At 47.5% G+C, this 43220-nt stretch carries 38 protein-coding genes and 1 rRNA gene (1 of these 39 running past the window's edge); 5 read left to right on the plus strand and 34 right to left on the minus strand.

Annotation, left to right across the window (positions count from 1 at the left end; all coding sequences use genetic code 11):
- The 21 genes from fusA to pth all read right to left on the minus strand — a co-directional run.
- Positions 1 to 633, minus strand: partial view of an elongation factor G gene (gene fusA / locus QP339_RS07650; RefSeq protein WP_070618524.1) — the start only. It extends 1458 nt beyond the left edge of the window; the window shows 633 of its 2091 coding nt (coding positions 1–633); it begins with the start codon at positions 631 to 633; the stop codon falls past the left edge of the window.
- 208 nt (positions 634 to 841) lie between these two features.
- On the minus strand, positions 842 to 1312 hold the full coding sequence (gene rpsG, locus QP339_RS07655) for a 30S ribosomal protein S7 (protein ID WP_070430141.1): 471 nt from the start codon (positions 1310 to 1312) through the stop codon (positions 842 to 844).
- 24 nt (positions 1313 to 1336) lie between these two features.
- Positions 1337 to 1750 (minus strand): 30S ribosomal protein S12, encoded by a 414-nt coding sequence (rpsL, locus tag QP339_RS07660; RefSeq protein ID WP_067973086.1) that lies wholly within the window; start codon positions 1748 to 1750, stop codon positions 1337 to 1339.
- 526 nt (positions 1751 to 2276) lie between these two features.
- A complete protein-coding gene (locus QP339_RS07665) occupies positions 2277 to 4961 on the minus strand; it encodes a GW dipeptide domain-containing protein (protein WP_284911023.1) in 2685 nt (894 codons plus the stop codon).
- Between the two features lie 473 nt (positions 4962 to 5434).
- Complete coding sequence (locus QP339_RS07670) at positions 5435 to 6130, minus strand: ABC transporter permease (RefSeq protein ID WP_284911024.1); 696 nt, start codon at positions 6128 to 6130, stop codon at positions 5435 to 5437.
- A complete protein-coding gene (locus QP339_RS07675) occupies positions 6123 to 6971 on the minus strand; it encodes an ABC transporter ATP-binding protein (protein ID WP_284911025.1) in 849 nt (282 codons plus the stop codon). Before QP339_RS07675 ends, QP339_RS07670 begins: the two co-directional genes overlap by 8 nt.
- Positions 6972 to 7218: 247 nt before the next feature.
- Positions 7219 to 7950 carry a LytR/AlgR family response regulator transcription factor gene (locus QP339_RS07680; RefSeq protein WP_284911026.1) on the minus strand — a complete coding sequence of 244 codons (732 nt, stop codon included), beginning with the start codon at positions 7948 to 7950 and terminating at the stop codon, positions 7219 to 7221.
- Positions 7943 to 8944 carry a sensor histidine kinase gene (locus QP339_RS07685; protein ID WP_284911027.1) on the minus strand — a complete coding sequence of 334 codons (1002 nt, stop codon included), beginning with the start codon at positions 8942 to 8944 and terminating at the stop codon, positions 7943 to 7945. Before QP339_RS07685 ends, QP339_RS07680 begins: the two co-directional genes overlap by 8 nt.
- Positions 8945 to 9394: 450 nt before the next feature.
- Positions 9395 to 10903 (minus strand): lysine--tRNA ligase, encoded by a 1509-nt coding sequence (gene lysS, locus QP339_RS07690; protein ID WP_284911028.1) that lies wholly within the window; start codon positions 10901 to 10903, stop codon positions 9395 to 9397.
- 88 nt (positions 10904 to 10991) lie between these two features.
- On the minus strand, positions 10992 to 11987 hold the full coding sequence (gene dusB, locus QP339_RS07695) for a tRNA dihydrouridine synthase DusB (protein WP_070618508.1): 996 nt from the start codon (positions 11985 to 11987) through the stop codon (positions 10992 to 10994).
- A 75-nt stretch (positions 11988 to 12062) separates the two neighbouring features.
- The gene (locus tag QP339_RS07700; protein ID WP_284911029.1) at positions 12063 to 12959 is read right to left on the minus strand and encodes a pyridoxal-phosphate dependent enzyme; all 897 of its coding nucleotides are present in this window, start codon (positions 12957 to 12959) and stop codon (positions 12063 to 12065) included.
- A gap of 14 nt (positions 12960 to 12973) precedes the next feature.
- Entirely contained in the window at positions 12974 to 13855 is an 882-nt protein-coding gene (gene hslO / locus QP339_RS07705) for an Hsp33 family molecular chaperone HslO (RefSeq protein ID WP_070618502.1), read from the minus strand.
- A gap of 182 nt (positions 13856 to 14037) precedes the next feature.
- Complete coding sequence (gene ftsH, locus QP339_RS07710; protein ID WP_284911030.1) at positions 14038 to 16179, minus strand: ATP-dependent zinc metalloprotease FtsH; 2142 nt, start codon at positions 16177 to 16179, stop codon at positions 14038 to 14040.
- A 45-nt stretch (positions 16180 to 16224) separates the two neighbouring features.
- Positions 16225 to 16770, minus strand: a complete 546-nt coding sequence (gene hpt / locus QP339_RS07715) for a hypoxanthine phosphoribosyltransferase (RefSeq protein ID WP_070618498.1) — start codon at positions 16768 to 16770, stop codon at positions 16225 to 16227.
- Between the two features lie 136 nt (positions 16771 to 16906).
- Positions 16907 to 18286 (minus strand): tRNA lysidine(34) synthetase TilS, encoded by a 1380-nt coding sequence (tilS, locus tag QP339_RS07720; protein WP_284911031.1) that lies wholly within the window; start codon positions 18284 to 18286, stop codon positions 16907 to 16909.
- Positions 18287 to 18356: 70 nt separating this feature from the next.
- On the minus strand, positions 18357 to 18800 hold the full coding sequence (locus QP339_RS07725; RefSeq protein WP_067973116.1) for a S1 domain-containing RNA-binding protein: 444 nt from the start codon (positions 18798 to 18800) through the stop codon (positions 18357 to 18359).
- 31 nt (positions 18801 to 18831) lie between these two features.
- Positions 18832 to 19287 (minus strand): FtsB family cell division protein, encoded by a 456-nt coding sequence (locus QP339_RS07730; protein WP_284911051.1) that lies wholly within the window; start codon positions 19285 to 19287, stop codon positions 18832 to 18834.
- A 136-nt stretch (positions 19288 to 19423) separates the two neighbouring features.
- Positions 19424 to 19702, minus strand: a complete 279-nt coding sequence (locus tag QP339_RS07735; RefSeq protein WP_070618492.1) for an RNA-binding S4 domain-containing protein — start codon at positions 19700 to 19702, stop codon at positions 19424 to 19426.
- Positions 19703 to 19714: 12 nt separating this feature from the next.
- A complete protein-coding gene (locus QP339_RS07740; protein ID WP_284911032.1) occupies positions 19715 to 21337 on the minus strand; it encodes a polysaccharide biosynthesis protein in 1623 nt (540 codons plus the stop codon).
- Between the two features lie 9 nt (positions 21338 to 21346).
- The gene (gene mfd, locus QP339_RS07745) at positions 21347 to 24868 is read right to left on the minus strand and encodes a transcription-repair coupling factor (protein WP_502869660.1); all 3522 of its coding nucleotides are present in this window, start codon (positions 24866 to 24868) and stop codon (positions 21347 to 21349) included.
- Between the two features lie 33 nt (positions 24869 to 24901).
- Positions 24902 to 25465, minus strand: a complete 564-nt coding sequence (gene pth / locus QP339_RS07750; RefSeq protein WP_502869659.1) for an aminoacyl-tRNA hydrolase — start codon at positions 25463 to 25465, stop codon at positions 24902 to 24904.
- A gap of 416 nt (positions 25466 to 25881) precedes the next feature.
- Between pth and QP339_RS07755 the strand changes: the two genes are divergently transcribed.
- The gene (locus QP339_RS07755; protein ID WP_284911035.1) at positions 25882 to 26844 is read left to right on the plus strand and encodes an L-lactate dehydrogenase; all 963 of its coding nucleotides are present in this window, start codon (positions 25882 to 25884) and stop codon (positions 26842 to 26844) included.
- 147 nt (positions 26845 to 26991) lie between these two features.
- Here QP339_RS07755 and QP339_RS07760 read toward each other — a convergent pair whose 3' ends face one another.
- From QP339_RS07760 to QP339_RS07780, 5 genes are all read right to left on the minus strand, one after another.
- Complete coding sequence (locus tag QP339_RS07760; protein WP_284911036.1) at positions 26992 to 27930, minus strand: AEC family transporter; 939 nt, start codon at positions 27928 to 27930, stop codon at positions 26992 to 26994.
- A gap of 200 nt (positions 27931 to 28130) precedes the next feature.
- Positions 28131 to 29129: a ribose-phosphate diphosphokinase gene (locus QP339_RS07765; protein WP_070618477.1), complete on the minus strand. Its 999-nt coding sequence runs from the start codon at positions 29127 to 29129 to the stop codon at positions 28131 to 28133.
- A 71-nt stretch (positions 29130 to 29200) separates the two neighbouring features.
- Complete coding sequence (gene glmU, locus QP339_RS07770) at positions 29201 to 30583, minus strand: bifunctional UDP-N-acetylglucosamine diphosphorylase/glucosamine-1-phosphate N-acetyltransferase GlmU (protein ID WP_284911037.1); 1383 nt, start codon at positions 30581 to 30583, stop codon at positions 29201 to 29203.
- 13 nt (positions 30584 to 30596) lie between these two features.
- The gene (locus QP339_RS07775; protein WP_070618472.1) at positions 30597 to 31838 is read right to left on the minus strand and encodes a DEAD/DEAH box helicase; all 1242 of its coding nucleotides are present in this window, start codon (positions 31836 to 31838) and stop codon (positions 30597 to 30599) included.
- 15 nt (positions 31839 to 31853) lie between these two features.
- The gene (locus tag QP339_RS07780; RefSeq protein ID WP_284911038.1) at positions 31854 to 33011 is read right to left on the minus strand and encodes a metallophosphoesterase; all 1158 of its coding nucleotides are present in this window, start codon (positions 33009 to 33011) and stop codon (positions 31854 to 31856) included.
- A 218-nt stretch (positions 33012 to 33229) separates the two neighbouring features.
- Here QP339_RS07780 and uvrC point away from each other — a divergent pair, with 218 nt between their 5' ends.
- On the plus strand, positions 33230 to 35059 hold the full coding sequence (uvrC, locus tag QP339_RS07785) for an excinuclease ABC subunit UvrC (RefSeq protein ID WP_284911039.1): 1830 nt from the start codon (positions 33230 to 33232) through the stop codon (positions 35057 to 35059).
- 457 nt (positions 35060 to 35516) lie between these two features.
- On the opposite strand, the gene QP339_RS07790 is transcribed toward uvrC, so the two are convergent.
- From QP339_RS07790 to QP339_RS07805, 4 genes are all read right to left on the minus strand, one after another.
- Positions 35517 to 36920 (minus strand): hypothetical protein, encoded by a 1404-nt coding sequence (locus tag QP339_RS07790; RefSeq protein WP_284911040.1) that lies wholly within the window; start codon positions 36918 to 36920, stop codon positions 35517 to 35519.
- 66 nt (positions 36921 to 36986) lie between these two features.
- Positions 36987 to 37790 (minus strand): hypothetical protein, encoded by an 804-nt coding sequence (locus tag QP339_RS07795; protein WP_284911041.1) that lies wholly within the window; start codon positions 37788 to 37790, stop codon positions 36987 to 36989.
- Complete coding sequence (locus QP339_RS07800; RefSeq protein ID WP_284911042.1) at positions 37777 to 38085, minus strand: barstar family protein; 309 nt, start codon at positions 38083 to 38085, stop codon at positions 37777 to 37779. The genes QP339_RS07795 and QP339_RS07800 overlap by 14 nt, the downstream gene beginning before the upstream one ends.
- 1 nt (position 38086) lies before the next feature.
- Positions 38087 to 38599, minus strand: coding sequence for a ribonuclease domain-containing protein (locus tag QP339_RS07805; protein ID WP_284911043.1), 513 nt, complete (start codon positions 38597 to 38599; stop codon positions 38087 to 38089).
- A 155-nt stretch (positions 38600 to 38754) separates the two neighbouring features.
- On the opposite strand from QP339_RS07805, the gene QP339_RS07810 reads away from it, so the two are divergent.
- The gene (locus QP339_RS07810; RefSeq protein WP_284911044.1) at positions 38755 to 39129 is read left to right on the plus strand and encodes a RidA family protein; all 375 of its coding nucleotides are present in this window, start codon (positions 38755 to 38757) and stop codon (positions 39127 to 39129) included.
- A 550-nt stretch (positions 39130 to 39679) separates the two neighbouring features.
- Here the strand turns inward: QP339_RS07810 and QP339_RS07815 are convergent.
- Both QP339_RS07815 and QP339_RS07820 read right to left on the minus strand, forming a co-directional pair.
- On the minus strand, positions 39680 to 40264 hold the full coding sequence (locus QP339_RS07815; protein ID WP_284911045.1) for a hypothetical protein: 585 nt from the start codon (positions 40262 to 40264) through the stop codon (positions 39680 to 39682).
- A 103-nt stretch (positions 40265 to 40367) separates the two neighbouring features.
- Positions 40368 to 40721: a DUF6568 family protein gene (locus QP339_RS07820; RefSeq protein WP_284911046.1), complete on the minus strand. Its 354-nt coding sequence runs from the start codon at positions 40719 to 40721 to the stop codon at positions 40368 to 40370.
- Between the two features lie 137 nt (positions 40722 to 40858).
- Here QP339_RS07820 and QP339_RS07825 point away from each other — a divergent pair, with 137 nt between their 5' ends.
- Together QP339_RS07825 and QP339_RS07830 are read left to right on the plus strand one after the other, a co-directional pair.
- On the plus strand, positions 40859 to 41818 hold the full coding sequence (locus QP339_RS07825) for a glycosyltransferase family 2 protein (RefSeq protein ID WP_284911047.1): 960 nt from the start codon (positions 40859 to 40861) through the stop codon (positions 41816 to 41818).
- A 1-nt stretch (position 41819) separates the two neighbouring features.
- A complete protein-coding gene (locus QP339_RS07830) occupies positions 41820 to 42650 on the plus strand; it encodes a metallophosphoesterase (protein ID WP_284911048.1) in 831 nt (276 codons plus the stop codon).
- Positions 42651 to 42725: 75 nt separating this feature from the next.
- On the opposite strand, the gene QP339_RS07835 is transcribed toward QP339_RS07830, so the two are convergent.
- Both QP339_RS07835 and rrf read right to left on the minus strand, forming a co-directional pair.
- Entirely contained in the window at positions 42726 to 43013 is a 288-nt protein-coding gene (locus QP339_RS07835; protein ID WP_284911049.1) for a YkvA family protein, read from the minus strand.
- A 127-nt stretch (positions 43014 to 43140) separates the two neighbouring features.
- Positions 43141 to 43220: ribosomal RNA gene (gene rrf / locus QP339_RS09695) — 5S ribosomal RNA — on the minus strand; the annotation flags it as partial.

Consider the following 43220-nt stretch of genomic DNA (forward strand, 5'->3'; position numbering starts at 1 on the left):
CCATTCTTCAGCTTGTTCTTGGTATTCTTCTGGAATTTCAGTTTCTTCAATTTCAGTACCAAGGTCATCTTTGTAGATTTCAGCCTTCATGGTTACCAAGTCAATGATGCCAGTGAAGTTATCTTCAGCACCGATTGGTAATTGGATAGGGTGTGCATTTGCACCTAGGCGGTCTCTAATTGTGCTTACAGCATATAGGAAATCTGCACCTAGCTTATCCATCTTGTTAGCGAAAACGATACGTGGAACATGGTAAGTATCTGCTTGACGCCATACAGTTTCAGTTTGAGGTTCTACCCCTGATTGCGCGTCAAGTACAGTTACCGCACCGTCCAATACGCGTAAAGAACGTTCAACTTCAACTGTGAAGTCCACGTGCCCTGGCGTATCAATGATGTTTACACGGTAACCTTGCCATTGAGCGGTTGTAGCCGCTGAGGTGATGGTAATCCCACGTTCTTGTTCTTGTTCCATCCAGTCCATTTGTGAAGCTCCTTCGTGAGTTTCACCGATTTTATGGATCTTACCAGTATAGTACAAGATACGTTCAGTCGTTGTGGTCTTACCAGCATCGATATGGGCCATGATTCCGATATTTCTTGTTTTCTCAAGAGGGAATTCTCTTTTAGCCATTTATTCTAACTCCTTTTCAATTTAGTCAACAGAGGCTGGCTCTGCTACTTATATTATAACGTTAATCATACTAAAGTGATAGCGTCAGACTTGAAAATCTACCACTTTTTGCATTTCCGTATAAAAATTACGGAGCATTGAGCGAATGCTGATGATATAGCCAATAAATAAAGCAGCCAAGTGGAGAAATGCTCCACTCGCTCCTCTCTTACCAGCGGAAGTGTGCGAAGGCCTTGTTGGCTTCTGCCATGTTGTGGGCAGTTTCGCGTTTACGGACAGCAGCCCCTGTGTTGTTAGCAGCGTCCATAATTTCACGTGCTAAACGAACTTCCATAGTACCTTCACCACGGTCGCGAGCTGCACCAACTAACCAACGTAAAGCTAAAGTTTGTCCACGTTCTGGGCGCACTTCAACTGGAACTTGGTAGTTAGCCCCACCAATACGGCGAGCCTTAACTTCAAGCAATGGTTTGATGTTTTCAAGTGCTTCTTCGAAGACTTCCATTGCTTCGCGACCTGTTTGTTCTTTAATGCTGTCGAATGATTTGTATAAGATAGAAGCTGCTTTACCCCGTTTACCATCGATCATCAAACGGTTGATCAAGCGAGTTACTACTTTTGAATTGTAAATTGGATCTGGTAATACATCACGTTTTGCGATATGTCCTTTACGTGCCATTTAAACTCCTCCTTTCGCCTTTTCTTATTCCTTAGGTTTCTTCGTACCGTATTTAGAACGGCTTTGGCGACGACCATCAACACCAGCAGTGTCGAGTGCGCCACGAACGATGTGGTAACGAACCCCTGGTAAGTCTTTTACCCGGCCCCCACGGATTAGCACAACACTGTGTTCTTGTAGGTTGTGGCCGATACCTGGGATGTAGGCAGTTACTTCGATAAGGTTAGAAAGACGAACACGCGCATACTTACGTAAAGCGGAGTTAGGTTTCTTAGGTGTCATTGTCCCAACACGGGTACAAACCCCACGTTTTTGTGGAGAGTTGTTATGAGTTGGTTTCTTCTTCATTGAGTTATAACCACGTCCTAAAGCAGGAGATTTTGATTTTTCTGTGCTTGATTTACGTGGTTTACGTACTAGCTGATTAATAGTAGGCATTTACTACTGCTCCTCCTTCCCCAATAATTGGGAGATTCTTTTTAAGTCCACACACCCTGGTGTGTCATTTTACTGTAAAAAAGAAATAACCGATCTATGATCGATTAACTTTCCTACTTCTGTGCATTAATGTATGGCAGTCAGCACGACTGTATCACTAATAACAGGAATCTGTATACAAAAAGCACCTTTGATAGAATACCACGTTGCCATTTCATTGTCAAACTTTTTCGCAAATTTTTCTTCTGAACTGAGGGGAGTTTCCATAATGATTGAAAAAAGAGACCGGAAACCATGTCCCAATCTCTCTATTCAAATCAAAAATTTCTTGCCATCTCTTCCAATAGCCCGACCTAATAGTTATTCCAGTGGTCCAGGCCTAACGACTTTTGTCGCACTCTATTAAAACCTGCTCCAAAAGCCAGTCCTGGCTTCCACTTCATAAACGATATCCGAGCCTTTCGCAAGGCTCTCCTATCGTTTATTCCAGAGGAGCCAGGCCTCCCGACTTTTGTCGCACTCTATCTTAATAAAGATTCTTAAAGTAGGTGTCTACAGCGCTACCGATGGCTTTGACCATCTTTTGTTGGTAGGAAGGTGTAGCGACTTTTTGGAGTTCGTTATAGTTATCGATGAAGCCTAGTTCGATTAAGATGGCTGGCACCATGGTTTCACGAACAACAGCAAAGGTGTTTCGTTTTACTCCACGGTTGATGGCCCCTGTGGCATTGATCAAGTTGTCTTGAACCAAACCAGCAATGTAGCGGCTGTTGGTTAGGCGTTGGGCATCATTGTGGTAGTTGCCATTAATGGTGGATGGGTAACCTGTTGTGTACTCATAATAGAAGGTTTCAATCCCACTTTGGGCCCCATTAGCTGACGCATTGTGGTGGATGGACAGGAAGAGATCGGCATTGGATTGGTTGGCATCGGCTGACCGACCAGTGAGTGACACGTACTGATCGCCCGTCCGGCTGAGGATCAATTCATAGCCGCGTTGGCGGAGGTCAGTTGCTAATTGGTTGGTGAAGTTGAGGTTCAGGTTCTTCTCTAGGTAACCATAAGCAGCTGCTCCTGTTTCGGCACCACCGTGTCCGGCATCCAGGTAGATAACCTTGCGCCCATCACGTGAGCGAGCTAGATCCATTGGCTTAGCCACAGCTTCTGGAATCCAAATGCGCTGGCCTGAGTAGAGGTTACTTGGCGAAACATGCTTGTTATAGTTTTGGAGGGTTGCCACACTAATGCCGAAGTCACGAGCAATCGAATTCAAGGTATCCCCGTGTTGGACCGCATAGGCCACATCACGCACTTTAACGCCCTTGGATGTGCTTGGCTTTTGCTTGGTTTGAGGGGCTTGACGGGTCAAGGCTGCAGCATCGATCCAGCCCTTGGTCCCATCGTTGAAGCGAACATGGGCCCAGTCGGCACGGTTGGTAGAAACTTCCTTGTCTACTTGAACAGATTGGCCTTGGTAAGCCTTAGTCTGTTGACGGCTCTTAATGGTTTGGTAACCTGGGATTCCCCATGGCTTCGAGTCCACGGTATGGTTGCCGTTTTTAATATAGGCGGTGTAGTTAACATCCTTCATCGGACTGGTGTAGGCATCTTCTTTACCGATAACGAGGCCTGCTCGGTCGAACCAGCCGCTGGTCCCATCCGCTAAAGTAATGTAGGCCCAGTTGGCACGGTTGGTGGAAACTTCCTTAGTGACCTTAACATACTCGCCTTGGTGGCCTTTCATTTGTTGGCGACTCCTTAAAGTCTTGAAGCCATCAATCCCCCATGGTTTCGAATCGAGGGTATGGTTACCTTGGACGATAGTTGCCGTAAAGTTGACCTGTCTTTCAGCTGTGGTATAGCGGTCGCCTTTTTGCTTAGGCTCTGGGTTAGCCCCTGACTGGATACCAGCCTTGTCGAACCAACCGGCTAAACCATCTGCGAAGTTCACATAGACCCAGTCAGCCCGTGTGGTTGAGACTTCCTTAGTGACCTTCACATCTTGACCTTGGTAAGCCTTCATCTGACCACGGCTGCGTAAGGTTTCATAACCAGGAGCGCCCCATGGTTTGGAGTCTAATGTGTGGTTGCCGTTCTTAATATGGGCAGTGTAATTGACTTCCTTGACTGGGCTAGTATAAGCATCGCCAGAGAAAGTGATCCCCTTACGGTCAATCCAACCGGAAACGGATCCGTCGACCGCTTCAATATGGAGCCAGTCCCCGCGTGTCGTTGAGACAGCTTGGTTAACTTTAACCGCTTTGTTGCGGTAGTTCGGGTATTGTTGGCGGCTTACCAGAGTCTGGTAACCATAAATCCCCCATGGCTTGGAGTCGATGGTGTGGCTCTTACCTGTGATCCGGCCGTAAGCCTTAAGCGATTCGGGTTCCGTCAGGTACTTGTCCCCAGGTAATTTCTTAGATAAGGCATTGCGGTCCACCCAACCGGCTAGGCTATCCTGGAAGGTCACATAGGCCCAGTTTGCCCGTTCAGTTGAAACGAGTTTGCTGACCGTTACGACCTCACCTTGGCGATCATTCAAGTTGGTCTTCAAGGTCTTAAAGCCCGCAGTTCCCCAAGGTAGGCTGTCCAGGGTATGCTTGCCGCTAGCCAGGGTCATAGTCTCGTTAACTTCCTTGACTGGGCTGGTGTAACGCTCACCCTTGCGGAGGGCACGGCGGTCAGTCCAACCTTCCTGGCCATCAGCAAAGGAAACCCGGATCCAATCTGCCCGTTTGGTCGCTGCTTCAGCATCTACCTTAGCGGCTTGGCCATCATAGGATTTGAGATTATTTAAGATGGTTTCGAAGCCTTGGACGCCCCAAGGTTTCGTATCTAAAGTATGCTGGGTGCGAACAATGGTCCCGTCATAAGATACCTTGTGGGGTTCAGTAATATAGGCCTCGCCCTTGTTTGCTTCTTTTTTAGGCTGGTCTTCTTCATTCTTAGTCGTTTCAGAAGTTTGGCCTGGCTTGTCATAAACGACTTCAGGACCTTGGTCCGTATCGCCTGCTTGGTAGGCCGCCTTGGTCTGGTCTTGGCCAGTCACTTCTTCATTGGTTTGGGTATTTGCTTCTACTGGCGCCTTAACTTCTAGGGCTTCGCTTTCCTCTCCAGCAGGCACTTCTTCTGCCTGGACATTTTGCGCGGTCACGATAAAGCTGGCCAGGGCCAGGTGTGAGGCTAAAAATAAATAGGATCTTTTCTTCATACCTTAACTCTCCTAATTCTAAATATTTATTAATTTCACGTATGCTTATTATATCGGATTCGTAAGAAGATGCGGGCGATAAAGCAATTTGTTATCAAATTGTAATCTTTTCTTGACAATGTCATTAAACTTGATCACGCAAAAAATCAGCGTGCCTCTTGTGCAGCTGATTGTTATGATTGAATTAATATTCTATGTTACAATAAGAAAAGAATCTTGTATAGAAAATTGGAATCGAACGCCATTTCTATACGAGATTCTTTTTATTTTAGTAATTATATCTAATTTAATAGAAGAGCAGCGCCTCCAAAGCCAACAACAAAACCTGCTGCAAATGCTACAGCCATGCTATTCCCTCCTTTCTAAATAAAAGATCAACCATTACGAAGCAACAACATAAGTGGCTACTCCAACTGCTACTCCAACAACAAAGGCTCCTACCATATTCCTCACCTCCCTTCGATGTATAGCCATTAAGCTTTCTTACGGTAAAAGAGAATATTGGCAATAAAGAGGCTGATAATCCAAATGACTAAGCCAATGAAACTACTATCAGCTATTTGGACTTGCTTTTGTTCGGACAAGAGCTGGGTTAAGGCAGCCATGAAGGAATATTCATTGATAGATTGTAAAGTTTCATTCATTTGGGAGAACATGGGAACGAGAGTAATCAGGACCATGGCCAAGATGCTATTGATCTGCCCTTGAGACTGGGTGGATGAAAGCCAGGCAATCAGGAAATAGAATAGGATACAGGCTAGGGCAGTGAGGGCACTGATAACGAAGTAGTTAAGCGACATCTCTCTTAAATCGCAACCGTCAATTAAGACGGGATATAAGATAATCGCTAAGAGACTAATTACACTAGGATAAAAGATAGTAGCTAATATATATTCACTACTCTTAACACCAATTAAGCGTAAGGAACGCAAACTGTTTTTCTCTTTTTCTTCACCGATTGTGCTAGTAATCAGAGTTCCGATAGAGAGGCCAAAAGTAAAGGTCAAGCTAATAAAGAGGATTTCACTGCCATTTTCTCCATTATTATTTAACATCCCGTTATAAAGCAGAGAGAATCCGAGGGGCATTAAGAGGAGGACAAGGGTGTTGGGGGTTTTTAGGATTAATTTTGTTCTGAGTTTAATCAGGGATGAAATCGTATTAGTCATATAAAGATTCTCCTGTCACTTGAATAAAGATGTCTTCGAGAGTAGGTTCACATGAATGGATAGCGACGACGTCCTGCTTGGTCAGATTCGGATCATAGTCATGGAAGGCTAATTGTTGACTGCTTTTATCGGCATAAGTTAAACGAACTTGGCGGTCTGTGGTGTGGGCCAGAATAATATCTTCAGGCGCCCCTTCTTCAACAATCTGTCCCTTGTTCAATAAGACTAGGTTGTCGCATAACTTTTCCGCTTCGTCCATATCATGGGTGGTAAAGAAAATACTCGTTCCTTGGTCTTTTAAGCGGGCAAGTAAGCGGTGGACTTTCCTTGAAGTGCTAGGGTCCAAGCCACTAGTGGGCTCATCAAGGAAGAGCAAGTCAGGCTGATTGAGAAGGGCGCGGATGAGCAACATTCTTTTTTTCATCCCTGTCGATAATTTCTCAGCTGGCTTATCGCGGTCTTCATAGAGGTCCAGTTCCTTCAATAGCGAATCAACATAGCTGTAGTCAGCCTTTAAGAGATCCGCATAAGTTCTCAGGTTATCCAATAGGGAAAGCTTCTCATAGTAACCACTGGTGTCACTCATAATGCCAATATTCTTGAAATCATTTGAATTTAACTGGCCGACAGTCTTGCCCAGGATATAGATATCCCCCTGGTCTGGCGCAAGTTGCTTGGTGAGGATATTGATGGTTGTCGTCTTGCCTGACCCGGAAGGCCCTAGGAAACCTAAGATTTCGCCTTTCTTGATAGAAAAACTAATCTGGTCAAGAGCCACCGTATCCTTAAAGCGCTTGGATAGGTTTTTAACACTTATAATGTTGTCTTGTTTTGATGTCATAACTGTCCCTTCTAGAATAATTTCCTTACTTTACCTCTATATCAATAGATTGAACCTTTTACATATATTATAAAGTGAAATATTTCATAATGATTTTATTGGCGTAAATGTTTAGATATACGTAAAAACTGTAAAAATCTATTAACGCAAGTAGTATTTATTAAAACAAAAAACTATTCGAATAACGACCAATACTTCGTTAATCGAATAGCTCATGAAAATATTTCATTTAAATAATCAGACTTTGCTAGTTTACAGCATCCAGCACCTGTTTCATACGCCTAAAAGACATCTCACATATTGATCCATTTGACAATTTTAGAAGTCGTTTTGATTTATCTATCGCTAATATATGACTTCTATTAACTATAAAGGACTCATGACACCTTATAAAATCAGGATCAGCCTTTTCAACTTCCTTCATAGACATTCTAAATTCAATTTGCCCTTTATTATGGGTCATAATGACACGGTGAGTATCAGACGTTTGAAAATAAATAATATCATTAACGTTAAATATGCGGACACTATCTTCACAGCGAACGGTAAAGACGCGATAATCTAGAGGATTAGTTAGATACCGCTTATTAACTAAATCAAGTATTTGCCTAATTTGACCAGCACAAGAATCTGGGCCATCCTTTATGATATAGCCAAGCGCTTCCACCGCATGTTTAAAGGTAGCTAAGACTAATTCATCATGACTTGTTACAAAAACAACAGGACTAAGCACATCAAATGAACGTATGCTTGCAGCAAGTTGGATACCCCCTATCGTATGATTACCCAAATCAATATCTAAGAAATAGAGATTATTACCTGTTGCTTTTCTTTTGACATGGTTTAGTAAGCTAATCGGATCATCCGAAGCGAGTTCAACCTTCATATCTAAAGCATTGATCATTACATAATTTTCAATACAAGTCTTAATATTTTTTAGTTCCTGTTTATTATCTTCACAGATAAAGATACTAATCATCGCTGCGCTCCTTTCTTATGATCAAATGTTGGACAAATTGATAATCAATTATTTCAGTCTGTAAATTGACATTAGAATAGCGCTCAACAAGTTTTTCTATATTAAACAAACCAAATCCTCGGTGTTTAGACTTTGTGGAGAAACCTTTTTCCTTTAATTGCGAAAGATGAGGAATTGTCTCTTTGCAAGGATTTTTAACAATCACATGGAGCGAAGAACCTAGCTCGAAGATAGCGATTGTTAATATGCCATCCTCTAGACTTTCTAATTCTTCAATAGCGTTATCTAATAAATTACCTAATAATCGAATAAAATCAATCGTTTCCATATGTAATTGCGAAATTTCTGCTTTTATCTCCAGATTGAAAGAGATCTTCCTCTCATGAAGGTGAACTAATTTATTCACCAAAAGTCCCTTTATTGCGGGAATTTTAAGATAGCTAAGCGGAGTCAAATCAGAGTCATATGGTAAATGAGGGATCGATACCGTTCTTAATTCATTAAAGAAGAATTCTTTGAGCTCTTGAGAGTTATCACCATGAATATACCCCTCTAAAGAAGCCAAAATATTTGCATAATCATGCTTAAAAGAATTCAAATTTGTATAGTCTTGCTCAAGCTGAAGAGTATATTTTTTTAAGTGATCAATCTCCTTTTCTTTTTGATTTAATTCATGGTTATTTTGTCCATAATTTGAATAAACAAATAAAAAGGAAATAGTTATTAATCCGTAAATCATTAACAAGAGTAAATGGGATTGACTCAAGAAAGAAGAATTGTCTAAGGATACTCCCATAAGCATAGAACTATAACCCGTAATTAAGATAAAAATTCCTAAATAGAGTGCTATTTTTTTTTGCTTTCTTTTCTTAATTCGAATAAGAAGGCAGTGAAAAAGGCCAATTAAGATTAGATAGACTATTGAAAAAACAATTAGATGATTTTGTATTGTTTGACTAAGGTAGGGGTCCTTAATGAAATACAAGTTAGTCATGTATTCACTTAGGCCAAGAAGTATAAAGGCATATGTGACCGAAAAAATACTTTTTGGCCAACTGTCTCCAGCTAAATAGCCAACAGTCGCCCAAATAAACATTAAAATAAACACGGTGTATATGGAGCCGATATGATATAAAAAAATTGCTGCAATAATAACTGCGAGACCATAAATTGATCGTTGGACACTTAGTTTATTTTGACTAATGACCAAAATAGCAAAGAAGGTAACTAGTTGTTGGCATAATATAAAGATATAATAACCTCCTTACTTTATTATAGTCATATTATATAGAACGGATTTTCATTTGTCTACAGTAAGATATTCATTCATTTTTCTTATGGAATAAGTGAAAAAACTTTGAAAGACCTGCTCTCCCACATCATCTCATCCAAGCAAAAAGACCAGCCGCGCAAGAGGCGTGCTGGTCTTTTTCTTTACTATCAATTATTTATTCCGCATGGTTGGGAAGAGCAAGACGTCGCGGATGGATGAGGCATTGGTCATGATCATTACCATCCGGTCGATCCCGATACCCAGTCCCCCTGTTGGTGGCATCCCGCTTTCAAGAGCTTCGATAAAGTCTTCATCATAAGGATGGGCTTCATCGTTGCCCGCTTCCTTCTCAGCCGCTTGGGCAGCGAAGCGTTCGCGCTGGTCGATTGGATCGGTTAACTCAGTAAAGGCATTCCCAGCTTCAGCTCCTGCGATGAAGGCTTCGAAGCGGTCGGTGAAGCGCGGATCCTCTTCATTGGTCCGAGCCAATGGGGAGATAGCCTTCGGATGGCCGTAGACAAAGGTTGGTTGGATCAAGCTATCTTCAACAAAGTGTTCGAAGAATTCATTGATGACGTGGCCCACCGTGTGATTATCTTCCACGGGAACCCCATGCTCTTTGGCCAGGTCGCGGGCTTCTTGGTCGGACATTTCTTGCCAGAAGTCCACCCCGCAAGCTTCCTTAATAGCATCTACCATGTGGATGCGGGCCCATTTACCCCCGAATTCTAATTCGTGGTCGCCATAAGTTACCTTGGTGGTCCCCAGAACTTCTTGAGCTACATGTTGGTAGAGACCTTCGACTAAGTCCATCACGCCAGCCATGTCACTGAAGGCGGTATAGACTTCCAAGAGGGTAAATTCTGGGTTGTGGGTATGGTCGATCCCTTCATTTCGGAAGACCCGGCCCACTTCATAGACCTTCTCAAAGCCCCCTACGACCAAGCGTTTGAGGTGAAGTTCTAGCGCAATACGGAGGTAGAGGTCAATATCTAAGGCATTGTGGTGAGTGATGAAGGGACGTGCACTCGCTCCCCCGGCTAAGTTATGGAGGGTTGGTGTTTCTACTTCCAGGTAGCCTTGGTCATCTAGGAAGCGGCGAACTTCACGCACAATCTTAGACCGTTTGACAAAGCGGTCCATGCTTTCAGGATTGGTAATTAAATCCAGGTGGCGTTGACGGTAGATCTGTTCCTTGTCTTGTAAGCCATGGTACTTGTCCGGCAGGGGACGGAGGGCCTTGGTCAGGTGGATCAATTCCTTGGCTTGGACGGATAATTCCCCAGTATTGGTCCGCATCAATTTTCCGCGGATGCCTAGGATATCCCCCAGGTCAGATTTCTTCCAAATCGTATTGTAGGCTTCTTCACCAATTTCGTCTTTACGGACATAGATTTGGATTTGGCCGCTCATGTCTTGGACATGGCCGAAGCCAACTTTCCCTTTACCGCGCTTGGTCATCAAACGCCCGGCAATGGCCACATCTAAATCTTTCTCAGCAAGTTCTTCCTTGTCGAAGCTCTCATAGCCGTCGTGCAATTCACCCGCTGTGTTTTCCCGTTGATAGCCTGAAGCAAAGGGGTTAATCCCATGCTCTCTTAATTCATCAACTTTATCACGGCGAACCTGCAATTGATCAGTGCTTGATTCTGCTGTTTGGTTGACATTTTCCTTGGTCAAACTTCTCACTCCCATACTTTTATCGCTAATTCTATTATCTCCTACTATCTTGCCAATTTCTAGTCGAAATTGCAAGGTCTATTTGGACCTAACGCCCTTCTTTTGCTTCGCGTTCTAAGACTTGTTCTTGGAACTGGCTGAGCAGACCCACAACTTCATCGTAAGTATCCGCTTGGGTACAGGCCAGTTTCACCTTGGAGGCCCGGGAAATCCCTTTGAGATAGTAGCTCACCAGACCACGGAATTCTTTGACACCGATGACTTCTCCCTTGAGGTCAACTAGGCGTCGCAAGTGGTCCAGGGCCTCGTCAATCCGTTCAGATCCCTTCTTCTCTGGCAGGAGTTCGCCGGTCTCTAGGTAGTGGACCATGCGTTGGATGATGAAAGGATCGCCCAGGCAGGCCCGACCGACCATGACGCCATCGACGCCATAATTATCTAGGGCCGCCTTGGCTTCTTCAGGGGTCCGGATATCGCCATTGCCGTAGAAGGGTACGGTCAATTCCTGGGCCACTTCAGCAATGATATCCCAGTCAGCATGGCCCCGGTACATCTGCTCGCGGGTTCGTCCATGCATGGCAATCATAGAGACGCCTGCTTCCTGGGCGGCTCGGGCATTCTCCTTGGCTAGGATATGGTCGGCGTCCCAGCCTGTCCGCATCTTGACTGAAACAGGCAGGTCGACCGCATCCACGACCGCTTTAACCCGGCCATGGACTTCTTCTGGATCCAAGAGGCAGCGGGCCCCTGCATCGGTCTTCACAACCTTATTGACGGGGCAACCCATGTTGATGTCGATGATCGCTGCCTTGGTATTATCTTGGACGAAGCGGGCGGCTTCAGCCAGAGACTCTTCAGACCCACCGAAGATCTGAACAGAGAGCGGCCATTCGCTCTCTTCAATATGGAGCATGGACAGGGTCTTCTTATTGCGGTAGTGGATCCCTTGGTCGGAGATCATCTCACAGACCACTAAGCCTGCCCCCATCTCCTTAACCATTACCCGGAAAGCCGCATTGGAGATGCCAGCCATGGGAGCAACGGCGATAGGATTGGCAATATCAATATTTCCTATTTTTATCATTCAGTCACCTTTTTCCTTGATTCGTTCTTTCGTACAAAGAAGCCGGGATGCCCCAGCTTCTACTTGTTTTTATTTTTATAGGGCGTCATAGCTAGCAGTCACGCTAACCACCACTTGCCGGTCCTGGCCTAAACGCTCAGCCAGGGCGATTGCTCCGGCAACGGCGGCCCCACTCCCAGAGTCTACGATCAGACCCTCGTTAATGGCTAAAGCACGCTGGCAGTGTAAAGCCTTCGTCTCATCCACTACAATAGCCTGGTCGAAGCAAGCCCGGTCCAGGCTGGTTGGGATGAAACCGTAGCCGATGCCTGATAAGTGGTGGTGTCCGGCACTTTCTCCTGAAAGGACAGCAGCTTGGGCTGGCTCCACGGCGTAGATGCCGACCTCTTCCTTCTGTTCACGGAGAGCCTGGGCGACTCCAGTCAGGGTGCCACCTGTTCCAACTCCCGCCACAAAGGCATCCGGCACCCGGCCCAGGGATTCAATAATCTCAGGGCCTGTCGTTACTGCATGGATGCTTGGATTTGCTAGGTCAGAGAAGGGATCTAGGAAGGGCAGGTCATGGGCCAGGGCATAGGTCCTAGCTGCCTCGATCTGTTCCGTAAAAGTCAGCTGGTCATCCAGCATTTCTAAGTGGGCACCTAAGTCTTGGATTTTTTCCGTCACTGCTGGCTGCCAAGCCTGGCTGCGAAAGATGACCGCATCGAAGCCCCGGATGGCAGCTAGGCTAGCCAGGCTGAGACCAAAATAACCGTCGTCGATACCAACGAAGGCGCGTTTCTCATCGAAGGCCCCTTCTGCTTCTTTGACCTCCAGCATGTTCAAGGCTGCCCGGTCGCGCCCACTACCTGTCAAATTACGGTTTTCGAGTTTGACATAGACATCTGCTGCACGGTAGGGGGTTGACCGTTGCAATTTCACCAGGGGAGTCCCTGTAATCAGTTGACTTAAATCGCTCTCTACAGCTGGCATGCTTTCCTCCACTTCTAGGCACTTGCCTGTGCCGCAATCTCTCTCAATTCCTCTGCTGTAAATTGATAGGTCTTATTGCAGAAATGGCAGACAGTTTCTGCCCCACCATCTTCTTCAATAATCGTTTCTAATTCTTGGCTTCCGATAGCAGCTAGGCCTTGTGCGAAACGTTCCTTGGAACAGTCACACTTAAAGCTGACTTCTTCCTGACTCAAGATCTTGACCTGGTCTTGACCCAGCAAGCGATAAATCATCTCTTCTGGCGTCAAGCCCTGGCTGAGCAAGTCTGTCACTTGGGGCATGTCAGCGATACTTGCCTCAAGCTGATCAATAACTTCTTCGGAGCAACCTGGCAAGACTTGGATCACCCAACCACCCGCACAAGCAATCGACTCATCTGGGTTCACAAGAACGCCCAGTCCAACAGCAGAAGGCACCTGTTCAGAAACGGTTAAATAATAGGTGAAGTCTTCTGCAATCTCACCTGATACCAGGGGCACTTGACCCTGGAAGGGCTCCTTCAAACCGAGGTCCTTGATAACTGAGAAAGTCCCTTCTGTTCCAACGGCCCCGCGGACATCAATCTTGCCTTGGGCATTGGAATCCAGGCTGACATGGGGCTGGTCAATATAACCCTTAACATGGCCTTGGCCATCTGCAGACACAACAATCTTACCCGCTGGTCCATTCCCAGCGATTTGTACCGTCATCTTGGCATCGTCTTTAATATCCGCAGCTAGGAGAAGGGTTCCTGCAAGGGTTCGTCCCAGAGCTGCACTAGAAGCGCTCCAAGAATCGTGTTTTTCTTGAGCGCTAGCAACCACCTGACTAGCATCTACTGCACGTACACGGATCTGCCCGTCGAAGGCTGTGGCTTTAACTAATTGATCTGTCACTTCTTCACGTCCTTTTTTATCTTTTCTTACAGATTACGTTGTTTTCTTGGCCTTGCCAAATAATTTGCTTCAAAAGTGGAACAAATGCTCCCCAATACGATTTAATTATATAAATAAATTAAAAAGCAGAAAAGCAGGGTGCCGAAGCGCTCCCTGCTTAATCTTCAAGCCAGTGATGAGCCTTAGTCCTCATCCTTTTCGTCCTGCCGGCGTTGAGCAATTTCTTCTTGTATATGTTCATTTCGCCGACCAGATTCTTGGTCCTCTGAATCAGATTCAGAAGCGTCTAGACCTTGGCGTTCTTCTAACTGTTCTTTAGATTCTTCCTGTTTCTTCTGACCCTCACGCTGCATCTTCTCTTTGACTTCATCATAAGTCTTAGGGCGGGCTTCTTCTTCGACTTCTGTTACAGTTTCAGCCGGCATTTCACCCGTTTCAAAGAGACTCTTGATGGTGCGGGCATCCAAGGTTTCAAGTTCCAAGAGTTTTTCAGCGATAATCGTCACTTGTTCACGGTGGTCGCTGAGAATTTGTTTAGCTTCAGCCAAGCAGTCTTCCATCAATTGGAGGAGCTCTTGGTCAATCTTGGCTGCCGTTTGAGCAGAATAGGTCTTCTCACCATAACTTTGGGCCCCACGCATGCTGTGGTTCCCTTCATAAGAGATAGGGCCCAAGCTTTGGCTCATCCCATATTCGGTGATCATACTGCGTCCTAGTGAGGTGGCTTGTTCAAAGTCGTTGGAAGCCCCAGAGGTTTGGGTATTGAAGAAGACTTCTTCAGCTGCCCGACCCCCGAGTAAACCAACAATCTGTTCGCGCAGATCCTTAGCATTGTACATGTTCTGGTCTTCGCGTGGCAGCATAATAGCATAACCCCCAGCCTTGCCCCGGGGAACGATGGTCACCTTATGGACAATTCGGGCTTCATTGAGGACCAGACCGCAGACGGTGTGGCCCGCTTCGTGGAAGGCCGTCACCCGTCTTTCTTTCTCGTTCACTTGACGGTCTGGCTTAGCTGGCCCAGCAATCACCCGGTCTTGGGCTTCATCCACATCCACCATATCAATGGCCGCCTTGTCCAAGCGGGCTGCTAAGAGTGCCGCTTCATTCAGGACATTCTCAAGTTCTGCCCCAGTAAAGCCTGGCGTCTGACGAGCCAAAACCTTAAGATCCACATCAGGCCCTAACTTCTTATTGCGGGCATGGACCTTGAGGATGGCTTCCCGGCCTTTGACGTCAGGGCGACCAACTAAGATTTGACGATCAAAACGACCTGGACGCAGCAAGGCTGGGTCGAGTACATCGGAACGGTTGGTTGCCGCAATGACGATCACATTATCTTGCTCAGTAAAACCATCTAATTCAACCAGCAATTGGTTGAGGGTTTGTTCCCGTTCATCGTGGCCGCCGCCCATACCGGAACCCCGCTTGCGCCCGACCGCATCAATTTCATCGATGAAGATAATAGCCGGTGAATTCTTCTTGGCGGTATCGAAGAGGTCGCGGACCCGGCTGGCACCGACCCCAACAAACATCTCAACGAATTCAGACCCTGAAATCGAGTAGAAAGGCACCTGGGCTTCTCCGGCGACTGCCTTAGCCAGCAAGGTCTTCCCAGTTCCTGGAGGGCCTTCGAGGAGGACGCCTTTTGGAATCCGTGCCCCTAATTGGTGGTACTTGCGAGGGTCCTTGAGGAATTCAACCACTTCAACAAGTTCTTGCTTTTCCTCATCGGCTCCAGCTACATCGGCAAAGCGTACCTTAGACTGTTGGGATTGGTCCTTGGCGTTGGACTTGCCCATAGACATAGGGTTACCCCGGCCACCGCCTTGGGCACGCTGGGTCATAAAGTACATAAAGCCAATAAAGATAACTAATGGCAGGGCGCTGAAGAGGAGGTTAACCCAGACCCCGGAGCTATCTTCCTTGAGGGCCTTGAGCGAGGTATCGGTCTCTTCAGCTGTCTGGCTAATCTTAGCTAAGGTGTCATTGTTGGGGAGGACACGCGTGAAGAACTTCTTAGCCTGGCCTGTTTTAGCATTATTAAAAATAGGCAAGTTGTTTTCACTCTGGCTCTCTTGCTTGTCCCGCGAGGCCCGATAGTCCCCAGTTATCTGATAGGCTCCAGCTTGCGGTTGAATGGCGATATTTTGCAGATTTTCATCCGATAATTCCTGCATAAATTCCGTTTGCGTGATTTCTTCGGTTGATCCATCATCTCCACCACCTGCAATATAATTGACCAAGCCAATTAGGGCGAAGAAGATAATAATCCAAAGAAGACCACTTGTCAGAAAACTCTTATTTGGTCCTTTTCTCTGCATGTAGTTTCTCCTATCTGCTTAATTTTGATCTGATAGTTATGCTGATTAACTGTAAACCTCAGCCTTAAGGATACCTATATAGGGTAAGGCGCGGTACGTCTCATTATAGTCGAGGCCATAGCCGACTACGAATTCATCTGGAACATCACGGCCAGTATAGTCGCAAGTCATGTCCACCACCCGGCGCTCAGGCTTGTTCAGCAAGGCGCAGACCTTAACGGAGGCTGCCTTGCGGTGGGCCATCAGTTCACAGACCTTCTTGAGGGTGCGTCCTGTATCGATAATATCTTCGACAATTAAGATGTGACGCCCTTCAACGCTTTGGTCTAGGTCTTTGAGTATCTTAACCTGACCGGAGGATTCCGTCCCTGAGCCGTAGCTGGAAACAGACATAAAGTCCATCTCTAAAGGACAGTCCATACGGCGTACCAGGTCCGTCATAAATACGACAGAACCCTTGAGGATACCAATTACAAGGGGATTCTTGCCCCGGTAGTCCTCAGTTAGTTCTTGCCCTAAGCGATCAACTGTCTCGGCAATTTCTTCCTGAGACAGCAGCACTTCTTGGATATCATCATTAGGATGTGTCATAGCTTTAATAATCCTCCACACGCTTTCTATTCTAACAAAATAATTACAGAATCAGCAAATATTCTGAACTCCTTCATTCTATCATAACTTTAATAATTTAAAACCAATTGCCGCTTAATTATATAAAATTTAATGCTTATTTTTCAAGAAACAAATGGAAGGGGCTGTTCTCGTGCCGTTCCAGGTAGAGAAAATCGCCATCTAAGAAGATGGCTAGGATATGTTGGTCGGCTAAAGCGACCAACCAGGCCCGATCGCGGTCCGCTTGAGGAAGTTTTTGATCAATAAACCAGCGCCGAATTTTCTTATGCTGGCCTTGACTCAAAAGCAGATAATCTCCAGCCTGACGGTGGCGCACTTGGAGCGAGTCAGGGCTAGCTGATCGAGGGAGGAAGCCGTAGCCGTAATTTTGTACTTTTAGACTGATTTGACTTCCATCTTCCAAAGTTAAAGACTGGCCGATCTTTAGCGGATAAGTCAGGCTGGGACTAGGACTGGGCTTTTCTTGGCCAGCAGGGTAGATGTAAGCTCGGCGGTAGACCTTAGCTAATTGGTAGCCAGCAGGTAAGCTCCACAGGCCCTGAGCCTTGCCTTCTAATAAAAAGTCCAGCAACTTCTCTAGGCCCTGGCGCGGGAAAGTAGCCAAGGCTTCCACCCGACTTCCTTGAAAAGCGTACTGCAAGGCCAAGAGACGATGGTTCCTAGGCAAGTGCTCAAGCTGGTCGATAGCTAACTGCCAGTGGTCCTCTGCCCCTGTCATGAGGCCCCTTGTCTTCGCTTCTAGGGCCTCTTCCATCAATTGCCAACCCGCTCCCAGGTCCTTAGCAAAAGTAGCTAGCTGGTCCTGGACATTAGGATTGAGCTCCTCTAAGGCGGGCAAATAGTCTAAGCGCAGGCGGTTTCTCAGAGCCGCTCGCTCTTGGTTAGACGCGTCTTCCGCATAAGGAATCCCCTCTTCCTGGGCGATGGCATAGAGATCTGCCTTAGGAACATCCAAGAAGGGGCGGAGGACTTGAGCCTTAGGATAGCTATATAGCACGCTGACTGGCCGCATTCCTGCTAGGGCTTGGAGCTGACTGCCTTGGATGAGCCGCATGAGTACCGTCTCCGCCTGGTCATTCATATGGTGGGCAGTCATCAAATAGGACCAGCCCTTTTGCTCCAAAATTTGGCCAAAATTGGCATAGCGAAAGTGCCGGGCCGCCTCTTCATAAGAAGCTTGACCAAAATCTGGATGGGCCCAGATGCGAACATAGATTGGAATATCCCGGTCCTGGCAGTAGGTCACTAGCGCTTCCTGCTCAGCATCTGACTCAGGACGCAAGCGGTGGTTAATATGAGCCACCGCAAATTTCAATCCCCTTGTTTTTCCTAAATACTCAACCACCCGCAGCAAAACCATGGAGTCCACCCCATAAGAAACAGCTAGCAACAAGGGCACGCCCTCTTCAAAGACTTCCGCCGCCTCCCGTCTAAAAAACGCTTCCACTCGCTCAACCAATTCTTTAAATAACATCACAACCTCCTGCTTTAACGACGAAAAAAGAGGCTTGAAATTACTTCCTAGGCCTCTTCTCCATCACTTGCTAGCTGCGACGACCCCCACGGCCACCGCGCTTGCCTTCTGTATTCTTCTTCAGTGATGCTAAGCGGTCATCACTGTCTTTCAAGAAATTACTCATCATGGTATCGAAATCCGAACTCCGCGAACTTTGTTGCCGCTTAAAATTAGGGGCGGGTTTGGACCGGCGTGGCTTGTTGTCACGCGCTGCCTTAGGGGCTTTTGCTGGGGCAGAATCTTCCGCCTTCCGCATTGACAAGGCAATCTTACCTGATTGATCAATATTGGTAACGAGGACTTTCACCTCATCCCCTACACTTAAAAAGTCATTAATATTTTTGACATATTCATTTGAAATTTCAGAAATATGTACTAATCCGCTCTTACCGTCTCCAAGGTCAACAAAGGCACCAAAATTTGTAATGCCTGTGACCTTGCCAGTCAGTTTGCTTCCGATTTCAATTGCCATGAACTAATTTCTTTCTCCCTTCAGCTCTTACTTATTGTTTTTGATTTTGTGCATTCTCTTGTTCCTTAAGATAGGCTTTATTGAAGGCTTTAGCTTGCTTGGAATCATTATCTTCAGGCAGGCTAAAGATAATCTCATCGTCCTTGCTTAAGTAGAAGCGGCTGCGGGCTAGCTTAGCCACATAGTCTTCATTCTCAAGCAGGGTCTCCTGGTCCTTCAAGTAAGCCAGATTATTTTCCTCACTGAGCAAGGCAGCCTCCGCTGCCTTCTTTTCTTCCTTAACCGAAGCAGTCGCTTGCTGGGTGCGCCGGATCTGGAAGAGACTCGTCAAGCAAATCACTCCCATAATCACTAAGAGCCCCCGCACTAACCACTGGCGGGCAGACTGTTTAGAATGATGGGGACGTTTCTTTGAGGAGCTTTTTGCATAGAGGGGGGTTACTTTTTTATTTCGTTTCTTAGGCCGCACACTGACACCTACCTTCATCACCTAGGATTAAAAGCCGCCTAAATTCCCAGCTCTTATCTATCAGCATATATTATAGCACAACTTCCATCTGATAGCTTATTAATACAGTATACCCATCTTAAGCCAGAAAGTATAGCGCCATTTTTATTATTTTTTAATAAAATTCGGGTAGGTCGCGCGACTTGAAGTCTTCTTCCAGAATCGTATACATGGAGGTCGCATCTGCTTTGCGGGTTGATTCTTTGAGGTCGTCGACACGGATTTTCAGCGTCTTATTACCAAACTCAATGGTAAGTTCATCCCCAATCTTGAGTTTGGTCCCCGACTTAGCTGGATTCCCATTCACTTGGATCCGCCCCTTGTCGGCAATGTCCTTAGCAACCGTCCGCCGTTTAATCACCCGGGAGACTTTGAGAAACTTATCTAAACGCATAAGAGCACTCCTTTACTGTGTTTTTCTTACTTTTATCCATTTTAACAGAGCCCGACCTAGAGGCAAGCTTAAAAGCTCCTCTTCACTGAGAACGGCCACTTGGTGCATGTAAACCGCTGTTAGAAGAAGGCCCAGTCCCATGCCTAGGAAGACAGCTAGGCTATCCAAGAAACGGCTAGCCCCGAAGACCGCTTCAAAGCTGGTCAGGGCGAAATAATTGATGCTAAGCATGAGCAAGCAGAGAGGCAGGGTCCTTAACAGCAAATCAGCAAGTCCTAGCTTGCACCGAATCTTGGCCTTTAAGAGGCTATAGAGCAAGGTCAGCATGGCAGCTAGGGCCAGTAAGCTCGCCCAGACGGCTCCTTGACTGCCCGCCCAACTTACTAGGAGGGAGTTGACCACCATCTTGAGCGTAATACCTAGGATAAAGCTAAAGGCAACATAGAGGCTCCTCCCCTGGGCCTGGTAGATATTGGCTAAACCCGTCACCAGGCTGGCAAAGATAATCATCAGGACATATTGGGCCAGAACCAGAGACCCTTCCCGGTCGCTAAAGAGCAGGTGGTTAAGCTGGGGCATGATGCTCACCAAGCCCGCCGTCACTAAAAGACTAACGAAAGTGGTCAGGCGGAGGTAGAGACGGCTATTCTGGATAAAGGCAGATTCTTGCCGACGGATATAGGATCGGGTCAGGGCCGGTAAATAGGAACTGGAGAAAGCAACAGCAAGGACCATGCCCAGTTGAACGAGGGGCTGGCCTCGATCATAGACCCCCTTAGCCAACTTGGCGCTTAAATCTGACCAACCGCTCCCTATTAAGGCCTCATAGAGGGTGAATGAATCCACCAATTGGAAGAAGACCAAGAGCGAAGCGAAGCAGCACAAGAGCAGGCCTTCGCTGAGAAATTCCTTAATGAGATATGACCAGCGCAGATGGTAGGGCGTCTTTTCCGCCTGTTGCTGGGGCTTGGGCCAAGTAATAAAACGCCGCAAGCTCCGGCTCTGAGCCAAGGCCCAAACTAGGACAAGGCTAGCAGCCAGGGCCGCAAGCCAAGCCCCCTGCATGGTCTGGGCTCCCATTTGGTAATAATTTCTTCCTCCAGCACTCAGGTTGACAAAATGGAAGGCGGCTAAGAGGATCACCCCTACCCGGACTACTTGTTCAATGATCTGGGAGAGGGCGACAGGCAGCATCACTTGGTAGGCTTGGAAACTCCCCCGCAAGATCATCAGCACCGGCATAAAGAGGAACATAAAACTAACCGAGCGGATGACCGGTGTCAAGAAGGAGTCCCCCATGGCCTGGGCCAAGATTCCAGCTCCAAAATAAGTCAGGATAAAACATAGGCCAGCAAAAACCAGCATCATCAAACTGTAACGTTGGACAAAGAGACGCCGCTGACTCAGCTTGGCTTGGAAGGCAATCTGCCGGCCAATAAAATTAGGCAAACCGGACAGGCTAAAGGTCATGCCTATCCCATAGATGGGATAGACTTGCTGGTAAACATAGAAGCCCTCGTCGCCCACAATATTTTGGAAGGGTACCCGGTAGACCGCACTCAAAATCTTGGCAATGATACCGGCTAGGGTCAAGAGGAAGGCTCCTTTAGCAATATTTTTCCTTGGGTCTTTCATTTTAGCCTCCTAGCTCTCCTCATCGGACGGGCTATCGACCTGGTCAGCGAGCTGACTCACAAATTGGAGCAAGTAGTCGAGCCATTCTACTGGCTCTAACTTTCCAATCTGTAGGAAGAGGGTAAGTTGGCCTTCCTTGTCTTCTTTCATTTGTAGGCGCATAGGAATCTTATCCAAGGCCTCAAATATCTTAGGTACAGCCGTCTGCTGGTCCAGACTGGCATGGAAGTGTAACTCTACCCCATTATTGCGAGTCTGAATATGGTTGATGCCAACTTTCTTGGCATTGGCCTTGAGCGCACCCACATTCAAGAGGAGTTGGACTTCGAGTGGGGGTTCGCCAAAGCGGTCCATCAATTCTTCGTCCAGGTCCCACATGGCTTCCGTATCTTCTAATAGGTTGATCCGCTTATAGATTTCCAACTTCTGCTTCTCGTCAGCAATATAAGTCGAAGGAATATAGGCATTGATATTCATCTCGAGTTCGACCGGCTCTTCAGCTTGGCTTGGCGCTTGACCCCGCTTCTTAGCCACCGCTTCGCTGAGCATTTGCGAATAGAGGTCGAAACCGACCGAATTCACGAAGCCGTGCTGCTGCTTGCCTAAGAGATTACCGGCGCCCCGGATAGCCAAGTCTCGCATGGCAATCTTGAACCCGCTACCTAAGTCAGTGAAGTCACGCAAGGCTGCCAAGCGTTTCTCAGAGACTTCACTGAGCATCTTGTCCGGCTGGTACATGAAGTAGGCATAGGCTACCCGGTTGCTCCGACCTACCCGGCCGCGCAATTGGTAGAGGGTTGAGAGCCCCATGCGGTCAGCCGATTCAACGAGGAGAGTATTGACATTAGGAATATCCACGCCTGTCTCAATAATCGTGGTCGTCACGAGGACATCGTAGTCCCCCTCGATAAAGGCCATCAAGACCTCTTCCAGCTGGTTCACCGACATCTGACCATGGGCAATCCCGACCCGGGCTTCTGGCACCAGACCCGAGATAGCCAAGGCCTTCTCTTCGATTTTTTGCACATTATTAAAGAGATAAAAAACTTGACCCGACCGGCCGAGCTCGCGCTCAATGGCTTCGCGGATGGCTTCTGGATTCTGCTCGAGAATATAAGTCTGAACTGGATAGCGGTTGGCTGGTGGCGTCTCAATCACACTCAGGTCGCGGGCGCCTAGAATCGATAAATGGAGGGTCCGTGGAATCGGTGTCGCCGTCAGGGTCAGCACATCTACATTGGCCTTGAGCTGCTTGAGTCGTTCCTTGGCCTTGACCCCGAAGCGCTGTTCCTCATCAACAACGAGGAGGCCCAGATCTAGGAAACTGACATCCTTGGACAAGAGCCGGTGGGTACCAACAACTAGGTTGACCCTGCCAGAAGCGAGGCCCTCAATGGTTTGATCCTGCTGGGCCTTAGTCCTAAAACGACTCAAGAGGGCAATTTCAAAGGGCCAGTCTTGGAAACGTTCCAGGAGCGTTTCATAATGCTGCTGAGCCAGCACGGTAGTAGGTACTAGGAAGGCAGCCTGTTTTCCTTCCATTAGCGCCTTGAAAATAGCCCGCATGGCAACTTCCGTCTTCCCAAAGCCGACATCTCCCACGAGTAAACGGTCCATAGCTTTGGACTTCTCCATATCCGTCTTAATCTCGTCAATGGATCGCAACTGGTCTTCCGTCTCACTGTATGGAAAGGCAGCTTCAAAGTCTGCTTGTTCCGGGGTATCTGGGCCGAAAGCATAGCCTTCCTGGGCTTCCCGGTTGGCATAGATTTCGATCAGATCATCTGCAATATCCTCGATCTGCCAGCTCACCTTACGCTTGGTCTTGGCCCATTCACTGCCACCCATCTTATTGAGCTTAGGTGTCTTGCCTTCACTAGAGACATATTTTTGTACCAAGTCGATCTGCTCCACAGGCACATGGATAGCGGCCTGGTCAGCATAGACAATGGTCAGATAGTCCCGGTGCGAACCCGCCACTTCAATGGTCTCAATCCCTGTGAATTGCCCAATCCCATGATTGATATGAACGACATAATCGCCCACCTCTAATTGCTGGTAGTTCTTAAGGCGCTCCGCATTCGAGAGCTGCTTGTTAGCTTTAGGGCGTTTCTTCTTCTTGACCTGCTGGTAGATATCTGCCTCCGACACTAGGACCAAATGCTCATTGACAAATTCAATCCCAGCAGTGAAATTAGCCAAAACTAAGTTCACGGCATCTTCTTGGAGCTGGCCTAAGTCCGAAGACACCACCGCCAGGCCTTCAGCTTGGAGGATTTCCTCTAATTTGCGCCGGCGGTCAGCGGTCGACAGGGCAATGACCACTTGACGCTTGGTCTTCTGCCAGGCCTGGATTTCCATCTTGAGGGCATCCATCTGCTCATAGAATTGAACGACCGGCCGGGTTTGGAATTCATGGAGATAGTCAAACTTCATCTGGCCATAGCCCCTCTGGAAGATCCCCAAGTACAAGCACCGCCCCTTGTAGGCCTCTAAACTCTCCTTAAAAGAAGTATAATAAGCGATCTGCGGAGGGAGCTGGCCTTGCTCCGTCTTAGCTTGGAGGAAGGCTGCTGCATTCTCGTCAATGCTAGCAGCAGATTCTTGGAGGCGGGGATAGTCATCAATTATTAGAAGACTCTTGTCCCCTAAGTAACTGAGCAAGTTATCCTCACTCTCATAGAGGTATTGGCTAAAGTAAGCGGTCAGTTCCGAACTCTCCCCAGTCCGCCATAAGTTGACTTCTTCTGCCATATTTTCCTTGATTTCTTGGACTAGGTCGGCATCCGCCATGCCCTCAACTTCTTGTTTGACTGCTTCTTGGAGCCGGTCCGCTTGGGCTTTCATTTGTTCAGGCTGAAAGAGGAAGTCATCAGCTGGGATGATCTGGACTTGGTCTAGGTCCTCCAGACTTTTCTGATTGTCTGGATCAAAGCTTGAAATCCGTTCCAGTTCATCAAAGGCCAGAGAGAAGCGGACGGGTTGGTCCCGGTCAAGAGGAAAGCAATCCACAATATCTCCCCGTAAACTCATCTCACCCGGACTCGCGACAATCGGCCGACGCTTATAGCCCCGCGCTAGGAGGTCCTTGGCCAGTTGGGGGGCAGGCAAGTCGTCCCCCAAGCTTAATTCTAAATGCAGACTGTCCCAGAGTGCAGCAGGCATCAGACGCTTCTTCAATGCAAAAAGCGGGGCAAGAATGATTCCCCCTTCTTCACTTTCTCTTAAGAATTTCATCACGGCCAAGCGGTCAGCCAAGGCTTCTGGACTGGCTACAGCTAGGTCGGCTGCCACACTCTCTGCGCTATTAAAGAGATAGAGCCGGTCTTCGGGAATGAAATTGGCTAAATCATCCAAATAGCGTTCAGCTTCAAGTAAATTATTAGTCACAATTAAATATTTTTGACCCATCGCCTGCTTGTAGGCAAGTTGGGCGATATAGGCCTTGGATAAACCCTGTAAGCCTAGAAAGAGAACGCTCTGCCCTTCAGCCAGAGCTTGACGGGCATCCGTATCGAGCGCTTCAGTCATATATTGATCTAATTGCAAGAAAACACCTGCTCTCTAATGGTTATACTTGGTCATGGTTTCTTCAAAAGAATGGCCGGCTAGCCAATAATCAATGGCTGCTACCGCCTGGCGAGTGCTCTCGAGCATGGCGGTATGGTCTTCTTTGGGGAAGCTCCCTAAGACATGGTTCACCACACTCACGCCTACTTGCGGCCGCCCCACGCCTAGTTTCAAACGTTGGACTTGGTCAGTCCCTAAGTGTTGGATAATACTCTTCATCCCATTATGGCCACCAGAACTGCCCTTGCGCCGCATACGCAAGCGACCCACATCCATATCCATATCATCATAGACCACTAGGAGGTCCTCTAATTCAATATCGAAATAATTCACAAAGCCAATCAAACTCTCGCCCGATAGGTTCATAAAAGTCTGTGGCTTGACAAAGAAAACCTTCTCCCCTTGGATACGGTATTCCACATATTTGCCCTTGAATTTCTCCTGGTCAAAGGTCAGATGGTGCTGGTAAGCCCATTCATCCAAAGTAATAAAACCAATATTGTGGCGGGATCGTTCATATTTAGGGCCTGGATTCCCCAAACCTGCTACTAATTTCATCGTCATACTCCTTTATTTAAGGGCGGAGCCCTTCTCTTCTAAGCATCCTATACTGCTGCTCTGATTGCGAAGCGCAAGTAGCTTCTACTCATACTTATTGTACCTTAGACCCCCAGCGCAAACAAGTTCTCAGCTTGCAGTTAAACTAGTACCAAGCCTATCTTTTAAGGTTTAAACTTTATCTATCATAATTGTAAAAACAATCACAATTATCTATCAAATACATTTTTTGTATTTACTTCATCCCCTTTTATTTCTTTCCTTTTTTGTTAAATCACATATGATAACGCTTGCTGTTTTTTTCTAACTTCGTTTATCATTTCACAATTTCTAGGAAAGCATTGAAATCCCCCTAGCTAATCACTATAATTGCTAGTATAAGCATATTGATAGAATAGAAATGAGAGGTCTTATTGATGGCAAAAGATAAAACACATAAAATTATTTTAATTGGTGATGGTGCAGTTGGCTCTAGCTTCGCTTTCTCCACTGTATTGCAAGGCATCGGCCACGAACTTGGAATCATTGATATTAATAAAAAACGTGTGATTGGTGACGTCGAAGACTTAAAAGACGCCCTAGTTTATTCTAGCCCTAAAAAGATTTTTGCTGCTGAATATAGCGACTGTAAAGATGCCGACATCGTGGTTCTCTGCGCAGGCATGGCTCAAAAAGAAGGTGAAACTCGTCTCGACCTTGTCAGCAAGAACTTGGTAATCTTCAAAGACATGGTTGATCAAGTTGTCGCTAGTGGTTTCGACGGGATCTTCCTGGTAGCCACCAACCCTGTGGACATCCTGACCTATGCCACATGGAAATTCTCTGGCTTCCCATCTTCCCGGGTTATCGGTTCAGGGACTGCCCTCGACAGCGCTCGTTTCCGCCAAGAAATTGGTGCTTTAACCAATGTGGACTCCCGTAGTGTCCACGCTCTCATCATGGGGGAACACGGCGACAGCGAATTTGCCGTATGGTCTCACGCTAATATTGGGGGACTCCCAATGGAAGACTGGGTTAAGGTTCACCCCGAAATCAATGAAGAACGCTTGACAGAAATCTATTACGATGTTCGTGATAAAGCTTACCACATTATCGAAAACAAGGGAGCAACATTCTACGGTATCGCTGCTTCCCTAGCCCGGATCGTGAAGGCTATCCTAAACAACGAAGGGGCAATTCTCCCTATCTCTGTTTACCTCGATGGTGAGTACAAGCAAGAGGATATCTATATCGGTGCCCCTGCTGTCCTAACCAGCGAAGGCGTTCGTAGTGTCATCGAATTACCACTCAGCGACCACGAACAAAACTTAATGGACAAGTCTGCTGGTCAAATGAAAGAAGTCATTGATTCAGCCTTTGCTGAATTAGAAAACAAATAAGCTCTCTAAGTCCATAAAAATTGCCGTCCCAGCTAACGCTCATGCGCTAGCTGGGACGGCTTTTTTGACTTCAAATATATTGCTTAGCGGTCACTCCGATTTTAAAATGACCGGTTTTTATATCGAACTTTTGTCACACTGACCTTCTTAGAAGAGAGCTAGGCTCTTCAAAAGCCAGATCCAAAAGACCAAGGTAAACATGGCAAAGCAAGTGGTGAAAACGACAATCTGATTGGCCAAATCTTCATCGCCCCCTGCCATCACGGCTTGGGCATAGGACGAAACGGCGGTCGGTCCAGCGGTCGCAATCAAGACACTGATAATATTATCATCACGAAGGCCAAAGAGGACAGCCAAGCTCAGAGCAATAGCTGGATTCACCAACAGTTTATTGATCACCGTGAAGTAGAGCGACCAATCGGCATCTTTAATCTTATCAAATTTAAAGAGACCACCCATCACGGTGAGGGCCAAGGGTGAGGTCATAGCACTCAGATTATCGAAAGCCACTTCCGCAGACTGGGGCAAGCGCAAACCGAGGGCAGCTACCACAATCCCCGAAGCCGTAGCGATCACCATGGGATTGCTGATGATTTTGTGCATCAAGTCCTTGAAGGAGAAATCTTCATCCGTATAAATGGACAGGGCAATTACCGACAGGATATTATTCACCGGCACGATAATCGCTAGGGCGATACTGACCATGCCCAAGTTTTCTTTGCCGAGCAGGGCTGTTCCCAGGGGTAAGCCGAAAAGAATGGCGTTCGAACGAATAGATCCTTGGAGCATCACTCCCCGGCGGTCATTACGTTTCTGAAAAATGGGAATAATCAGGGCATAGACAATAAAAATTGCAATCGCATAGATAATCACAAAGGCCAAGGTCCGCGGATTAAAGTTCTTATCCAGATCCATGTGGTAGACATTGTTAAATAAGTTCAAGGGCAGGAAAAAGGCAAAGAGTGCCTTATTCATCTCGCTAAGGGACTTGCGGGACATCCAACCAATGCGGTGGATCAGCTGTCCGATCAAGATATAGAGCAGGACAGGCATTACCGCATTGAAGCCAATCATAAAATTCGTCATTCATCCATTCCTCACTTTCTGATAAAAGTATTCAAGCATAAATCCCTCCTGCCGTCAACCGTTCGAGCAAGAGACTAGCTCAGCCTTTTGACTCTCCTGGTCCGAAGCTCCAGATAAAGCTGAATGAGATGATCGCCTATACTAAAAAATTAAACACTAAAAAAAGACTGGAAACTCGTTCCAGCCTTAATTCTTTTCTTCTAGTCGGCGTTATGGCCATTGTCCATGCCCTTGAATTCTTCAACAAATAAAGGACTTACCGAACGCTTGTCGTGGATACGGAGGATAGCTTCTGCAATCAGTTCAGAAACGGTTACTTGCTTGATCTTATCGATTCGTTTTTCTTCTGGCAGGTAAATGGAGTCTGTAACTACAACTTCTGAGATGTTGGACTTAGCCAGACGTTCAACTGCTGGACCTGAAAGAACAGGGTGAGTACAGCAAACCGCTACCGAAACAGCGCCTGCTTCGCCCAAGGCTTTAGCCGCTGCCGTAATTGTCCCTGCAGTATCGATCATATCGTCAATGATCAGAGCGTGCTTGCCTTCAACATTACCGACAATATTCATCACTTCTGCCACGTTGGCTTTAGGTCGACGTTTGTCAATAATAGCAATTGGCGCCTTCAAGAACTCTGCCAATTTACGTGCCCGGGTCACCCCACCATGGTCTGGTGAAACCACCACAACATCTTCTAAGCTATAGTCTGGGTTTTCAATGAAGTAGTTAGCCAGAAGAGGAGAACCAAGCAGGTGGTCCACTGGAATATCGAAGAAACCTTGGATTTGGGCAGCGTGCAAGTCAAGGGCTACCACTCGGTCAGCACCAGTCTTTTCAATCATATTAGAAACAAGCTTAGCTGTGATAGGTTCACGCGGTTTGGCTTTACGGTCTTGACGGGCATAGCCGAAGTAAGGAATGACAACTGTAATCGTCGCCGCACTCGCCCGGCGGCAGGCATCAATCATAATTAAGAGTTCCATGAGGTGGTCGTTAACAGGTTCTGATGTTGATTGAACAATATAAACATCATCCCCACGAATTGATTCATCGATACTGATATAGATTTCGCCGTCGCTAAAGTGGGTAACAGAACATTCTCCTAGTTCAGTATCCATAGCTTTAGCGATCTTTTCAGCTAATTCTGGGTTCGAATTGAGAGAAAACACCTTAAGATTATTCGGCTTATGTTGAGACATTTCCTGATATTCCTCCTACTATTGGTCATTTAAAATTTGCTACACACATATCTTAACATATTTTTTACAAACTAGTGATTCTTTTTGCCAATTGCCAGCTTATCCCAATAGTTTTCTTTATTAGACTGCCGAGCCCGGGCAATGGCTAAGCTCTTTTCCGGCACATCATCGGTAATGGTAGACCCTGCTGCTAGGAAGGTATTGGCAGCAACTTGGACGGGGGCTACGATATTCACATTGGAGCCAATAAAGCTATGGTCACCGACCACCGACCGGGCCTTGTTGACTCCATCATAGTTACAGAAAATAACGCCACAGCTAACATTAATATCAGCACCCAGGTCGGCATCACCAATATAGGTCAAGTGGCCAACCTTGGTCCCTTGGCCGATGGTCGCGTTCTTCACTTCAACATAGTTGCCAATGTGAACACGGCTAGCCAGCTTAGCCTTGGGGCGGAGGTGGGCATGAGGTCCGATATCTGAATTTGAGCCAACTTCAGCTTCTTCAATTTCTGAAGACCGGATCTTAACCCCATCACCGATCTGGCTATCGCGAATACAGGTCTGGCTACCGATCACACAATCGTGACCAATGCTCGTTTGCCCCTTCAATTGAACATTCGCTTCAATCAAGGTATCGCTAGCTATCGATACCCCTGCTTCAATATAGACCGTGCTCGGATCAACGAAGCTGACCCCTTGGCGCATAAAGTGCTCATTTTGTCGTTTAAAGAAGAGACGGTTAGCTTCCGCCAAGGCCAGGCGGTCATTAACACCTAGCGCCTCTGACATATCGGAAATCTGGTAGGCAGCAATATGCTGGCCCCGGTCTTTGAGCAATTCGAGAACATCTGGCAAGTAATACTCACCCTGGGCATTGTCATTGTTCACTTCATGGAGCATCTTGAAAAGCCATTGGTTGTCGAAAACATAGGTCCCTGTGTTAATTTCTTGGACTTGGCGTTCTTCCTCTGTGGCATCCTTCTCTTCGACACTGCGGTCTACCGACCCATCAGCTCGGCGGATAATTCGTCCATAGCCATAAGGATTATCGGCATGGGCTGTGAGGATAGTTGCCTTAGCGCCTTCCGCTTCATGGTAGTCAACTAGCGCTTCAAAAGTCTCAGCGCGGATTAAAGGGGTGTCCCCGGCTACGACCAAGGTAAGGCCTTCCTTATCAGCTAATAGGGATTCTGCCTGCATGACCGCATGAGCCGTTCCCAATTGTTCTTCTTGTAAGCAGTAGAGGGACCGGTCACCGAGGCGTTCCTTCACCTGGTCTGCCCCATGACCAACTACGGTAATCTTCTCATCAAAGCCTGCCTGGCTGATATTATCCACCACATGTTCTACCATGGACTTACCAGCGACCGGGTGCAAGACCTTGTAGAGCTTGGACTTCATCCGTGTTCCCTTACCTGCTGCTAGGATAATTGCAAATTTCTTTCCCATAGTTCCCTCCAGTTTACTTCTTCTGGCGACGTGCGCCCTTATTCTTCTGTTGGCGCTTGCGCTTTTTATTTTTGTTTTTTGACTTCTGTGTTTGCGATTGGCCCCGCTTAGATTTGCTTGTCCCTTGGTCGCGGTGGACAGGGGCTTCTTTGCTGACTTGCCCCTGGCTGAGAAAGACTTCTTCCAGCTTGGCTTGGTCGGGGACCTGCTTCTTAAGCTCGCGTAAGCTGCGATCAGTCACAAAGCTTAGAACGCTTCCCTCAGCTCCCATCCGGCCAGTCCGTCCGCTGCGATGGGTATAAGTGGCCTGGTCTTCTGCCTGGTCATACTGAATCACATAGGGCAAATCTGGAATATCCATTCCCCGTGCCGCCACATCCGTGGTTAAGAGATAGACATAGCGCCCCTGACGGAAGCCTTGCAGGGCATTTTGCCGGTCCTGGCTGGTCATCTCACTATGGAGAACAGCCACCGGCACCTGGCGATAGGTCAACTTCTCCTTGAGCCGGTCAAGTTCGGCAATACTTCGGACAAAAACCAAGGCCTGCATCCCCTCCACCTGGGCCAAGCGTCGCAGGGCATCATCCCGCTTACGGCTGGATACTTGCAAGTAGAGGTGTTGACGCTTAGCCGTCAACGCTTGGGAGGCCTGGCTGCAATCGAGGAAGAAAACCTCTTCGCGCAATCCTTCGAACTGGGCCCAAGCTTCCGCATTAGCCGTTGCTGAAAAGGCAGCCAGACTTACCGATTGTTGGAGCCGGTCGATGAAGGCTTGGGTCGTTGCTGCTTGCTCCTGGCTAAAGAGGCGGTCGCACTCATCCAAGACCAGGCGCTTCACTTGGTGGAGCTTGAGCTTGCGGCTCTGAGCCAGTTCATTTAAGCGGCCAGCGGTCCCAATCACCAGCTCTGGTTTTCCTTTTAATTTTTCAATTTGACGTTTAATATTTGCCCCGCCAACTAAGGACTGGACTTTGATTCCCTTCGCCTTGGCCCAATGCCTAGCCACGTCCGCAATCTGGGCGGCAAGGTCCTGGGAAGGGGCAAGAATCACAGCTTGCACTTGCCCATTGGTCTCAAGTTTTTCTAATAGTGGTAAGAGATAGGCCAGGGTTTTACCCGTCCCAGTAGGAGATACCATATAAAAATTTTCTCCCGCAAGCATGGGCTCCCAGGCTGCCTTTTGCACCTCGGTAGGCGCTTGGAAGCCGGCTGCTTCCACTAAGTCACGGACTTCTTCTGATAAATTATTCCACACAAGTCTTGCTCCTCGCTAATTGTCTTCTTCAAGGGCTGGCAGGGGCCGGATCGGACTAGCAGGATGGCTGGGATCGACTGCTAAGGGCAGGTCCTCAGCCCCTACTTTCTCTTCCGGTAAAGGCTCTAACAGATAGTCTCCACCCTGGTCCTGGATGAGGACATGGTCAGGCTGGCTGTAGTGTTGGCTAGGCCGGTCATCATAAACCGTAATCCCTTCGTTTAAGTTTTCCTGTCTATCTGGGCCAGGCTGGCTATGTTCTGACTGGTCCGCCTTCTCCCCTAGATCTCGGGCCCAATCCTTGAGCTGATCCTCGCGTGAGGCCGTCAATTGGACACGGACCAATTCAGGCCGATTGTTCACCCGGACGCCCAGACTGGCTCGACCGATCCCCCGCGAAATCAAGAGAGACTTGTAAGGGTTACCGGGCAGGCGGAAGATACCCTCCGTATACTTAGGCAGGTAGCCTTGGCTTGGTGCATAGAGACCGCCCAGCGGTCCTAAATGGATGCTGCCCCCAGTAGCCAAGCCTGAGAGGACCAGGTCTGGTGACTTACTGAGATCTTCATGGTAGCGCAGGAAAGCTTCCGGATGGCTGGCCAACAAAATCTTAACCTGCTGGGTCTGCTTAGGCGTCAAGTCCACATGGCGTAAGGCGTCTCCTTTGAGGAAAGAGCGGTTGCCCTTCTCCATAAGGCCCATGATGGTAATAGCCTGGCCTTTATAGGTCAAGTCGACGGCTTGGTCGTGCAAGAATTGGACGCCATATTCGCGGAAGAGCCGCTCCATTTGGGGTGCCTGGGGATGTTTTAATTCGTTAGGGCCATAAACCGCAAAGGTCGGTGCAAGGGCTGTCAGTTCACGGGCAAAGGCTGCGAGCTCAGTCAAGTTAAGCGTTCCTTCTTGGTTGAGGATATTCCCCGTCAGCGCAATCATATCCACCTGGCTAGCCTTGGTCTGCTTCAAGAGATCTTTTAGGTCTACCCGGTGCTTGGGAAAGTTCAAGTCAGATAGGACGGCAATGGTAAAACCATCCAAGGCCCCCGCATAACGCGGACTCTCTAAGAGATAGTCTTGGCGTTTTAAGCGGTAATTTTGGACATAGCCGTAGAGGGCGAGGGCCGCTAAACAGCCTCCCCGCCAAAGCAATTTTTTGAAATGGGATTGAGTCATATGAAGGCCTCCTCATTCTGTTGCCCCTTGACAGTTCACTCGGGGCTCTTCAAGTCATTTACTCCTATTTTATCATAATGTAGCAAGCTTTGAGAAATTTTGACTGAGTCCAAAGAAAATTTAAAGGATAAGGACTTAAGGATCAATTCCTTATCGCTTTCCAGACCAACGTGTTATAATAAAGAATTGAATTCAACAAGCTAGAAAGGAGCCTGATTATGGCGAGCGAATTAATTGAAAATAAATTAAAATTACTGCCTAACGATCCCGGCTGCTATATTATGCGGGACCGCAACAACCATATTATCTATATTGGCAAGGCAAAAAATCTTAAAAATCGGGTTCGCTCCTATTTCAAGAGCTCTCACACCGGAAAGACGGCTCAATTAGTCAGTGAAATCCATGATTTTGAAATTATCATCACGACCACCGATAAGGAAAGCCTGCTCTTAGAGATCAACCTGATCCAAAAATACCAGCCCCATTACAATATCAAGCTCAAGCAGGGCACCATGTACCCCTATCTCAAGATCACTAATGAAAAAGACCCCCAATTAATCATCAGTTCAGTAGTTGAAAATGACGGTGGGCACTACTTCGGCCCCTACCCTAACGTTAATGCCGCCAATGCCACCCGCGACCTCTTACAGAAGACCTATCCCCTCCGCCGCTGTGGCAAAAATGAAAAGCGGGCCTGCTTCTACTACCACCTGGGCCAGTGCATCGGCTGCTGCGACCACCCTGTCAGTAAAGAAACTTATGATAAGCAGATCAGAAACATTACCCGCTTCCTAAATGGCAATGTCAAAAAGATTAAAAATGATCTAAAAAAGAAAATGGCCCAGGCAGCGGAAAACATGCACTACGAGCGAGCTGCCGACTACCGGGACCAAATCCACTACATCGAGCAGACCGTTGAACCCCAGAATGTCATGAGCAAGCAATACAACAACCGAGACGTTTTCGCCTTCTACATGGATAAGGGCTGGATCAGCATCCAAACCTTCATGCTCCGCCAGTTCTCCATTATCAAGCGGGACTCGGCCCTCTTCCCCTGCTACACAGAACCCGAAGAGGAACTGACTTCTTATATCGTCCAGTTCTACCAAGATAAGAACCACACCCTGCCCAAAGAAATCCTGGTGCCCAAGGGTCTGGACAACCTCTTATTAGAAGAAACCCTAGACATTTCCGTGGCCACCCCCCAGCGCGGAGACAAGCGCAAGATGCTCGACTTGGCCAAGTCCAATGCCGAACTCGCCCACCAACAAAAATTCCGCCTCCTAGCCATGAACGAACAAAAAACAACAGGGGCCGTCGAAGAACTCAGCCAGGTCCTCAAGCTGCCCTACTTGCGGGTCATTGAAAGCTTCGACCATTCCAACCACCAAGGAGCAGATAATGTGTCGGGGATGGTCTGCTATGAAGATGGCAAGCCCAACAAGAAGAAGTACCGGAAGTACCGGATCAAAGGCTTCGAAGGTGCTGACGAATATGCTTCCAGCCAAGAGGTCATCCGCCGCCGCTATTCGCGCTTGCTCAAGGAAGGCCAACCCCTGCCCAATATTATTCTCATGGATGGGGGCATTATTGAAATCAATGCTGCCCGCGATGTCCTGGATAACGAACTCGGCTTAGAGGACCTCCCCGTGGCCGGTATGGTTAAGGACGACAAGCACCGGACGGCCCACCTGATCTATGGCCAGCCCCCTGAAATTGTGGACCTGGATCCTAAGTCCCAAGCCTTCCACCTGATCCAACGCATCCAAACCGAGGTCGACCGCTATGCCAAGAGCTTCCACCGCAATGTCCACAGTAAGAACTCCTTCACCTCCCGCCTGGATGCCATCAAAGGCGTCGGCCCCAAGACACGGACCAAGGTCATGCGCCACTTCAAGACCCTGAAGAATATCCGCGCCGCCAGCCCAGAAGACATCCAGGAACTCTCCATCCCCGCCCAAGTCGCCCTAGAAATCCACAAAGCCGCCTGGGAAGGCCTGCCGGATAATCCTTATCAAAGCGAAACACAAGTTAAAAAATCCGAATAAAAACAAAAAAAAACCTCCGCCCACTGCATCTCTTAAGATTGGCAGTTGGGCGGAGGCTTTTATTTTTGAATGAGCTACTGTCTTATTTATGAAATGCCTGAAATTCTTTCTTGGTTAAAGGCTTTATTTTCAATTTCATCGACCAGGTCAAGGGCATAGTCAGCAAGTATAGGTCACTTGTAATTAAAAAATGGTTGTTATAACAGTTTATTTGTGAGCAGGAGTGGAGCTTTGAAGTTGGTCCTTAGCCATGAATAAGCAAGCGATGTGAATTACGTATAGTAGGCGTCAGCCGTACTAGACGTTTGAAGCTCGCTAGGTGAGAGACCTTGGCTCGAACCGATGCCATGGCTCTTCAAGGACCAAATTCAAAAGCGGAACGGATGCTCACCAATACAATGTCATAAAGAAAACTATGCTTTTAACTTAAGACTGATTAATCCTTAAAGCCGCTTGCCTAGTCCTTGGACGATTTATCATCCGACTGGTCCACATAGAGGGTCGGATTATCACGCAATTGGGTCTTCTCGTCATAAGTCAAGTCATCTTCAGGATCAAAGATAGCCTGGGGCTCTTCATCCTTCCCGCGAATATCATCGGAGAAAGATTGGTCCATGTGGTCAAAGAGTTCAGGATCATGTTGGGGATCCACCACTTGGGTCGTCTCAGGCAAGTCATCTTCTACTGTGCCAGGATCTGCATCTAGGCTTGGCTCTGCTTCGGTAAAGACTGCTGCAGCCCCCGCACGTTCACTTGGACTCAGGTCTTCTTCGCTCGCTTCGTCCACCTTCAGCTCATCTGGGACAGCGAAGGCCATGGTTTCTTCAGGCACTTGGGGACGGTCCTCTTGTTGGTAAATCTCCGTCTCGCTGCCTTGCCCCCAAGTTGTGAGATTTAATTCAGGGAAAGCCTCATTCAACTCCAAGCGGTATTGCTTAATATAGTTCCGGTAGAATACAGCCGTTGCGGTGAAGGCACGGAGGCCAAAGACCACATAAACAACCACCAAAATAAAGGTAATCACCCCTGCCAGGAGACCAAAGAGCCCCGCATCGAGATTGAAGAGCAAGCTCGTTGCCATCAGCACGAGGCCAAAGAGGAAGGCCAAGAGATAGGGAACCACCATATAGAAGAAGTGGATACGGAAAAGTTTGAACTTATTCCCCCGCATCATCTGCCGGCTAATCCCCAAGAGTGCTGAGGCTGAAGCCGTTTCACTATCGTAGGGCAGGAAGGGGCTAAAGGCAAAGCCATAGATAAAGACCAAATAAATCAAAGTCAGAACCAGCCATAGAGCGAAGCTAATCCCTGCTAAGATCAAGAGGCGCGTGTCCTCTGCCAGAAGTCCCTGGGTCAATTCTTGACCTGCTGCCAGATCGGGCATTTGGGCAGTCAGGCTCCAAGCTTGATTAGGCAAGAAATTATAGCTGGTCAAGCCAAAGAGAACACCTGACACCAAGCTCAGCAAGAGACTAACCAAAGCTAAAAGTAGCTCAAAGAAAATATAGGCAAGCACATTCCGTCCTGGCCGCCGTCTAAAAGGACGGAAAATCGTCTTGATCTGGTAGCGGCCGGTATCCACCATCTCCAAGAAAGACCAAGGAAAGCCGAATACCATCATTTGAATAATGACATATAAATAAATTAAAACAAAAACAAGGCCCACAAGTCCTAGGAGCCACCCAGCCGCTTCTTGCTGGCTCAGATAAATCAGGCCTGTTGTCCCGAGAATCCCCATGGCACTGAGGATAATCACAGCTAAGACAAAGGCTAGGATAATTCGCCAGCTGTTACCTCTCTGGGCGTAGCCAGCCTGCTCGCGAATATCACGGTTCGCGACACTCAATTTGTATTTCATCATCTTCTCCTCCATTCACTAGGCATCTTCTTTCCTATTATACCGCATCTCGCGCCTTCTTGTAAAAAGTTAAAGGGCCGCTTCTTCACGCGCCAGCTGCAAAACTAGGGCCGCGGCCGTATCCCGCTCCCAAGCAAAGCGGCCATTCTGCAAATGGTAATCAATATTCTGCCGGCTGGTTTGAGCGATCCGAGCGATAGAAGCTGCATAACCTTTCTTAAAGAAGCCTGTCACATAATAGTGTGACCGGTCCAGTTCTTCATAGATATCACGGTAGCGAACAGCTTTAGGAGCGGAGAGGTCAAGTGTCTGGTAAGCCGCTAGTTTCTCATCTTGAGCGAGATACTTGCTTTTGGCTTGCCAGATGCGCTGGATGCCCCGCACCAAATGCTCTTCTTCCTGCATATCTTCTGCCAGGTAGAGGGGATAGTGGAGTTCATAAAGTAAGGTCAACAAGGCTTGAATTTCCGACTGCTTGGCCTTGAGGTCTGCCCAGTGGAGAAGCTGGGTATTGACAATGGCGTCTTCCAAGAAATCCGCATTATAGAGGACCGTCGACGAAGCAAAAAGCTGGCTCTGTTCCAAAACCGTTTGGGCGTAGGATCGTGCGCGCTCCTGGTCCAAGGACAGGTCTTCTGTCACACTCGCCAGGCCGATCCCCCCATCCACACGCAGGGGAAAAAGCAGCTGGTTAAAAATCCGGTAGGCCAAAAAAGCAGCAGCAGAGTGTTTGAATACTAGGTCTCCCGACTGTGGGCTCACAAGCAGGCCTGGCTTAAACCACTCGCGAACAAAAGCCTGGGCCGTGAGCCAGAGCGGGTCATTTATAGACAAATCCCCGCAGGCTAATTGTAAGACACTAATGCTTGGCATTATCGTTCTCCTCCCAAGTTAAGTCCAAGGCCCAATCTCTCGCAGCTTCAAGCAATACCCGCCGCCAACGCTTAGCCCAGCGCCCTTCCCGAGCTTGGAGGTCAGCATAATGGCTGACAACAATTTCTTGGCCTGGAGGCAGCTGGCTCAGGACATCATACAAGGCATCGAGATTATAGGAGGCTTGGGTCGGTCTCCCGGCCAAAATCTGCTCGTAAAGATAGGCATAAGCCTCAGCTGATTTCGCTAAGTGTCGGCAGTCAATCTGGATTGGATCATGTCCCTGGTCTTGCATCCTAATTCGCCTCCTTTAATGCTTTAAAGCTATCATAGTGGTCCTTGGTGTAGTAGATTTTATCCCCATCTTCGGAATAAACCAGGCGCTCTGGCCCCCGCGGCCCACCCTGGTAATTGACATCGGCTTCCCGGTAATCCTCATCTTCCGGCAGCTGTCCCTCATAATTCCCAAAACGATCGCCGCCAATCGATTTGTGGTCAGTGACTTCCCAAAGATTGCCCTCTTCGGGAATCCAGCCGGCCGCCTTGGCTTCAGCCTTGCTGATATAATTCTTAGGCAGGTCACCAAATTGATCGATATAGGCTGCCACCTCTTCCGGACTTGAGTAAGTCTCGCCTTCAACGACGGCTGGAGAAGACTGAGAAGTAGCGCTTGATTGGCTAGTAGCCGGCTCATCCGTCCCCGTCTCTAGACCTCCTTGCCCCAAGTCTTGGCCCGTCCACAACGCTAGACCTAGGACGATCAAGGCGAGCAAGCTTTGCAGTAGTTTATTATTCTTTAATCCCTTCATTCTTATCCTCCATCCTTTTACCCTTATTATAACTGATTTTAGGAAGGGCGGCATGGTTAGACCTTATTTTATACCAGCTGAAACTAGCCATTGCTCATTTTTCTGCTATAATAAGACTAGTTGAAACGCTTTATTTTTGAAAGGAGTTTTCTCATATGAAAAAAGTCATTGAAACTAAGCAAGCCCCAGCTGCTATCGGTCCTTATTCCCAAGCTGTAGAGATTAACAACAGTCTCTTTGTCTCCGGGCAAATTCCTGTCGACCCAAGCACTGGTGAAATTGCTGAAGATATTGAAAGCCAAGCCAAACAATCCATGACCAACTTGAAGGCTATCATTGAAGAAGCCGGCTACCAAGTGAGCGATATCGTTCGCTGCACCATCTTCTTAACGGATTTGGCTAATTTCCAAGCAGTCAATGAGATCTACGGCTCCTTCCTAGAAGAACCTTTCCCATCAAGAAGCTGTGTCCAAGTCGCCGCCCTACCAAAAGGCGTTCAAATCGAAGTCGACGCCATCGTAGTTAAATAATCAGGGTATGAGCAAAGGCGGTCAGAAAGGGATGATTGGAGGCAAAAGGGATAAGAGCGGCTCCAGCCGGTCGTTCCCTTTTGCTGAAGTCACTCCCTTTCTACCTTTGCGAACCCGACTAAAGGGTGAGAGACTTGGCGTTTAGACTTGGATGATTGGAGCAAGTCAGAATAAGAGCGAAGCATTCGCTCGTTTCTGACTTGTGAAATCACTCCAAGCCTGCCAAGTCGAACCCGACTGAGGGTGCGAGCAGTTGCGCCCTGACTTGAATGACTGGAGGCCAAACGGAAAAGAGCGGCTTTAGCCGGTCGTTCCGATTGGCTGAAATCACTTCAAGTCTGCAACTGAGAACCCGACTAAGAGTGTGAAGGCTAGCGGGAGAAATAGACCTCTGGAACCAAAAGCCAGAGAAGGCCGAAAGCCTTCGACAGGTTTTGGCGAAGAGGAGCTATTTTTGCTAGACTGATCCGACTAAAGGCATAAAGGAACAAAGAGAAAAGGCGGAAGCAATATTTGCTCCCGCCTTTTTTATTATCGACTTAATTCAACTTTACTTGCCGAAGTGTTCTTGCAGGTAACGGTAAGAGTAACCTGGGTCTGAACCTAACTCTTCAGCTGCTGCGACTGATTCAAGGATTTGTTCATCAGTGTAAGCATCTAAGGCATGCGCATCTAATCCCATCACATCAATGATAATTTGACGTGCTTGAGCTGGATCTGTTACCGTCACAGGGGTCTTCGATGCTGGTTCCTTGGTTGTTGTTTCAGCTTGGCTAGCTTGAGGGGCTTCTGCTTGATCAGCAAGAGCTTGTTTACTTGATACTGATTTAGCTTGAGCCTTGTCAGTTTCATCTTGGGGTGAATTATCTTCGACAATACGTGCTGATTTCTTTGTACGGCTTGTTTGCGTCGCTTCTTTATCTCCCCCTTGGTCTTCGGAAACCACTTTCGCTTCCTTTTGACCTTCTGGAGCAGATTTACTGTCAGCTTCAGCTGACTTACCATTGTCTTCTTTGGCTGGTTGGAATAAGCCGACACTGGCTTCTTTGGCCTCAGCTGGCAAGTAATTCCATGTGAGACTCCCCACACCTAATGTTGCCACAACGGCTAAGGCTGCATATACTTTCTTTTTCATTTTATTTCTCCCACCCTTCATTGCTAGTCTTATTATAGTCACAATAGCGACTGATAACAAGTTTTAGTCAGTATTTCAGAGTAATTTTAAGATAATTTAATTTTTAAGAGTCTAAATACCCTTCAATGGTCTCTTGACTATCCGAGGAATCTGCACGGAAATTATGGATCTGACCCTGCCCCAGTTTGACCAGGCTAGGAACCGTATAAACTTCCCCACGTTCGCGCAAGGTCCTGAGGGCTGGATCTAGGCCATTAGAAGAGTCCACATAATAAACAGCCTGTCCCGTCCTTTCCATAGCAGCCGTCAACTTTGGCACAAAACGCCGGCAAAAACCGCAAGTTGGCCGCCCTAAGAAAACATAATAGCTTTGATCGCTATGAATAGCATCGAGGGCTTGTCCCGCCTGCCACTCTTCCGCTCGATCTATAAAATCCTGAAATGTATTGTCTGTCATCGAATCACCCTTTCAAGGCTATCTTAGCGAAAGCTGAAGCTTAAAGCAAATAGATTGTTTTAGGAGAATTTAAGGGTTAGAAAAGGAAAGTATAGTATAATGATATTATGAATTTCCATCAATACAAGGAGGATTTTATGGAAACTATTTCACTTATTGTTCCTTGTTTTAACGAAGAAGAAGCAATTAATCTTTTTTATCAAGCGGTTGAAAACATCCGTCCCCAATTTCCAAGCCATATTGAATTAGAATATGTCTTTGTTGATGACGGTTCTTCCGACCATACCCGGGATATCCTCGCTGACCTAGCCCGCCAGGATCAACGGGTCCACTACCTATCTTTTTCACGCAACTTTGGCAAGGAAGCGGGTATCTACGCGGGCCTCCAACACGCCAAGGGAGACTATGTCGCTATTATGGATGTTGACCTCCAAGATCCGCCCGAGCTCCTCCCTGAAATGTACACTATTATCCAAGACCAAGCTTATGATTGTGTGGGAACGCGCCGGGTAAGCCGCGAGGGGGAGCCCCCTATCCGTTCTTTCTTTGCCAACCTTTACTACCGGCTTATGCAACATATCTCCAAGACTGAAATTGTCAGTGGAGCTAGAGACTTTCGTTTGATGACCCGGCAGATGGTTAATGCTATCCTTGAAATGACCGAATATAATCGCTTTTCCAAAGGGATTTTTGCCTGGGTGGGCTTTAAGACTAAGTACCTAGAATATGAAAATATCGAACGCAGTGCGGGTCAAACGAGTTGGAGTTTCTGGAGCCTGTTTACCTATTCCATTGATGGGATTGTTGCTTTCTCCGAAGTACCGCTCGATATAATCTCTATCCTAGGCTTTTTCTCCTTTCTAGCTGCCATCCTGCTGGCGATCTTCTTTGCGGGACGAACCCTGATCTTTGGTAATCCCACATCCGGCTGGACCTCTTTAAGCGTGATTATCCTAGCTATGGGTGGTCTCCAATTGCTCTGCCTGGGTGTGGTCGGCAAGTATGTAGGTAAGACCTTCCTAGAAGTCAAACACCGTCCCCAATACATCATTAAGGAAACGGACCAAGACCTGGCCCCTGTCCCCAATGAAGGCTAAGATGACAAGCTGCCGCTTAGCCTTTGTGTCTGACCTCCATATCGACCATAGCCCGACTTGGTCAAGCCGAGACTATCTAGAGGCTTGCCAAGCATTAATTAGCCAGGAGCACATCGATTACTTCATCATTGGAGGCGACATTAGCAATAACTGGCAAACAAGCCTCGCCTTTGTTGAGGAACTCGACAGCTCCTCACCAGCAGCTATTTACTTTATCCCCGGCAATCATGATTACTGGCAACGCCAAGCTCCCAGGACAGACACTTGGGCAATCCACCAGGTATTCCGCCAACATCCCCAGTGCCTCATGGGTAAGGCCCTGCAGCCCTTAGCCAATTGGCGGATCGTTGGCCACCCTGCCTGGTACAACCATGCTGTCCATGATGAGCGTTTTAGCCCTGAACAAATCGAAAGAGGGCGCTTCAAGTTAGCGACCTGGCAGGATAAGAAATTTATCGACTGGGACATGACTGACCGCGAAGTATCCCAAGCCTTTAGCCAAGAAATCTGGACCGACTTCCAGCAGACACCAAGCCCTAATTACATCTTTGTCAGTCATATCCTAACCATCCCTGAATTCACAGTGCCTATGCCCCATCCAGCTTTCGACTTTTTCAACGCCTTTCTAGCAACGGATGATCTCAACAGCCTCTACCAGAACTTTCCTATCCGCTACAGTATCATGGGCCATGTCCATATCCGCTACCAATTTTACAAAAATGGTACGCATTTTATTGCGAATTCGCTAGGCTATCCCAAAGAATGGCGAACAGACCAGCTCGACCAAGAACTCCGATCAGCCTGTTTCATCCTTGATCTGAACGAAAGATAAAAATTCCTCCTCTCGACTTTTAAGTGAGCCGGGAGGAGGAATTTTTATGTATTTATGTTACCAATACGCTTTCCCCTAGACCTCAACCTTTTCTGCTTCCTTTATTTCAGGCTGAGACTCGTTCACTTCATCATTTTTAGAGAGTAAGGACATTGCTAGAGTCGTTAATACAGATACAATCACTGCATCATCGGCAAAGCCAATTGGCCCAAAGATGTCTGGTAACAGATCAGTTGGAATGACCGCATAAGCGATAGCGATGCCCATAATAACTTTGATGTGGGTAGGGGTTTCTTTTTTAAAGAGGGCACGTACGAACTGTGCCAGGGTAGTTTTGGAATTAGTTAATGCATTCTTTTTCATTCCATCATCCTCCTATACACCCTTATTATAGGAGGAGTCCTCGCCCAAAACATCCTACCTTAGACGGATTCTGCATTTTTCAATCTGGAATACAAAAAAGCGACCCTAAAGGATCGCTTTTTCATTTGCACGGCAGCGTCCTAGTCTCACAGGGGGCAACCCCCAACTACATTCGGCGCTAAGAAGCTTAACTGCTGTGTTCGGCAT

Source organism: Aerococcus sp. UMB7834 (assembly GCF_030215145.1).
Lineage (GTDB): Bacteria > Bacillota > Bacilli > Lactobacillales > Aerococcaceae > Aerococcus.

Bases quoted from the DNA above. Each gene is read 5' to 3' on its own strand.
- rpsG (WP_070430141.1), bottom strand. From the start codon at position 1,312: ATGGCACGTAAAGGACATATCGCAAAACGTGATGTATTACCAGATCCA.
- QP339_RS07815 (WP_284911045.1), bottom strand. From the start codon at position 40,264: ATGAAAAAGAAAGTATATGCAGCCTTAGCCGTTGTGGCAACATTAGGT.
- QP339_RS07825 (WP_284911047.1), top strand. From the start codon at position 40,859: ATGGAAACTATTTCACTTATTGTTCCTTGTTTTAACGAAGAAGAAGCA.
- pth (WP_502869659.1), bottom strand. From the start codon at position 25,465: ATGAAATTAGTAGCAGGTTTGGGGAATCCAGGCCCTAAATATGAACGA.
- ftsH (WP_284911030.1), bottom strand. From the start codon at position 16,179: ATGCAGAGAAAAGGACCAAATAAGAGTTTTCTGACAAGTGGTCTTCTT.
- QP339_RS07805 (WP_284911043.1), bottom strand. From the start codon at position 38,599: ATGAAGGGATTAAAGAATAATAAACTACTGCAAAGCTTGCTCGCCTTG.
- QP339_RS07730 (WP_284911051.1), bottom strand. From the start codon at position 19,287: ATGAAGGTAGGTGTCAGTGTGCGGCCTAAGAAACGAAATAAAAAAGTA.
- uvrC (WP_284911039.1), top strand. From the start codon at position 33,230: ATGGCGAGCGAATTAATTGAAAATAAATTAAAATTACTGCCTAACGAT.
- mfd (WP_502869660.1), bottom strand. From the start codon at position 24,868: ATGACTGAAGCGCTCGATACGGATGCCCGTCAAGCTCTGGCTGAAGGG.
- QP339_RS07685 (WP_284911027.1), bottom strand. From the start codon at position 8,944: ATGACTAACTTGTATTTCATTAAGGACCCCTACCTTAGTCAAACAATA.
- QP339_RS07800 (WP_284911042.1), bottom strand. From the start codon at position 38,085: ATGCAAGACCAGGGACATGATCCAATCCAGATTGACTGCCGACACTTA.
- QP339_RS07755 (WP_284911035.1), top strand. From the start codon at position 25,882: ATGGCAAAAGATAAAACACATAAAATTATTTTAATTGGTGATGGTGCA.
- hpt (WP_070618498.1), bottom strand. From the start codon at position 16,770: ATGACACATCCTAATGATGATATCCAAGAAGTGCTGCTGTCTCAGGAA.
- QP339_RS07670 (WP_284911024.1), bottom strand. From the start codon at position 6,130: ATGACTAATACGATTTCATCCCTGATTAAACTCAGAACAAAATTAATC.
- QP339_RS07835 (WP_284911049.1), bottom strand. From the start codon at position 43,013: ATGAAAAAGAATGCATTAACTAATTCCAAAACTACCCTGGCACAGTTC.
- QP339_RS07725 (WP_067973116.1), bottom strand. From the start codon at position 18,800: ATGGCAATTGAAATCGGAAGCAAACTGACTGGCAAGGTCACAGGCATT.
- glmU (WP_284911037.1), bottom strand. From the start codon at position 30,583: ATGGGAAAGAAATTTGCAATTATCCTAGCAGCAGGTAAGGGAACACGG.
- QP339_RS07700 (WP_284911029.1), bottom strand. From the start codon at position 12,959: ATGCCAGCTGTAGAGAGCGATTTAAGTCAACTGATTACAGGGACTCCC.
- QP339_RS07675 (WP_284911025.1), bottom strand. From the start codon at position 6,971: ATGACATCAAAACAAGACAACATTATAAGTGTTAAAAACCTATCCAAG.
- QP339_RS07780 (WP_284911038.1), bottom strand. From the start codon at position 33,011: ATGACTCAATCCCATTTCAAAAAATTGCTTTGGCGGGGAGGCTGTTTA.
- dusB (WP_070618508.1), bottom strand. From the start codon at position 11,987: ATGATAAAAATAGGAAATATTGATATTGCCAATCCTATCGCCGTTGCT.
- QP339_RS07790 (WP_284911040.1), bottom strand. From the start codon at position 36,920: ATGATGAAATACAAATTGAGTGTCGCGAACCGTGATATTCGCGAGCAG.
- QP339_RS07665 (WP_284911023.1), bottom strand. From the start codon at position 4,961: ATGAAGAAAAGATCCTATTTATTTTTAGCCTCACACCTGGCCCTGGCC.
- QP339_RS07765 (WP_070618477.1), bottom strand. From the start codon at position 29,129: ATGTCTCAACATAAGCCGAATAATCTTAAGGTGTTTTCTCTCAATTCG.
- QP339_RS07830 (WP_284911048.1), top strand. From the start codon at position 41,820: ATGACAAGCTGCCGCTTAGCCTTTGTGTCTGACCTCCATATCGACCAT.
- QP339_RS07760 (WP_284911036.1), bottom strand. From the start codon at position 27,930: ATGACGAATTTTATGATTGGCTTCAATGCGGTAATGCCTGTCCTGCTC.
- rpsL (WP_067973086.1), bottom strand. From the start codon at position 1,750: ATGCCTACTATTAATCAGCTAGTACGTAAACCACGTAAATCAAGCACA.
- QP339_RS07680 (WP_284911026.1), bottom strand. From the start codon at position 7,950: ATGATTAGTATCTTTATCTGTGAAGATAATAAACAGGAACTAAAAAAT.
- tilS (WP_284911031.1), bottom strand. From the start codon at position 18,286: ATGTTATTTAAAGAATTGGTTGAGCGAGTGGAAGCGTTTTTTAGACGG.
- QP339_RS07820 (WP_284911046.1), bottom strand. From the start codon at position 40,721: ATGACAGACAATACATTTCAGGATTTTATAGATCGAGCGGAAGAGTGG.
- QP339_RS07740 (WP_284911032.1), bottom strand. From the start codon at position 21,337: ATGAAAGACCCAAGGAAAAATATTGCTAAAGGAGCCTTCCTCTTGACC.
- QP339_RS07810 (WP_284911044.1), top strand. From the start codon at position 38,755: ATGAAAAAAGTCATTGAAACTAAGCAAGCCCCAGCTGCTATCGGTCCT.
- QP339_RS07795 (WP_284911041.1), bottom strand. From the start codon at position 37,790: ATGCCAAGCATTAGTGTCTTACAATTAGCCTGCGGGGATTTGTCTATA.
- QP339_RS07735 (WP_070618492.1), bottom strand. From the start codon at position 19,702: ATGCGTTTAGATAAGTTTCTCAAAGTCTCCCGGGTGATTAAACGGCGG.